The 48785-nt window shown below is 40.3% G+C and carries 45 protein-coding genes; 34 read left to right on the forward strand and 11 right to left on the reverse strand.

What is annotated here, in order from left to right; genetic code table 11:
* Positions 1-169: 169 nt before the first annotated feature.
* The 6 genes from O3607_RS05090 to aroF all read right to left on the reverse strand — a co-directional run bounded on the left by O3607_RS05090 (position 170) and on the right by aroF (position 7337).
* Positions 170-1405 carry a shikimate kinase gene (locus tag O3607_RS05090; RefSeq protein ID WP_371443475.1) on the reverse strand — a complete coding sequence of 412 codons (1236 nt, stop codon included), beginning with the start codon at positions 1403-1405 and terminating at the stop codon, positions 170-172.
* A 123-nt stretch (positions 1406-1528) separates the two neighbouring features.
* Positions 1529-2668: a bifunctional chorismate mutase/prephenate dehydratase gene (locus O3607_RS05095; RefSeq protein WP_129823389.1), complete on the reverse strand. Its 1140-nt coding sequence runs from the start codon at positions 2666-2668 to the stop codon at positions 1529-1531.
* Positions 2655-3749 (reverse strand): chorismate synthase, encoded by a 1095-nt coding sequence (gene aroC / locus O3607_RS05100; RefSeq protein ID WP_295822734.1) that lies wholly within the window; start codon positions 3747-3749, stop codon positions 2655-2657. Before aroC ends, O3607_RS05095 begins: the two co-directional genes overlap by 14 nt.
* A 72-nt stretch (positions 3750-3821) precedes the next feature.
* Complete coding sequence (aroA, locus tag O3607_RS05105) at positions 3822-5090, reverse strand: 3-phosphoshikimate 1-carboxyvinyltransferase (protein ID WP_308693752.1); 1269 nt, start codon at positions 5088-5090, stop codon at positions 3822-3824.
* 106 nt (positions 5091-5196) lie between these two features.
* A complete protein-coding gene (aroB, locus tag O3607_RS05110; protein WP_129823481.1) occupies positions 5197-6249 on the reverse strand; it encodes a 3-dehydroquinate synthase in 1053 nt (350 codons plus the stop codon).
* Positions 6250-6323: 74 nt separating this feature from the next.
* Positions 6324-7337: a 3-deoxy-7-phosphoheptulonate synthase gene (gene aroF, locus O3607_RS05115; protein ID WP_129823392.1), complete on the reverse strand. Its 1014-nt coding sequence runs from the start codon at positions 7335-7337 to the stop codon at positions 6324-6326.
* Positions 7338-8067: 730 nt separating this feature from the next.
* Between aroF and O3607_RS05120 the strand changes: the two genes are divergently transcribed.
* From O3607_RS05120 to O3607_RS05130, 3 genes are all read left to right on the forward strand, one after another.
* The gene (locus O3607_RS05120) at positions 8068-8484 is read left to right on the forward strand and encodes a GNAT family N-acetyltransferase (protein ID WP_371443477.1); all 417 of its coding nucleotides are present in this window, start codon (positions 8068-8070) and stop codon (positions 8482-8484) included.
* Between the two features lie 85 nt (positions 8485-8569).
* Positions 8570-9028, forward strand: coding sequence for a DIP1984 family protein (locus O3607_RS05125; protein WP_371443478.1), 459 nt, complete (start codon positions 8570-8572; stop codon positions 9026-9028).
* Positions 9029-9465: 437 nt separating this feature from the next.
* Positions 9466-10104 carry a hypothetical protein gene (locus O3607_RS05130; protein WP_287532729.1) on the forward strand — a complete coding sequence of 213 codons (639 nt, stop codon included), beginning with the start codon at positions 9466-9468 and terminating at the stop codon, positions 10102-10104.
* A gap of 83 nt (positions 10105-10187) precedes the next feature.
* On the opposite strand, the gene O3607_RS05135 is transcribed toward O3607_RS05130, so the two are convergent.
* Together O3607_RS05135 and O3607_RS05140 are read right to left on the reverse strand one after the other, a co-directional pair.
* Positions 10188-11216: a ribonucleotide-diphosphate reductase subunit beta gene (locus O3607_RS05135; protein WP_129823396.1), complete on the reverse strand. Its 1029-nt coding sequence runs from the start codon at positions 11214-11216 to the stop codon at positions 10188-10190.
* 74 nt (positions 11217-11290) lie between these two features.
* Entirely contained in the window at positions 11291-13573 is a 2283-nt protein-coding gene (locus O3607_RS05140; RefSeq protein ID WP_371443479.1) for a ribonucleoside-diphosphate reductase subunit alpha, read from the reverse strand.
* Between the two features lie 440 nt (positions 13574-14013).
* Between O3607_RS05140 and O3607_RS05145 the strand changes: the two genes are divergently transcribed.
* Positions 14014-14532, forward strand: a complete 519-nt coding sequence (locus O3607_RS05145) for a flavodoxin family protein (protein WP_371443480.1) — start codon at positions 14014-14016, stop codon at positions 14530-14532.
* An 82-nt stretch (positions 14533-14614) separates the two neighbouring features.
* Here O3607_RS05145 and O3607_RS05150 read toward each other — a convergent pair whose 3' ends face one another.
* Positions 14615-16174: a hypothetical protein gene (locus tag O3607_RS05150; protein WP_371443481.1), complete on the reverse strand. Its 1560-nt coding sequence runs from the start codon at positions 16172-16174 to the stop codon at positions 14615-14617.
* Between the two features lie 153 nt (positions 16175-16327).
* On the opposite strand from O3607_RS05150, the gene O3607_RS05155 reads away from it, so the two are divergent.
* The 7 genes from O3607_RS05155 to O3607_RS05185 all read left to right on the forward strand — a co-directional run bounded on the left by O3607_RS05155 (position 16328) and on the right by O3607_RS05185 (position 23874).
* On the forward strand, positions 16328-17500 hold the full coding sequence (locus tag O3607_RS05155) for an iron-containing alcohol dehydrogenase (RefSeq protein WP_371443482.1): 1173 nt from the start codon (positions 16328-16330) through the stop codon (positions 17498-17500).
* 75 nt (positions 17501-17575) lie between these two features.
* Positions 17576-18373: a hypothetical protein gene (locus tag O3607_RS05160; protein WP_371443494.1), complete on the forward strand. Its 798-nt coding sequence runs from the start codon at positions 17576-17578 to the stop codon at positions 18371-18373.
* A 30-nt stretch (positions 18374-18403) separates the two neighbouring features.
* Positions 18404-19270 carry a hypothetical protein gene (locus O3607_RS05165; RefSeq protein ID WP_060924431.1) on the forward strand — a complete coding sequence of 289 codons (867 nt, stop codon included), beginning with the start codon at positions 18404-18406 and terminating at the stop codon, positions 19268-19270.
* A 147-nt stretch (positions 19271-19417) separates the two neighbouring features.
* Positions 19418-20329, forward strand: coding sequence for a hypothetical protein (locus O3607_RS05170; protein ID WP_153186851.1), 912 nt, complete (start codon positions 19418-19420; stop codon positions 20327-20329).
* Positions 20330-20437: 108 nt separating this feature from the next.
* Positions 20438-21475 (forward strand): nicotinate-nucleotide--dimethylbenzimidazole phosphoribosyltransferase, encoded by a 1038-nt coding sequence (locus tag O3607_RS05175; RefSeq protein ID WP_371443483.1) that lies wholly within the window; start codon positions 20438-20440, stop codon positions 21473-21475.
* Between the two features lie 9 nt (positions 21476-21484).
* On the forward strand, positions 21485-22798 hold the full coding sequence (locus O3607_RS05180) for a DUF389 domain-containing protein (RefSeq protein WP_371443484.1): 1314 nt from the start codon (positions 21485-21487) through the stop codon (positions 22796-22798).
* A 254-nt stretch (positions 22799-23052) separates the two neighbouring features.
* Complete coding sequence (locus tag O3607_RS05185) at positions 23053-23874, forward strand: MetQ/NlpA family ABC transporter substrate-binding protein (protein ID WP_156719207.1); 822 nt, start codon at positions 23053-23055, stop codon at positions 23872-23874.
* Between the two features lie 104 nt (positions 23875-23978).
* On the opposite strand, the gene O3607_RS05190 is transcribed toward O3607_RS05185, so the two are convergent.
* Positions 23979-24869, reverse strand: a complete 891-nt coding sequence (locus O3607_RS05190) for a PocR ligand-binding domain-containing protein (RefSeq protein WP_060924426.1) — start codon at positions 24867-24869, stop codon at positions 23979-23981.
* Positions 24870-25357: 488 nt separating this feature from the next.
* On the opposite strand from O3607_RS05190, the gene pduB (O3607_RS05195) reads away from it, so the two are divergent.
* The 22 genes from pduB (O3607_RS05195) (at position 25358) to O3607_RS05300 (ending at position 46536) form a co-directional block, all read left to right on the forward strand.
* Positions 25358-26059, forward strand: coding sequence for a propanediol utilization microcompartment protein PduB (gene pduB, locus O3607_RS05195; RefSeq protein WP_038124004.1), 702 nt, complete (start codon positions 25358-25360; stop codon positions 26057-26059).
* A gap of 21 nt (positions 26060-26080) precedes the next feature.
* Positions 26081-27742 (forward strand): propanediol/glycerol family dehydratase large subunit, encoded by a 1662-nt coding sequence (locus O3607_RS05200; RefSeq protein WP_156719209.1) that lies wholly within the window; start codon positions 26081-26083, stop codon positions 27740-27742.
* Positions 27743-27751: 9 nt separating this feature from the next.
* Positions 27752-28450 carry a propanediol/glycerol family dehydratase medium subunit gene (locus tag O3607_RS05205; RefSeq protein WP_126413469.1) on the forward strand — a complete coding sequence of 233 codons (699 nt, stop codon included), beginning with the start codon at positions 27752-27754 and terminating at the stop codon, positions 28448-28450.
* 11 nt (positions 28451-28461) lie between these two features.
* Entirely contained in the window at positions 28462-28992 is a 531-nt protein-coding gene (locus O3607_RS05210; RefSeq protein ID WP_105089792.1) for a diol dehydratase small subunit, read from the forward strand.
* A gap of 18 nt (positions 28993-29010) precedes the next feature.
* Positions 29011-30837, forward strand: coding sequence for a diol dehydratase reactivase subunit alpha (locus O3607_RS05215; protein WP_314361311.1), 1827 nt, complete (start codon positions 29011-29013; stop codon positions 30835-30837).
* Positions 30834-31208 carry a glycerol dehydratase reactivase beta/small subunit family protein gene (locus O3607_RS05220; protein ID WP_156719212.1) on the forward strand — a complete coding sequence of 125 codons (375 nt, stop codon included), beginning with the start codon at positions 30834-30836 and terminating at the stop codon, positions 31206-31208. The genes O3607_RS05215 and O3607_RS05220 overlap by 4 nt, the downstream gene beginning before the upstream one ends.
* Positions 31209-31235: 27 nt before the next feature.
* Positions 31236-32291 carry a cob(I)yrinic acid a,c-diamide adenosyltransferase gene (locus tag O3607_RS05225; protein ID WP_371443485.1) on the forward strand — a complete coding sequence of 352 codons (1056 nt, stop codon included), beginning with the start codon at positions 31236-31238 and terminating at the stop codon, positions 32289-32291.
* Positions 32292-32301: 10 nt separating this feature from the next.
* Complete coding sequence (locus O3607_RS05230; protein WP_105089788.1) at positions 32302-33024, forward strand: MIP/aquaporin family protein; 723 nt, start codon at positions 32302-32304, stop codon at positions 33022-33024.
* A gap of 85 nt (positions 33025-33109) precedes the next feature.
* Positions 33110-33472, forward strand: a complete 363-nt coding sequence (gene eutS / locus O3607_RS05235) for an ethanolamine utilization microcompartment protein EutS (RefSeq protein ID WP_038117203.1) — start codon at positions 33110-33112, stop codon at positions 33470-33472.
* 13 nt (positions 33473-33485) lie between these two features.
* Positions 33486-33926, forward strand: a complete 441-nt coding sequence (locus O3607_RS05240; RefSeq protein ID WP_129823408.1) for a EutP/PduV family microcompartment system protein — start codon at positions 33486-33488, stop codon at positions 33924-33926.
* A gap of 18 nt (positions 33927-33944) precedes the next feature.
* The gene (locus tag O3607_RS05245; RefSeq protein ID WP_129823409.1) at positions 33945-34952 is read left to right on the forward strand and encodes a nicotinate-nucleotide--dimethylbenzimidazole phosphoribosyltransferase; all 1008 of its coding nucleotides are present in this window, start codon (positions 33945-33947) and stop codon (positions 34950-34952) included.
* A gap of 44 nt (positions 34953-34996) precedes the next feature.
* Positions 34997-35278: a propanediol utilization microcompartment protein PduA gene (gene pduA / locus O3607_RS05250; RefSeq protein WP_005385289.1), complete on the forward strand. Its 282-nt coding sequence runs from the start codon at positions 34997-34999 to the stop codon at positions 35276-35278.
* Between the two features lie 2 nt (positions 35279-35280).
* On the forward strand, positions 35281-36123 hold the full coding sequence (gene pduB, locus O3607_RS05255; protein ID WP_060924419.1) for a propanediol utilization microcompartment protein PduB: 843 nt from the start codon (positions 35281-35283) through the stop codon (positions 36121-36123).
* A 22-nt stretch (positions 36124-36145) separates the two neighbouring features.
* A complete protein-coding gene (locus O3607_RS05260; RefSeq protein WP_371443486.1) occupies positions 36146-36589 on the forward strand; it encodes a BMC domain-containing protein in 444 nt (147 codons plus the stop codon).
* Between the two features lie 26 nt (positions 36590-36615).
* The gene (pduA, locus tag O3607_RS05265; RefSeq protein WP_005385294.1) at positions 36616-36891 is read left to right on the forward strand and encodes a propanediol utilization microcompartment protein PduA; all 276 of its coding nucleotides are present in this window, start codon (positions 36616-36618) and stop codon (positions 36889-36891) included.
* Between the two features lie 6 nt (positions 36892-36897).
* On the forward strand, positions 36898-37518 hold the full coding sequence (gene pduL, locus O3607_RS05270; RefSeq protein ID WP_371443487.1) for a phosphate propanoyltransferase: 621 nt from the start codon (positions 36898-36900) through the stop codon (positions 37516-37518).
* A gap of 10 nt (positions 37519-37528) precedes the next feature.
* Positions 37529-38368: an ethanolamine utilization protein EutJ gene (gene eutJ / locus O3607_RS05275; RefSeq protein ID WP_213467261.1), complete on the forward strand. Its 840-nt coding sequence runs from the start codon at positions 37529-37531 to the stop codon at positions 38366-38368.
* A gap of 1 nt (position 38369) precedes the next feature.
* Positions 38370-38861, forward strand: coding sequence for a PduM family microcompartment protein (pduM, locus tag O3607_RS05280; RefSeq protein ID WP_195186445.1), 492 nt, complete (start codon positions 38370-38372; stop codon positions 38859-38861).
* Positions 38848-39114 carry a EutN/CcmL family microcompartment protein gene (locus tag O3607_RS05285; RefSeq protein WP_024066335.1) on the forward strand — a complete coding sequence of 89 codons (267 nt, stop codon included), beginning with the start codon at positions 38848-38850 and terminating at the stop codon, positions 39112-39114. The genes pduM and O3607_RS05285 overlap by 14 nt, the downstream gene beginning before the upstream one ends.
* A gap of 128 nt (positions 39115-39242) precedes the next feature.
* Entirely contained in the window at positions 39243-40676 is a 1434-nt protein-coding gene (locus O3607_RS05290; protein ID WP_295215785.1) for an aldehyde dehydrogenase family protein, read from the forward strand.
* An 11-nt stretch (positions 40677-40687) separates the two neighbouring features.
* Positions 40688-41806 carry a 1-propanol dehydrogenase PduQ gene (locus tag O3607_RS05295; RefSeq protein ID WP_295203504.1) on the forward strand — a complete coding sequence of 373 codons (1119 nt, stop codon included), beginning with the start codon at positions 40688-40690 and terminating at the stop codon, positions 41804-41806.
* Between the two features lie 476 nt (positions 41807-42282).
* Positions 42283-46536 carry an acyl-CoA dehydratase activase-related protein gene (locus O3607_RS05300; RefSeq protein ID WP_371443488.1) on the forward strand — a complete coding sequence of 1418 codons (4254 nt, stop codon included), beginning with the start codon at positions 42283-42285 and terminating at the stop codon, positions 46534-46536.
* Positions 46537-47030: 494 nt separating this feature from the next.
* Here the strand turns inward: O3607_RS05300 and O3607_RS05305 are convergent, their stop codons facing one another.
* The gene (locus tag O3607_RS05305) at positions 47031-48218 is read right to left on the reverse strand and encodes a multidrug effflux MFS transporter (protein WP_371443489.1); all 1188 of its coding nucleotides are present in this window, start codon (positions 48216-48218) and stop codon (positions 47031-47033) included.
* A 219-nt stretch (positions 48219-48437) separates the two neighbouring features.
* On the opposite strand from O3607_RS05305, the gene O3607_RS05310 reads away from it, so the two are divergent.
* Positions 48438-48722 carry a PepSY domain-containing protein gene (locus O3607_RS05310; RefSeq protein WP_303884342.1) on the forward strand — a complete coding sequence of 95 codons (285 nt, stop codon included), beginning with the start codon at positions 48438-48440 and terminating at the stop codon, positions 48720-48722.
* Positions 48723-48785 lie beyond the last annotated feature (63 nt).

Below are 48785 nucleotides of genomic sequence, written 5' to 3' on the forward strand. Positions count from 1 at the left end.
CATGTGGATTTTTACAAATACATATAAAACATAGGGGAAATAAAAAAGCAGTAGTAATCCTAAGGATAGCTACTGCTTTTCAGTTTATATCATTGATGTCATGATATGAGTTTTAGTTTTATCTAGAAATACAGATGTAAAGTATTTTACAAATTTGATATACAAGCTCTTACAATAAGTTTTCTTCGAAGTCTTCTAGGATAGTCGCCACTGTTTCTGGTGCATTGCGATTATGTTCTACGATGCATTGAGCGAAGCTTTCATACATTGGTGTACGCGTTGCTTCTAGTTCGCGTAAGCGTTCGATGCCACCACTAGAGAGAACACGACCAGAGGTAGAGAGGTTTTCTACTGGTTGTGTTAATTGGTAGATACGACCGTTTTGTCGTAGGTGTGCGAAGTTTTTAGGCACTGTGACACAGCCGCCGCCAGTGGAAATAATAAGACCTGTTTGAGTACCGAATTTTGCAATCATTTCCGCCTCTTTTTCACGGAAGGCAGGTTCCCCTTGTTCTGTAATGTATGTGGAAATGTTTCCAATTTCTTTTTCTAACTCATGATCCACATCTACGCAAGTACGGCCCATTTCTTCACCGAGCGCTTTACCGACTGTAGTTTTTCCTACGCCAGGCATGCCGATGAGAATGATGTTTTCCTTTTCGCGGCGCATATCTCGCAAGATTTGCTCGATTTCCTTTGTACCAAAGCTTTCACCTTGAAAATGGTTAGCCGCCTCAACGCCTTGAGCCACGAGGAATGGCAAGCCATCACAATGAGGAATTTCCATCATTTCTGCTTGTAATAGCAAAATTGTGCGGCGTGGATTATAGATGAGATCTACAACGCCTTCCAATTTAGAAAATTGTGTAATATCGATGAGGTTAGCTGGATTATGAGGATACATACCGACAGGTGTGCAGTTAATAATAATCTGTGCTGTTTCGTAGTAATTAGGCGCATCACCATAGAATGGTGCCGTCTTACGAGATAAATGGACGATATTTTTAGCACCCAAATCTTCCAGTGCTACGTGAACGGTAGCAGAGGAAGCGCCATCGCCAAGGATAATACATTCCTTGCCAGATACATCAATGCCAGCATGTTGTAGGGTAAACACGAAACCATCGTAGTCAGTATTATAGCCGTGCCATTTACCATCTTTGCGAACCATCGTATTCACACAACCGATGCGTTCTGCGCGAGGGTCTACTACATCACAAGTTTCAAGGGCATTTACCTTGTATGGGATAGTGATATTGATACCTTGTAATTCTGGATCTGCGAAGAACTCTTGTAGTTGGCTCGGTTCGCGTTCAAATAATTCGTAATTTGTATTCCCTAGCGCACTGTGAATGCGAGGGGAGAAGCTATGGCCTAACGTACGGCCAAGTAAACCAAATTTCATAGGACCTCCTAGGTCAATATACATAGAATGGCTAATAGGCTGGTACCTATTAGCCATTGAATTTTTATAACTATATGTATTGTACTATATATGTTCTTATAGAGACTAGTACATATAAGTATATTAATTTTCAGGGTAATTGCCTAGTAAGCGGAATTTATCTTGTGATGTATGCAGCTCTGCTAGAACAGACAATACCTTTGGAGCTGCTAGGGATGCTTCTAAGTCGAGGTAGAATAAGAACTCAAAGTTATGTCCTACGATCGGGCGAGACTCAAGTTTGGTAAGATTTACGCCGATGTTTGCAAACTTGGTAAGTAATGTACCAAGACCACCTGGAGCATGGCTTGCTGTAGTTACCACGGAGATTTTATTAGCCCCTGGGTATACATGGAAGTCCTTGCTGATGCAGATAAAGCGCGTATAGTTGTTATCGCTATTTTGGATATTGCGCATCAATGGCGACAAGTTATACAAGTCTGCACATTGAGGTGCTGCAATAGCTGCTATGCCTGGATCATCACTGGCTGCCACCATTTGTGCTGCACGAGCCGTGTTATCGAAGGAACGTAACTCTACGCCTTCTAATGTATCTAGGAAGTGACTGCATTGGCCCAACGCCTGAGGATGGGAGATGATCGTATGAATATCTTCTAATTTAGTACCTTTTTTCACGAGTAAGTCGTGAGAAATCCAAAGGCGTGTACCGCGCACGATATAGCATTTACGCTCTTCTAAGAGGTCGTATACTTCTTTTACAGAACCATTGGAGCTGTTTTCGATAGGCAATACACCAAATTGACATTCGCCGGATTCTACCGCATCAAATACAGTACGGAAACCCGTTACGTAGTGAATTTGGCTGAGGGGCAATAATTTATCACACGCCATTTGAGCATTGCTGCCAAATACGCCGGCACAAGCTACGCTGCCACGTTGTGGAGGCAAGGTAGGGGACTGCTCAATGGCTTTTTTCATTTTTATTGTGAACTCATTATCTTGGAATAATTGTTCGGACTGATAGGTGCGGCTCAAGCTAAATAATGCTTCGAAGAAACGGCGCGCATATAGATCGAGATCCGGGCCTGCATCTCTCGTTACTTTATCGAGAATATCCCGTTCCCGTTTGGCATCGTAAATAGCCTTGTTCATTTCTTTTTTTGCCGCCGCAACGTCCTTGGAGAGTTCCATGCGCTCTTTGAAGAGGGCGAGCATTTGGTCGTTTATATCGTTAATCTTAACGCGTACTTCATCTAAGTTCATGGTCAATATCTCCTAAGAAATCAAGTATAACAAGGGCTGTAACAGCTTCGATTACAGGTACTGCACGAAGCGCTACACATGGGTCGTGACGACCTTGGATAGTGAGTAATGTGTCTTCTTTTTGGGAAAGTGACACAGAATGTTGTTCTTTGTAAATGGATGGTGTTGGCTTGATGCCTACTTGCATAACGAGTGGTAAACCATTGGTAATACCCCCTTGGATGCCACCGCTATTATTCGTTGTCGTTGTAATCTTATCGCCGTCCATGGTGAAAGCATCATTCACTTTGGAACCAAGTTGTGCACACATGTCAAAGCCTCCGCCAAAGGATACGCCTTTGATGGCAGGGACGCCAAAGATAACACGAGCTAATCGGTTTTCGATGCCGTCAAAGTTTGGATTTCCAAGGCCAATTGGTAGACCTGTAGCTACGACTTCAACGATACCACCTGTAGAATCGCCATCTTTTTTGAGTTGCATCACAAGGTTTTCAACTTCGTTACGCTTTTCTGAATCAACCATAGCGATTGGTTCCGTAGCGATATTAGCTAATGCTTTCATATCTGGATGAACCATATCGATAGGAGCATCTTGGATCGTTCCCACTTGTTTTAAATGGCCGTGGATTTCAATACCTTTTTCACGCAATAGTTGGAGAGCGATGCCACCAGCTACGCAAAGCGGTGCTGTAAGGCGCGCTGAAAAATGGCCACCACCACGCATATCTACCTTGTCACCGTAGCGCATACGAGCTGTGTAGTCTGCATGAGATGGGCGAGGGATATCGCGCAAGTTGTTATAATCGCTAGAGTGTTGGGATGTGTTGCGGATCATAAATGCCAATGGAGAACCACTGAGCATGCCGTCTACAATACCTGCTAAAAATTCAGGTGTATCGGCTTCCTTACGCTGTGTTGTTAATTGATTTTGCCCTGGCGCACGGCGCTTTAAAAAGGCTTTTAACTCATCGATATCGATGGTATGTCCACAAGGTAGACCTTCTACAATACCGCCGATGGCGTATCCATGAGAGGCGCCAAAGGTAGATACCTGTATGGTTTTACCGAAATTAGATGCCATTATATTAACTCCTACTATATAGTACGTACTATTTCTATTATCTATTAGATTACACCAGATACGATTAGAAAACTAAACTGGTTGTGCATTACCGCCCAGTAAATTCCAGTCCTCAAAGAAGTCTGGATAGGATTTTGTGATAGCTTCGCTATCTTTTAATGTAACAGGACTTTCACTGATGAGGGCCATCAATGTGCCTGCCATAACGAGGCGGTGATCATTTACACAATCACCTTGCCCACCTTTAAGTATACCACTACCGATGATATATAGGTCATCGCCTTCTTCGCGAACGGTGCCGCCTAGATCTCTTACGAGATTGGCAACAGCTACAAGGCGATCGGATTCTTTCAAACGTAGGCGAGCACCCTTAACAAAGGAGCTTTCCCCAGAAATAGAGCATGCAAGGGCAGCCATAACTGGTAACATATCTGGCATTTGCTCAAGATCTGCATGAATTGGTTTCGACGCTCGGCCTGTGACGGTTACGTTCATACCATCCCATGCTACATCACAACCTGCATCAATCATAACTTGCATGATGCGGCGGTCTGCTTGTACAGAATTCTTGTTCATGCCCGTAATGGTAATTGGTTTGCCCGTCATACCAGCGGCCACCATCCAGATTGCTGCATTAGACCAGTCGCCTTCGATTTGGTAATTATCTCGACCGATGAAGGACGCCCCAAATGGAACTGTGAAAGCTTCGTTAATATCAGTATCTGGTAAAGTATGCTCTACCTCTACACCAAAATCGCGCATAGTTTCAGTAGTTAATGTTACATAATCACTAGATTGTAGTGGAGTAGTAGACGTGATGGTAGATAAGCCAATTTGAGGAGCAGCCAACAATAAACCAGAGAAGAATTGGCTACTTACATCGCCTACCATACTAAATTGACCGCCTTGAAGACGACCAGTCATAGTAAATGGCGGTTTGTCTTGAGAAAATGTTACGCCATGCGCTTTCATTTCACCTAGCATAGGTTCTAGAGGGCGATCTGGTAGACGGCCTTTAGCATCTACGTCTACATCGTTACAGATGGACGCTGCTACAGGTAATAAGAGGCGTAATGTAGTGCCTGATTCGTGAGGAACTACATTGCCTTTCGCAGGGACAGATTCTGGTGTAACCGTGACAACTTTATTTTCATATACTACGTGAGCACCTAAGCCTCGCAAGGAGTCCATAGTAGCATCGATGTCTTTAGAGGTACGGCTCAATAGTATAGTAGATGGAGAGCTAGCAAGGGCTGCACAAATCAATGCGCGGTGTGCATGGGCCTTTGCTGGGATGGACGCAATCGTTCCTGTAGGAATGGCGTTCGTTACGGAATGCATATAAATCTCCTTTAAGTATTAGGTAAACCTTATATTACAAATAACGATTATGCAGGTTGTAGGCGTTAGACAATTTAAATAACTTAATCGTAATAGATAAGTTATCTTAATCAAGATAGGTTGCTAACTCTTCGTGGGTAACAACCTTGAGCTCGCTATGACCATAACTAGTAGGTACAACGATTTTTATAGTAGCACCTTCGCTTTTTTTATCGTGCTTAGCAGCTGCTAGGATTTCTTCTTTTGTTATGGTCGTAGTGGTTGGCAAATCGTGTGCTTCTATGAGGGCCTTTAATTTGTCTAATGCCTCTTTATCTAACTCTCCATGTTTGACAGCACCTTGAGCCATGAGAACCATACCGATGGCTACAGCATAGCCATGGTGGACTTCAAAGTGACTGGCCTTTTCGATGCCATGACCAAAGGTATGACCTAGGTTTAAGAGGGCACGAACACCGGATTCGCGTTCATCTTGTTCCACGATATCAGCCTTTGCTTGAACGCAGCGAGCGATAACGGCACTCACGCTATCGCGATGTTTAATTAATGGTTTATGTTCGAGTTGGGTTAATAAACCTGGTACATCGAGGAAACCATATTTGATAATTTCCCCACAACCATTTTTCCATTCCATGTCTGGCAATGTGTTGAGGGTTGTAGGATCACAGAGGACGAGGATAGGTTGTTTGAAAGCACCCCAAAGGTTTTTACCCGCTTCGAGATTGACTGCTGTTTTACCGCCTACAGAGGAGTCTACGGCGGCTAATAGAGAGGTAGGAACCTGTACATAGTCGATACCACGTAAGTAGGTAGCTGCTGCAAAGCCTGCCATATCGCCTACAACACCACCGCCAAGGGCGATGAGAAGATCTTTACGGGTTAACGATTGGGCCGCCATGTATTCTACTAAATCGATGAGTTGGTGTGCATTTTTGGAGCTTTCACCAGCAGGGAATACATAATCACAAACAGTATAACCCGCATGTTCCATATTAGCTTTCACAGAGTCCAAATAGTGTGGTGCCACATTACTGTCGCTGACGATGATTACGTGGCAATTTGGTTTTAATGGTTTAATATAATCGGTGATGCGTTGTAAAGCGCCTTCCTCGATGACAACGTCATAGGGTGTGGACGCGTTAATGTGGATGCGAGTCATAACGGTTCCTTTCATAAAAGAATAAGCTAGTATCTATTATAACGGATACTAGCTTATTTGTGTGCTGTTTAAGATTATTTAGTGCATTCTACCAATGCTTGGCGCAATGCGATAACTTCTTTCATAAGGCTAGTGAATTGGTCTGGACGTAATGCTTGAGGACCGTCGCACAATGCTTTGGATGGATCGTTGTGAACTTCGATCATAAGGCCGTCTGCACCGCCACCTACGGATGCAAGGGAAAGTGGACGAACCATGCGGCTCATACCTGCAGCGTGGCTAGGGTCCATGATGATTGGCAAGTGGGATAATTCGTGCATCATAGGGATAGCTGTTACGTCTAATGTATTACGAGTTTTAGTTTCGAATGTGCGGATACCACGTTCGCATAATACAACTTGTTCATTGCCTTCGGACATGATGTATTCGGCAGCCATTAACCATTCTTCGTATGTTGCAGATAAACCACGTTTTAAAAGAACTGGTTTGTTTAATTTACCAACTTCTTTTAAAAGCGTGAAGTTTTGCATGTTACGAGCACCGATTTGAAGCATATCTACGTTATCGAAGTATTGTAATTGGGAAATATCCATAACTTCGGAAACGATAGGAAGACCAGTTTCTTTTTTAGCTAGCTCTAATAATTCCAAACCTTCTGGACCCATACCTTGGAAGGAGTATGGAGAAGTACGAGGTTTGAAAGCGCCGCCGCGAAGGATTGTGGCACCAGCTTCTTTACAAGCTTTTGCTGTTTCTAATACTTGTTCAGGTGTTTCAACGGAGCAAGGACCAGCCATTACTGCGAAGTGACCACCACCGATAAGTGCGCCACCTACGTTGATTACAGAATCATCTGGATGGAATTTACGGTTTGCTTTTTTGTATGGTTCTTGAATACGAGTTACTTTATCTACGAAATCTAGGGACTCGATTTGGCGAGCATCGAGGGATGCAGTGTCGCCGATAAGACCTAAGATGTTGTAGCGAGCGCCTTCTACAGGATGGATAATGAAGCCTTTTTCCTCTAATTCACTGCGTAAACGAGATACCTCTGCTGTTGCTGCGTTTTGTTTTAATGTAATAATCATGATAAATCCTCCTTGTAAACTACAGTGAATAGTAGGGCTCACCATACGGGATAGCAAACAAAAAAGGGCTACCCGTAGTCTAATACGGGTAGCCCTTTTACTATTCTAAGCAACTAATAATGACTAAATCTTAATTAGCGTACCACAAATAGTTCCTTACCCGTACATTGGATAAAGAACCAATAAAAGTATTGTTTTGTAGCTGTGCTAATTTGGTTAGTCATCTTTGGTTGCTCCTTTCTAAAATGTTGGGTATAGTATAAACCCAAATGATAAAATTATGCAATACCTAAAAATGAATTTCATGGAAGTTTTAAAAAAAAATATACTTAATAACTTGTTCGAAATATAGATGTAATGAGGTATTTTGTAGAAAAATGATTTTTGCTATTCATGACTAAATTGTAGTATAATGAGTTCATAAAGAGAGCCAATCAACGTGTCGGTAGCGTTAGGCTCATCTAAAATTTTGGTAAAAATGATGCGCCTAACGTGTTAGAGGTCTAGCCACCTCATTACGTTAGGCGTTTTCATTACCTTACTTAACTAAGGCAATGATAGTAACTACGGATAACAAAATTATGATAACTACATATGTAATTTCATGTTTTGTCATAGTATCACCACCTTTCGGTGATGAACCTAACTCACGTCAATTGACTCTCTTAGGTACAGTATAACAAAAATAATTTTACACAAATAGCGATATATGAGTAGCTGTGGAGGCTATATGGTTATTCAAATCTTAGATCATATTACTGATGAAATAAAACAAATACGTATCGATGTATTTATGAAGGAACAGGGTTTTGAAGACGAGTTCGATGAAATAGATGAAATAGCAAAATTTGTCCTTTTATATATCGATGGCAAGCCAGCAGGTACATGTCGCTATTTCCCAAGTAACGAAGAAGGGGATGCCCATATTGGCCGTATGGCGGTGCGTAAGTTGTATCGTGGACAACATCTAGGTACTAAGATTATGATGGCCGCAGAAAACGGCATTCGCCGCGATGGATTTAAGACCTGCTCCTTATCAGCGCAAGTACAGGCAAAAGCATTCTACGAATCTCTTGGCTATAAGGCAGAAGGCGAGGAATACCTTGATGAAGGCTGTCCACATGTGATGATGCGGAAAGTATTATAAGAAACTAGATACTAAATATAATAGTTTGTATTAGTTCAGTCAGTATATTAATATCCATATATTTCAAAATATGAGGTGAGAGTTTATGAAACTAGCAGAAGCATTACAAGAGCGATCTGATTTGAATTATAAAATTAGTGATTTAGAGCTTCGTTTGACTCAAAATAGTTTAGTGCAAGAAGGGGAAGCACCGAATGAGAACCCTGAAGAGCTTTTAAAAACATTAGATCAATGTGTAACTAGACTACAAAAGTTAATTGCAGATATTAATTTAACAAATTGTAAAACTATTGTAGAAGGTCGTTCTATTACTGAAATTATTGCGGAAAAAGATAGTGCTGCATTGCGTCTAAGTGCTTATCGGACATTGGCGTCTAGCGCGGGTAGTATCAATTTTCGTGCGAGAGGGTCTGAAATCAAATTAATCCCGACCATCAATGTTAAAGATATCCAAAAAGAAGCTGACAATATAGCAAAACAAGTTCGTATATTAGACAATTTATTGCAGTCTGCTAACTGGACCACCGAATTGATTGAAAGCTAATATCTATATAGTTGGTAGTTTGAAACAGGGTGGACACAAAAATTTTGCTTTTACCAAGCGTTTGATGAATACATTCATGGGGCGAATGAAAATCTACAGTGTAGGCCTATTTGTGCACAAATGTATTGATACAATTTACAATGTATTACCGTGTGTCGACTGTAAAAACGAGGGTGGCGTTGGGGACTATTTCTAAATATAAACGATAAAAAGATATCCAATTCAAAAATCTGGATTGGGTATCTTTTTCTTATTATTCTAATTTATCGAAATCAAATACCGCTACCTTTGATTATAGGTACGTTAGTACTACGATATATTTAATTTTTTGATAAGTATATAAATTTTGCTTTTTACTTAGTGAATTATGATATAATATAATTAAATAATAATCATTATTTAATTATATAGAATTTCTTAAGTAAGGAGATTTCATTATGACAGCAGAACAAAAAGCAGCTACGGCAGCAACAAGTTCTACCGCAGCTAAACCAACACCTGAACAAGGTACTGAATGGATAATTTGCCGTGTATGCGGATATATTGAGGAAGCTAAGTACAGGGATCAACCTTGTCCAACATGTGGTTTTCCTCCAACAGTTTGGATGGATTACAAGCCACGTCGCATTGATTCAAAACGTGAAAAATTGCTAGATCTTCATTTACATCCAATTGCGGTACATTTCCCAATCGCAGCAACAGCAGCTTCTTTCTTAGTACCTGTTATTGCATTGTTGATTCCATCTATTGCAAATGTATTATTCCCTGCCATTACATTAGTAGCAATGATTTTACCACTTCTCGTTATCATTGGTGGTATTTCTGGTTATATTGGTAGTAAATTACGTTACAAAACAGGAACATCTAAAATTCCTAAAGCAAAGATTTACTTAACAGTGATTTACTTTATTCTTTCCTGTGCACAAGCCTACATCGCTATTGCTAACGGTGTAAATGCTGATAACGCATGGATTATGATTATTTTAGGTATCGTAGCTTCTATATTTGCTGCCAAACTTGGTAAAATGGGTTCCTATCTATTTGCAGGTCGATTCGGCCCATATACAGCTGGCTAACCGTTATTAACTGAATAACCTTTATAATGAAAAAAGTGATTCTCCCACCGTGAGAATCACTTTTTCTTTTATCATTTTTTTTATTATTCTAAATCATCGAAATCAAATGCTGCTGCTTTTGTATAGTTTGTAACTTTTGCTTCGAAGAAGTCAGTTTTTGTGCTATTCAAGTTGGAGAAGCTTTCAATCCATTCCATAGGATTTTCTTTGATTTCAGGATATAGATGAGGTAAACCGATTGCTTCTAAGCGGATGTTTGCAAGGTATTTGATGTAGCGTTCGATAAGAACGTTGTTAAGGCCGAGGATTTTATCATCAGTGATGTATTGACCCCAAGCGATTTCGTTTTCTGCACCTTGGCGAATCATGTCAGTGATTTTCGCTTCCAATTCAGGCGTAAACAAGTCAGGGCGTTCACGACGTAACTCGCGGATGATGTTTTGGAATAATACAAGATGAGTTACTTCGTCGCGGTTGATGTATTTGAAAATAGTGGATGTAGCTGTCATTTTACCTTGGCGTGCCAATGTGTAGAAGAAGCTAAAACCAGAGTAGAAGTAGATACCTTCTAAGATATAGTTAGCAATGATTGTGTGGATAAGGTTTGCTTCGCTAGGATCGTCGCTGAAACGTTGGTATGCATCAGCGATAAAGCGGTTACGAGCAAGCAATGTCTTATCTGTACGCCATTCGTCATAAATTTTGTCACGTGTAATAGGATTTGTTACAGTGTCCAAAATGTAGGAATAACTTTGAGCGTGAATTTCTTCTTGGAATGCTTGGATATTCAATAAAGATGCCACTTCAGATGCTGTAATATAACGGCTCAAGTTAGGCAAGTTTTCAGATTGAATAGAATCAAGGAAGTTCAAGAATGCAATAATTTTGTCAAATGCACGGCGTTCGTAATCTGTTAAGTATGGGAATTGCTTAACGTCTTCGTTCAAGGAAATCTCTTCAGGAATCCAGAAGTTGTTGAGCATTGTACGGTACATTTGGTTCGCCCAGTCGTACTTGATACGATTCCATTCGCGAAGGTTTGTGGTGTTGCCGCCAATCATAGATTGCGTGCCACGTTCACCATGTTCGTTGAAAATCAATTTTTTATCCATAGTAGGACTCCTTTATACAACGATGCGACCTATACTGCTATAGGTCGTCATCAGATTTATAAACACATCTCGTATTAGGAGGAGCAGCTAGTGCACTCATCCATTTCAAGGGATTGGTTACGGATGTAGTAGATTGTTTTGATACCTTGTTTGTAGGCCTCAACATAAAGGTCTAGGATTTCTTTCGCTTTCATTTGAGGTGTAATATACAAGTTGAAAGATTGTGCTTGGTCAATATGACGTTGACGTACGCCACAAGCTTTGATGGACCATTGTTGGTCGATTGTATGCGCCTCTTTGTAGAGCCAGAATGTTTTGTTGTTCAAATCTGGTGCAGTTTTTGGTGTGAAAGAACCTTTCTTCTCTTCGATGAAGAATTTTTTGAAGATAGGGTCGATACCAGCCGTTGTGTTCGCAATGTTGGAAGTAGAACCTGTAGGAGCTACGGCCATCAAATAACCATTGCGGATACCGTATTTTGCAACGTCTGCAGCCAATTGTTTCCAACGATCGGATGTGTAGCCACGACGTGTGAAGTATTCACCAGTTTCCCATTCGGAACCTTTGAATGCAGGGTATGCACCTTTTTCTTTCGCCAATTCCATGGAAGCTTTGATGGAATAGTACGCGATGTTTTCGAACAACTTGTCCGCTACTTCGATATGTTCATCAGACTCCCATTGGATATCGTGGTTTACAAGGTAGTGGTGGTAACCAGAAGTACCAAGACCAATAGCACGGTATTTATCAGAAGTCATGCGAGATTCTGGAACTGGTGCTTGGTTGATGGAAATAACATTGTCTAACATGCGGATTTGAAGAGCGATATTTTCTTCCAATTCTTCGTCAGAAATACGGCCAAGGCTGATGGAGTTCAAGTTACATGTAACCATGTCGCCTGTATTTGTTTTAGTAGTGATAGTGCCGTCTTCGTTGATGATTTCTTCAGCAAGGTTTGTGAAGCCAACGTTTTGTGCGATTTCGTGGCACAAGTTAGATGCGTAAATCATGCCTGCATGTTTGTTAGGGTTTGCAGCGTTTACAGTGTCGCGGAAGAAGATGAATGGTGTACCAGTTTCAACAGCAGAGCGCATGATTTTTTTCATCATGTCTAGTGCTGGCACTTCGATGCCGTGTAAGTTCGGATCTTGTTCACATTCAAGGTAACGTTTTGTGAACTCTTTGTTATCGTCTGTGTCGTAGAAGTCCTCTAGAGCATAGCCTTTTACAGCCAAGATTTCATGAGGGTCGAAAAGGGTGAAGTTTTCACGAGCAATCATGCGTTCCATGAAGATGTTTGGAACAGAGATAGCAGGGAAGATATCGTGTGCTTTACGACGGTCGTCACCATTATTTGTACGAAGCTCTACGAATTCGTAGAAGTCTTTGTGCCAAATATCGAGTGTTACTGTAGCACCGCCTTTGCGTTTACCCAATTGGTCTACTGCAACCGCTGTATCGTTGTATAAACGAATCCAAGGAATAACGCCACCAGAGGAGTTTTTGAAACCGCGGATATCGGAGTTCAATGCACGAACTTTACCAAGGTAGATACCAAGAGCACCACCGTGTTTAGATACGCGGGAGAACTTGCTGTTTACGTCGTAAATGGACCATAAGTTGTCATCTACACCAGAGATAAAGCAAGAGGACAACTGATGGAATGGTGTACCTGCATTTGCCAATGTAGGTGTAGCTGTTGTCATTTTTAATTGGCTCATCAAATCGTAGAATTTTTTAGCGTATTCTACTTTGTTTTTGCCTTCTACCAATGCCAAGTGCATAGCGATGGCCATGAAGCGTTCTTGTGGCAATTCAAAGATTTCTTTGTTGAAGCCTTTTACTAAGTAACGGTCAGCCAATAATTTAAGACCTTCATAGTTAAAGAGGTAGTCGCGTTTAGGTTTGATGTAATCGCCTAACTCTTGCAATTCATCAGGTGTATATTCTGTAACGAAGAAGTCAGCGTATTTTTTCTCTTCTACAAGCATATGTACAAGATTTGGGAAGTTGCCATAACCAAACGCTTTGTAGCGACGAGTGATAGCTGCTTCTTTATAGAGATCGAACAAGAAGAGGCGAGCTGCTACAAACTGCCAATCTTGGTTCATTTTATTAACTTGGTTGCCGAAGCCGTCGTCTTTTTTAGAGATAACCTTTTCGATAGCTGTTTGTACTAAAGTTTTTTGAATTTCTTTAGTTGTCATGCCATCAACGAATTGTAACTTCGCATCCATTTCCAATTCTAGTGGATCACAAGAATCTAACCCCAAACATGCGAAGGCAATCATACGTTTCGTTTTTTCAACGGATAAAGGCTCGAAATGGCCATCCCGTTTCTTGATCATAATCTCCATTACTGTTCCCCTTGAGTCTTAAAAGTAATAAAACTGTTAATCTAAGCATATATAAGATTAGACTGAAAAGTATAAAATATCTTTAAGTTAAGTCTAATCAGAAAAATAAGAAAACTACTATATGTTGTAGTTTTCCTATTAAGCTTATACATTATGTTACGATTATAGCGAAAAAATTCTATACATTCAATATTGACATTTAGAAAATTATAAATATAGTATCCTTAAAATTATCGATATAGTTATAAATACTAGAAAATACTACATGGGATGCATATATGATGATTTTGAATGCTATATCTCTTTTGAGAATAGTAAAATAGTATGTGGCAGTATATAAAATTCCGTTCTATATCGTTCTATATACTATTGTGATTTATTTTATTAAAAGCATGTCATATATGTCCTATAATAGACATATAGTAAATAGGAGGTAAGACATGAAGTCTATTGTTATATATTCATCCCTTACGGGAAATACAAAACAAGTGGCAGAGGCTATTACTAGCGTATTGCCTGCAGGTACACCATGTGTATCTATGAAAGAAGTGCCGTCCGATTTATCATCCTATGATCTTGTATTTGCAGGATTTTGGGTGGATAAAGGGACAGCTAATAAAGAGGCCCGTGATGTACTAGGCATATTACATAACCCTCACATTGCTCTGTTTGCTACAGCTGGCGTACCACCGCAAATGGCACATGCTAAGGAGAGCTTAATCAATGCAGCAAATTGTTTACCCGATGGTGTAGAGCCTGTAGGAACCTTCATTTGCCAAGGCAAGGTAGACCCTAAGGTCATTGAAATGATGTACAAGATGTTCCAGAAAGGGCATAGCCACGGTCAATCTGCTGATCGCGATGCACGTCACAAACAAGCTGCAGTACACCCAAATGAAGACGATTTTAAAGCGGCCCAAGACTTTGCCCAACATATTCTAGCTAAGTTAGATCGATGAATAAAAGCAGTACCCCTTCTGGGGTACTGCTTTTGTCATATTATATATGATGTTGTAATTATTACTATATTGTATTACATGCTTAATTATAAAGTACATTAAATTTAAGTTTACGTGTATCGAATTGGTTTATGAAGTACGACGTAATCAATAGCTTATATCCATTGCCTTCTATAACGACAGGATCGATAGCTGTTTTATCGACTGTAAGGAACTTATCATAAATATGATGCACCTCTGTCACACCGTTTGGTAGAGATACCTCTAAATCAAGGCCTTTGTTGAGGAACTTGAAGGAGATGGAGTCGAAGTTGGCAGATTCTACTTCGTATTCCTTAAGGTCTCTTTCGTAGACTATTAATTCGATGTTTTCAATGTATTTATCGTATCCTGCAATCGAAATAACCTTTGGTGCAGTTATAGCATCAAAATTAATATATTCAACTCGTCTGCCGTTTGTTGGGTTGGTATCTGGCAGTTTTAAATCATCTACAGGGACATATGGTGTGCCATAGTCCGTGAAGTTAGGATCAAAGGTAGCAGCTATTGGTAGGCTTGCATGCCATTCGCCATCGACTTTAGTATAGGTCACAAATTCACGATACGTTGTATAGCCTATGAATGGCGTTAAGAGAACAGTACCTAAGGCAAGAGCCATAACTGTTGTGTGTACCGATGGTTTTAAACCCTTCACAAGAGAGTATACATTGTGTACTAAGAAGATTAAATTGAATGCACTCACGTAAATCGTATTGAGCCAGAGCACTGGTTCATTAATCACACGTTTACCGATAAGAACTAAGCACAGTGTAGTTAGTGTAATAAACAAGAAACATAGGATTTGCTGTGTTCTGCTACTTTCACTAGATCTAAAGCTAGCCAAGTAGAATAGGTAGAAAATGGCTACATACGGATAGTAGGTGTAGAAGAAACGCGTATCCTCTCGAAGCCCTAACAGGATAAAGACTAAATAGATATTAGCTAGAATGCCTGTAATAATGGACGCCTTAGGCAAGATGATGCCGAATACAACAGTAAAAAATGAGTTTGGTGCTGGCGGACCTGCGGGATCCTCTTTATAAGAACATACCATAGATAGACAAATGAATATATTAATGGATGCGAGTACCTTAAAAATGGTTTCTTCAAAGTTGAATGGTTGGTCCACGATGATGAAGAAGAACCATAAACTCATGATGATAACTATGTTATATAGCGTAGACGTAACAAGGGTGATGCCAATCCGTTTGATGCGGTTAATGATTTCACCGATGTAGTGTTCACCAGGCGATGTGAAATACAAGGCAATCATGGAGTACAGCCATAGGTACGATATATTTTCCGTAGCTAGTTCAATACCTCGCACGTAGCCGTAGCTTTCGTGAATCATATAAAGGCCAACGCTGATTCCGATACTTACCAAGGTATATAAAACGGAAAACTTTCGAGCCCTTGTTATATAGCTTTGTAATATAACGATAAAGAAATACAGTGAGTATAGCTTAATGTCGATTTCGGCAAACCAATCTTGTTCAATATACAACGGTGTACATGAAAATATGGCTATTAATGCCAGCAATATAGGCGACTGCGTTGCAAGGTCCCGCAGCGAAGACCATAAATGTTTAATGGCAAATTTCATAGATGTTCTCTCCCTCTATAAATATAAATATAAATACCCCTCTTATTATTAGTATACCTGTTTTCTGGTGAAAGCCCTATGAGGTTTTACATGCTTTTAAATATCCTTTACAATAACACTAAGAACTAGTTTTCAAAGAAAAGAGGTTATCACATGGAATTCTCTTATTTTTTACCTGTAAATATCCAATTCGGTTGGAATAAAGTAGATAGTGTTGCTGATTGTGCTGCACCGTACGGCAAGAAAGCACTTATTGTAACTGGTCGTACTAGTGCCAAAAAATCTGGTTTATATGACCGGGTGGTAGAAAAGCTTGATGCAGCTCATATCGGTCATGTATTGTTTGATCAAGTAGATGCCAATCCATTGACCACAACTGCCTTAGACGGCGCTGCGTTAGCTAAATCTGAAAACTGTGATATGGTTATTGCTATCGGCGGTGGTTCCATCATGGACTGTGCCAAAGGGATTGCCTTTATGGCGGTGAATGAAGGCGATATTAACGACTATATTTTCAACCGTAAAGTTAGTGATAATGCATTGCCTCTTATTGTTATTCCAACGACTTGTGGTACCGGCTCTGAAGGCAACGGTTTTGGTGTTCTTACTAATCCTGAAACAGGTGATAAGAAATCCTTACGCTGCAATGCTATTGTGCCAAAGGTTTCTATTGTAGACCCTGCTGTAATGGGTACAATGCCACCTCATGTATTGGCATCTGTAGGCTTTGATGCACTATGCCACAACATCGAGGCCTATACATCTAAAACGGCGCAACCTTTCACCGATGCGTTAGCTCATTATGCAGTGACATTATTAGCACAATACTTTGTACCACTATATAAACATGTGAAAGCAACGGCGGAAGGCAAACCAGCTGTTCTCAACGAAACTCAACTTATAAAAGCTTGGGAGTCCGTGACATTAGCTAGCACAATTGGGGGCATGGTTATTAACACAGCAGGTGTAACATTAGCACATGGTATGGAACATCCAGCCAGTGGCCTTAAAGATATTACCCATGGTGTAGGCCTTGCTATTATTGAACCTGTTGCAGTGGAATATACATGGAGTGCAAACCCTGATAAATTTGGTGCCTTAGCTCGGATATTTAACCACGGAGATGGTTCCAAACTAGGCGAAGCATTACGCCTAATCGTACATGACCTAGACCTTACTACAAACCTTACAGAATTAGGATTTACGAAAAAAGACATTCCATGGCTCGTAGATAATGTATACGTTGTAGCTACAGGCAATATAGCTAATACAGTAGCTGAAATAAGCCGTGAAGATATTGAAGCGTTGTATAAAAAGATGTTTTAAGTGCTGAAGATGTTTTAAGTGTTGTCATAATAGGAGAGAGTTTTGTTCGAAGGATTTTATGGCTTATTAACGGTTATGCTATGCGTGTTGTTTGCAATTGTGGTAGTGCTATTTAATATAGCACCTATTACATATATTGTTTTTGGCATAGCCATAGTATCGAGTATATTTCTACAATATAGGCGCTTTAAGAAACAGTCCATATCTGAAAAAAGGCACACTCAGTTGGCTTGGTGTTTGTATATTGCCTTTACCCTCAGCTTTTCTTGGTTAGTAAGCGATTGGTTTAGGTACGACTTAAAAACAAGCATTGAGCAATTTGATTCCTTCGAGTATAGTACCATGGATTGGACTCAAGGGTGGCCTAATAGTGGAGAACTACCAGAGGGGTTAAAACGACCAGGAAAACTTCCCGACGGTATTTATAGAGCGTCTGCTTTTCGTAGTAGTTTAGCTTGGGCTAATGCATATCCAGAGAGATATACTGTACTTGAGGGAGACCCTAAAGTAATTGCACAATATGAGGCAATAGCAAAGCAAAATGCAGCCTATACAGCGCAAATTGATGCGAATGGTGTATTGCGTGATTTAGATACTGGGGAGAAAAAGCGTTTTATATCTCACCCTAATAGCTATAATATTGTAGAGAGTATAGAAGAAGAATCCCTTAATTTGCCAGAACGGACTTTTATTGAGTGGCTACGCTTTGCACCTCGAAAAGAAACAAAAACAGTAGTCAAGGATACATATAATTCTACTCGAAATCATAGATTATATGTGTTTGTAGATGATGGGAATACTAAAAGACCTCATTTTGTGGAATTGTTAATTAGTAATGATGGGACACGGGCTGTGTTTTATCAATCTAAGTAATTTGAGTAGGTATTGTTGTGGAGATCGTAAATGCAACGGTGTTTAATTTACTTAAAGAAATTGTTTTTTTCTAATCCTTATAGAAAGAGTATATGGTTTTTTATAATTCTTTGGGTATTAACATTTTTCTTCTCAGATTATATCTCGTATTCTGGGGTGTACTATCTGATTTTATTAATCGCCACGATTGTATTATTGCTTGAAAAATGTAGAGTTATTGATAGTGAGAAAACTGTACGTAAAAGATTTTTATCATATTTTTATGTTATCTTTTTTCTGTGTATGCTTCCTACATTAGCTGTTACTTTAGTATTTTCTGCTGTAGGAATATCCCATTATGATACTCAACGGTGGCACTCTACATGGCCTTCATCTAAGGCGGGGTATATTCCGTCTCCATTACAAGCACCTAAGTTTTTACCTGAGAGTTTGAAAGTGATTTCTTCTGCTGAAGTAATTGGAATGGGAGGGAATCAAAGCTGTTTAGTATTAGATGGTGATAAAGCAACGATTTCAAGGTATGAGGAAACTGTTAAATCTAATGCTTGGTATTCGTTTATAAATGGCAGGGATAAAGATACTACAGTTGAAGTACTTAATTCGTTTACATATCCAAAAGATAAAAATGTATTGGTTAGTGACATAAAGAATTATTATGAGATTATCACTATTCAACGACAAAACTGGAAATTATTTCCCTGGTTAATTGATGGCAGCCAGAGTGTCGGTGATGATCCTAATGAAGATTTTTATTATAGCACTCGAGTATCAGCTGAGAAATATGTAGTATATGTTGTTTACCATAACTTTGATCATGACCAGCCAAGAGTGATTTACTTTATGTTTAATCCGGAACGAACGCGAATGATTACTGTAGATATAGATATGTATCATTAGAGTTGGGCAGAGTTTGTATATAAAATTTGGAACAAAGGGGCTGTTTTGTTACAGCCCCTTTGATGATTCTACAAGTATTAAAAGGTACAATACTAGTAGAGATTGAAGTTGATTGTAGTGGTTGTTATAAAGCTAAGGAGTTGTATTGTGAAAAGAATATATTCATACATTGCTGCACTGTTAATGCTAAGTCTTATGGCTTCACAAGTACATGCAAAAGAGCCGGTTACTCAAAGTGATATTTCTGGTAGTGCTAAAGAGAAGTGTGTTAGTAGTGAACAAACTAATGATAAGATTGAAGCTGATTTACAAAGACATTTGGAAAGAATGAAGTCAGAGGACATAGCTAAGGGGTATTTACGTGAAGAAAAAACGTATGCTGAAGAAGTTAGTTTAGTTCGGGGCAGATTGTATCATTCAACGGATAAGCTCATTCATGATGAGAAAAAGACTACTCTTTTATCGTATCCTGTGGGAAGGAAGGTTCCTTGTAAGAAGAGTTTAAAGGATATAGATTCATATACAGACACAATTACTCGTAAAGGCATGACATTCCGCATTCCTAAAGGTGCAGAGTTGAAGATGTTCTATATGTTAGATAACAATATTTTTATAGTGTATGAGATAGGAGATATTTGGTATTCTATTCAGATTATTCCTTTAGATGTAGATCATCCTGATAGTAAAGATATAGAAAATAAGGTGCTTGTAGATAAAGAGTATAATTTTTATCACACATTGCAAGTATATTGGCGTATGTGGGGAATCTTTGATGATTTACAAAATCCTACTTATTCAGCGGTATGGAATAATGGCTTGCCTGGAATGTTAGTGGATTCATACAATCCAGATAAGAAATCTAATTTACTATTTGCTGCATATGATGGACGGTATGCTGTATTTAATCAGCTTGTATATAATCCAAGTACGAGTCCTTTTACTCATGAGCAGTTAAGAAATACAATTGAATATTTTGATTCTAATAACAATCCAGAGTTTAAGGCTAAAAAGCATAGATTATTCCCTGATGAGAGGATAATTCGTATATATGAGTACTAGTACAAACCTTATATTACTAATTATATAATTTGTGTTATACTTCTATATAGAATAATATCGAATTAATAGAAGGCTAGTTGGCATATTCTGTGCAGACTAGAGATTAGAATGAAAGACAAGTCAGTATTACCTATAGAGGAACAATTAAATAGATTTCTTCAACCGAAATGCCTGATCCCTGGTGGCCTAGGCTTGTGGGAGGATTATTTCCGAAAGATTTGTACTGCTTGGGGCGAGATTAGTGGTGAAATTCGACCTCAGCATATCATATTTTCTGCCGATAATGGTTGTAATATGGAAGGTTATGTAGGTTATAACTACGAGGTAACGCAAAAACAGTCGCGAAATATGTTATTAGGTCGCTCGTCGGCGACGCAATTTTGTAACTTTAACAATATTCCTTATGAGGTTGTGGATGTAGGAATTGCCTCAGATGATGGCATCGGAGTGGATCGCAAGGTCGCAAAGGGGACAAAGAATATATTAAATCATCCTGCTATGACTGAGGATGAATTTAATAGTGCCTTTCAAGCTGGCTATGAACGAGTTGAACATTATGTAAAGCAAGGGATAAATCTTTTTTCCTTTGGTGAAATGGGACTTGGGAATACGACGACTTCTGCCTGTGTGTTGTCTGCCTTAACGGGAGCTGATCCCACTGAAACAGTAGGACCTGGTTCTTGGCCGAATAAACCAGATTTGATGAAACGAAAAATTGATTTTGTGTGCGCTGTATTAGATAAGCATAAGACTAGTGTCGTTTCTGACAGTGAAGTTGAAAGAGTTCGTAAAATCGTAGCCCATGTAGGGGGCTTTGATATTGCTGCTATTCTTGGGGCTATGCTCGCTTGTGTTGAGTTTAAAAAGCCCTTCGTCATTGATGGATTTATTACAGCTGTATCAGCAGCTTGTGCGGTACATATGAATGATCGTGTTAAGGATTATGCATTGCCATCTCATAACTCTCGAGAAAAAGGCACAGAACTTGCGTTAGATGAGGTGGGAATTACTCAAGACATGGTTCCCATCCAAGCACAAATGTCGATGGGGGAAGGCACGGGGGCCATCTTAATGGTTCAAATGTTGAAAACGACACAGCATATGTTTGTACATGTGGGCACCTTTGCAGATTTGATGAAATTATAAGGAGAAAGAATGGAACTAAATAAATACTTTGATATACATTTTGAGCGCGCTGATGATGCAACTATTGCTAAAAGGTTGATAGGTGGGGCTAAGATTAAGGGACCTGCGTTGGTTACCCTGATTCTCTCCATATTTATCGCCTCTATTGGGTTGAATATGAATAGTACGGCAGTTGTTATTGGTGCTATGCTTATATCACCGTTGATGGGACCTATTTTAGCAACTGGTTTTGGCTTTGCTACGCTTAATTTTACAGTTGTGAAGAGTGGTATTTTAAGATTGTCCTTACAGGTTACGATTGCTGTTTTGGCATCTGCTTTATATTTTTATATTTCTCCCGTTCAGGCGGCTACATCTGAACTATTAGCACGTACAGAACCGAATATTTTTGATGTATTCATTGCTATATTTGGTGGGTTAGCTGGGATTATTGGGCAAACGCGTAAGACCTTAGATAATGTTATACCAGGTGTTGCGATTGCGACTGCACTCATGCCACCACTATGTACGGCAGGATATGGACTGGCTAATGGAAATTGGCAATATTTCATTGGGGCTGGCTATCTATTCTTTATAAATGCATTTTTCATCTTCTTTGCAGCTTTTATTGTTTTAAAAGGTGTATATAGTTTGCCATTCCATAAACAAGCAGAAGAGGTTAATCGTCGTAACCAGCTAATATTTCTCGTGATTGGTCTTATTATGGCTATACCAAGTATTTATGCAGGCTATGATATGACCATCAAGTATTCTGAGTCAAGTCATATGGAGCAGTTTATTAAGAATGATATTAATCAAGAGGGACGTCGACAAGTGATTGATTATTCATTGGATCAAACGAATAAGCTAGTAAACATAGTAGTTATAGGAGCTCCTGTGACTTCAGAGGAGCGAGCCCAGTTGGATGACAAGTTACAGAAGGATGAATACTTGCAGCCTTATACATTACGTTTTGTTAATAGCGTAGATGAGCAAAAATCTACTATGGATAAGACGAACTTGAATAAATCTTCAGAGAATCTTGGAACATATAAAAACTTGAGTAATCTCTACAAGCCGACTTATCAATTAGTAAGTGAAACTATAAATACTATGAAAACGACAGAAGCTGAAGCAAAGGCGTTATTCCCGTTTGTAAGCAAAGTGGAAGGCATGCCTTTGATAGATAATCTAGAACAGCCTAAAGCGAGTCGATATATGGTGATTATCCATACTACATCCACTATATCTGATGCAGATTTGAAACGAATAAAAGCTTGGTTAGAGGCTAAATTATCAGCACCTGTAACTATTTCTGTGGAGCAAACAACGTCAACTCAATAAGTTGATTTTTTGATTTTGATTAGATTGTTTATTATATAGAGCGATATGTATAACGGTACTAAGTTTGATTTTAGCTATTAGGTATATTACCTAGTAGTACGAGGAATCATCTTAGTACCGTTTTTATATACTTGGCATAGCTAAATGTAATTACTCTTATCTTGCTATAGATTAAAGTTATATTATCTACGAATATTGTATACGTATGAGTCTTCGTCCGAGATGTAGGTTTTCATCGTAGATAGGAGGATTACATGAAAAAATGGTTAGCATTAGCAGCGACGGCCGTACTGGGTGCGTCCTTATTGATTAGTGGTTGTGGCTCTTCCACAAATAACGCGAGCTCTAGTGGCTCTAAAGAGGTATTAAAGGTAGCAGCAAATCCTGTACCTCATGCTGAAATTTTAGAACAAGTTAAACCTATTTTGGCTAAGGAAGGTGTAGACTTACAAATCGTTGAATTTACAGACTACATCCAACCAAATATGGCTCTATCTAGCCATGAAGTAGATGCAAACTTCTTTGCAAACGTACCTTACCAAAATAACTACAATAAAGATCATGGTACAAACTTTGTAAGCTTTGCACCAGTTCACATCGAACCATTGGCTATCTACTCTCAAAAAATTAAAGACTTGAAAGACTTGCCAAATGGCGCAAAAGTAGCTATCCCGTCTGACCCAACAAACAGTGCTCGTGCACTTCTCTTGTTGCAAAGTGCTGGTCTAGTAACATTGAAAGATCCAACTGGTTTGACTAATACACCATTCGATGTGACTAGCAATCCTAAAAACATCCAAATTGTTGAGTTAGAAGCAGCTCAAATTCCTCGTTCTATCCAAGACTTAGATGCAGCAGTAATCAATGCTAACTATGCGTTGCCAGCTGGTCTTAATCCTACAAAAGATGGCTTGTTCGTAGAAAAAGCTGACTCTCCATATGCAAATCTTCTTTCTGTTAACCCTGGTGATGAAAATAAACCAGCTATCCAAAAATTAGCTAAAGCATTACAATCTCCAGAAGTTAAGAAGTTCATCGAAGAACACTACAAGGGAGCTATCATCCCAGCGTTCTAATTGATCGTTAATAATATATGTATCTGATACAATACCTTCTCATGACAAACTCTATAGATACGAAAAAGGCGTAACACCAATGGTGTTACGCCTTTTTTATTATATTATGGATGAATTGGTTTTGCATATTTTTTTCTATATGAATGTGGTGTTTCAGTGGTAGCCATTTTGAAAATTTTACAGAAATAACTAGTTCTGTTATAGCCCAATGTTTTACTGATCTGATTAACTGTTAGTTGGGAATATACTAATAGTTTTTTCGCTTCTTGTATGCGCAATAGTGTTATATATTGCACTACTGAAAGTCCCGTATCATCTTTAAAAATCTTAGAGAAGTAGGACTCACTTAAATGAATATGTTCCGAAATCCTTCTGAGCGACACTCGTTTGCTCAGATTTTTTTCTATATATAACATAGCCTTTCGAATTTCTGGACGATTAATAGGTCGTTCAGACTCCACAAAGTCTGGCAATTGTTCATAAGGCATCTCTTCTGCTATGGCATCGTTAAATGGGAAGTAGTGTTCTACCAAAATCCGTAAAACCTTTGTAGCACTGTAGATTTGTTCGGCTGTCAAAACTGGTAAGGTCCGATATAAGGCGCGAAGTTTAGTATCATCATGCCAATCGGTCTGGGTAGGCAAAATAGGTTTGATCGTTGTATCTTCTGTTTTTGTTTGTCCGGCCATGATGAAGCCTAAGATGGCGCCATCTTTCATGATGGGCACGGAGAAATCTATAAGGCCCATGTGACAGCGATACGGGCAGGATGATAGTTCTTTTGTAGCATCTAGGCCACCATATAAGTCGCATTGATTGCAGCGCTTGGCATAGATTGGATTGCGCCTTACGACCTTACAAAATGGAGAAAAGTTATATTCTTGAGATAACACTTTTCCACGATTATTAACAAAAATAGCAGCAATCTTTGTTATGTTTGTGAAATCGCGCATGATTTCATTGATAAGCTTAGTATCTTCATTCGTACAAATCATGGTAAAACCTCCAATCACAAATGTGTTAAGAGGGCTAGTAAGCACACCGCTAAATAGCTCTACTTGCTCTCTATCTAAAGGGTAGGCTCTAAACCTGAGAAAAGAGAAAAGTGACATACCACCTAAAATTCATATACCTATAAAATTACGTTATTTCTTGCTTCTATATGTATAAGTATAACAGGATTGTCGTATTTTAGTAATAGAAAAATCGCATTTTACGAATATACATAAAAAAGTTGCATTTAATAATTTTTATAATAAAGGTAGATAAAAGCCTTATAGTACATGTATTTAGAAAGGATTGAGTCCGATGGGTTGTGACTGAATAGCAAGGCATGCTCTATAGTAATATATGGTGTATAGAATTTAGGGTTGCATACATATGAATGATTAAAGAAATGATAAAAAATATAAATTGGTATACCGCAACATAGTTTTCTGTACATAGATACTTTGATACTTTCATTATACGTATGGAGGGTATTATGGCGACAACATGTGGATTAACTGAATTTGTAGGGACTAGTAAAACTGGTGATACTATTGGTCTCGTAATTGCTAACGTAGATCAACAAGTATTAGATGCGATGAAACTAAAGAAAAAATATCGTTCCATCGGTATTTTAGGTGCTCGTACTGGTGCAGGCCCACACATTATGGCTGCTGATGAAGCAGTAAAAGCAACCAATACTGAAATTGTTAGCATTGAATTACCTCGCGATACTAAAGGTGGCGCAGGCCATGGCTCGTTAATCATTTTTGGTGGTGATGATGTATCCGATGTAAAACGAGCTATTGAAGTAGCATTAGCTGAAGTGGAACGTACTTTTGGCGATGTATACGCAAACGATGCTGGTCATATTGAACTTCAATATACAGCACGCGCTAGTCATGCAGTAAATGCAGCATTTGGCGCTCCCGAAGGTAAAGCTTTTGGTCTTATCGTAGGTGCTCCAGCAGCTATTGGTGTAGTTATGGCCGATGTAGCTGTCAAATCTGCAAACGTTGATGTAATCGGTTATGCATCTCCTTCTGCAGGTACAAGTAATTCTAACGAAGTAATTTTACAGATTTCTGGCGATTCTGGGGCTGTACGACAAGCGGTTATTTCTGCTCGTGAAGTAGGTAAACAATTGCTCGGTACGATGGGTGACGAACCAGTGAACGGAGCCCCTTCCTATATCTAATCTGAAAGGATGGTATGCCCTATGAAATCAAAACGTTTCGAAGTCTTAAGTCAACGTCCTGTCAATCAGGATGGTTATGTAAAGGAATGGGTAGAGGAAGGTTTTATAGCCATGGAATCTCCTCAAGATCCAAAGCCTAGCCTCAAAATCGAAGGTGGTCGCATCGTTGAACTCGATGGTAAACGTCGCGAAGATTTTGATCTTATCGATACATTTATTGCAAATTACGGTATCGTTCTCGATGGTGCTCAAGAAGCAATGGCAAAGGATTCAAAAGAGATTGCTAATATGATGCTTACACCATCAGTACCTCGTGAAGAAATCGTTAAGATTTGTAAATCTATTACTCCAGCGAAAATGTTGGAAGTTGTTTCTACTATGAACGTTGTTGAAATGATGCAATGTATGCAAAAAATGCGTGCTCGTCGTACAATGGCTAACCAAGCCCATGTAACGAACGTAAACGACAATCCAGTGCAAATCGCAGCCGATGCTGCGGAAGGTGCACTTCGTGGGTTCGCAGAAGAAGAAACAACAGTAGCCGTTGCTCGTTACGCACCACTCAATGCGATTAGCTTACTCGTAGGCTCTCAATGTGGTCGACCAGGTGTATTGACACAATGCTCCTTGGAAGAAGCGACAGAATTGGAACTTGGCATGCGTGGCTTCACAGCATATGCAGAAACAATTTCCGTATATGGTACAGAAGACGTATTTACCGATGGTGATGATACACCTTGGTCTAAAGGATTCCTCGCATCTGCTTATGCATCTCGTGGTCTTAAAATGCGCTTCACCTCTGGTACAGGTTCTGAAGTACAAATGGGCCAAGCAGAAGGTAAATCTATGTTGTACCTTGAAATCCGTTGCCTATACATCACAAAAGGCGCTGGCGTACAAGGTATCCAAAATGGCTCTGTAAGCTGTATCGGTATTCCAGCAGCTGTACCTTCTGGTATCCGCGCTGTATTAGCAGAAAACCTTGTAGCAGCAATGCTCGACCTAGAATGTGCATCTAGTAATGACCAAACATTCAGTCATTCTGATTTGCGTAGAACAGCTCGTACATTGATGCAATTTGCACCAGGTACTGACTTTATCTGCTCTGGTTATAGCTCTACACCAAACTATGACAACATGTTTGCTGGTTCGAACTGGGATGCAGAGGACTATGATGACTGGACAGTTATCCAACGTGACCTCAAGGTAAATGGTGGTCTTATCCCTGCTCGCGAAGAAGAAGTAGTAGCAGTTCGTAATAAAGCGGCTCGTGCACTACAAGCTTTGTTCAAAGCATTAGGTTTGCCTCCGATTACAGATCAAGAGGTAGAGGCTGCTACTTATGCGAATGGCTCTAAAGATATGCCTCCTCGCGACAAGGTTGCAGATATTAAAGCGGCTCAAGACTTGTTGAACCGCGGTGTTACAGGCGTTGACTTTGTAAAAGGCTTAGCTAAAGAAGGTCATCAAGATGTAGCACAAAGTATTTTGAATCTATTAAAACAAAAAATCTCCGGCGATTACTTACAAACATCGGCCATCTTTGACCGTGATTTCAATGTTATCTCCGCGATTAACAATAGAAATGACTATCAAGGTGTTGGCACAGGTTATCGTGTGGAAGGTGAAGATTGGGAACGCATTAAAGATATTCCAAACGCCATTGATCCACGGGATATATAAGGAGGTGTCATGATGGCTGAAATTAACAGAGATGTATTACGTTCTATTATCCTAGACGTTTTACAAGAAATGGGTGGTGTTCATGAGGCACCACAATTCAAGGCTAGTGTTGGTGAAAGCACAACATCAAGTGCGGCTCCTAGACATGAAGATCCAACTGGTGACGATAGCTGGCTCCAAACTGGTGGCCCTGCACAACCTGGTACAAGCGCAGATGAAGTAGTTATTGCTGTTGGCCCTGCCTTTGGCCGTAGTCAACGACAAACTATCGTTGGTGTGCCGCATCAAGAGGTGATTCGCCAATTAGTAGCTGGTATAGAAGAAGAAGGTTTAAAAGCTCGTGTAATTCGCGTATACCGTTCCTCTGACGTAGCGGCCGTAGCCGTTGAAGGCGATTCTATTTCTGGATCTGGTGTATGCATCGGTATTCAATCTAAAGGTACTACTTTGATTCACCAACGCGATTTACAACCACTTTCAAATTTGGAATTATTCCCTCAAGCACCGCTATTAACAGCTGAAACATACCGTGCTATCGGTAAAAATGCTGCTAAATATGCTAAGGGCGAATCCCCAACACCAGTACCAACATTGAACGATCAAATGGCTCGTCCAAAATATCAAGCATTATCTGCATTGCTTCATATCAAGGAAACTAAGCATGTAGTAAAAGGTAAGCCAGCTGATGAAGTTCGTGTTACTGTATAAGGAGGTTTACTATGGCTAACGAATTAGAAGCCTTAATTCGGCAGATCGTATCTGAAATAGAAGGGGCGAAAGGTAGTACAACACAGTATTCAGCGCCTCATACACCATCTACAACGAATACAGTAGATAGAGTAGTTACAATCGAAGATTATCCGATTGCTAAAAAACATCCAGAATGGATTGATCTTGGTCAAGGGCGAGACTTAAGCCATATTACGATGGATAACGTAATGGCCGGACATATCACAATGGACGATTTAAAAATTTCTCCATCCATTTTGAAAGCTCAAGGTCAAATTGCTAAGGCTGGGGGCCGAGATCAAATTGAACTCAACTTCTCTCGCGCCGCAGAAATGACGAAGGTAAGTGATAAACGTTTACTTGAAATGTACAATGCACTTCGTCCATATCGTTCTTCTAAACAAGAACTGTTAGATATTGCTAGCGAACTTGATGGTTTAGGGGCTCCAATTTGTGCAAACTTTGTACGAGAAGCTGCAGAAAATTACGAACGTCGTAAAAAACTTAAAGGTGATAATTAACCTATAGGAGATGTCATTATGAAACGAATTGTTGGCATCGATATCGGAAACTCTACAACAGAAGCGGCCTTGGCCGAAATTCATAGCAATGGCGAGGTAAAGTTCTTATCTTCTGCAATCGCTAGTACCACAGGTATTAAAGGAACACGCGAAAATATCGTAGGTCTCATGGATGCCCTCAAGTCGCTAATCAGGTCTGCTAATCTTACACTACGAGACATTGACTTAGTTCGTATTAATGAGGCTACACCAGTTATTGGTGATGTGGCTATGGAAACGATTACAGAAACCATAATTACAGAATCTACCATGATTGGTCACAATCCTAAAACTCCAGGTGGTTTAGGCCTTGGCGTAGGCTATACAGTTCCCATTGAGCAACTGATTGATAAGCCACAAGGTCAGCCATACATCGTGGTAGCTCCAAAGATTATCGATTTCGAATTGGTAGCACAGCTAATTAATGCGTACTGTAAGCGAGGTTATGATATTCGAGCTGCTATCCTTCAAGCCGATGACGGCGTACTCGTTAACAATCGATTGGATCATAAAATTCCTATCGTAGACGAGGTTGCGTATATCGATAAAATCCCAATGGGTATGCTTTCTGCGGTAGAGGTTGTAGACCCGGGGCAAGTGGTATCACAATTATCGAATCCTTATGGAATCGCCACTGTATTTGAGCTTTCACCAGAGGAAACAAAGAATATTGTGCCTATCGCTAGAGCTCTTATCGGAAATCGATCAGCTGTAGTCATCAAAACACCAGCAGGGGATGTTAAGGAGCGGGTAATACCGGCAGGATCCATCATTGTTATGGGGAATGACCGAACTGTATCCGTCGATGTATCTGCTGGGGCAGAGAGGATTATGGAAACCCTCGAATCGGTTCATCCTATCGATGATATTAGTGGTGAAGCAGGTACGAACGTAGGTGGCATGCTTGAAAAGGTTCGCCTTACAATGGCTCAATTGACGAATAAATCACCTCAAGATGTATTCATCCAAGACTTGCTAGCCGTAGATGTAGCTGTTCCGATCAATGTAAAGGGCGGCCTTGCAGGTGAGTTCTCTATGGAACAAGCCGTAGGTATTGCCTCCATGGTTAAGTCAGATCATCTACAAATGGAAATCATTGCAAAGCAGGTTGAAAAAGAGCTAGGCGTACCAGTTGAAATCGGTGGTGAAGAGGCTGAATCAGCTATCTTAGGCGCATTGACAACGCCAGGGACAGCAAAACCAATGGCCATACTCGATTTAGGGGCTGGCTCAACTGATGCATCCATCATTAACCAAGAAGGAAAAATTAAAGCCATTCATCTTGCAGGGGCAGGAAATATGGTAACTATGCTCATCAATTCTGAACTTGGTTTAGAGGATATGCATATTGCAGAAGCCATCAAACGAGACCCATTGGCTCAAGTACTCAGTGTATATCACATTCGTCACGAAGATGGAACGGTGCAGTTCTTTAATGAACCACTTCCGGCAGCATTGTTTGGACGCGTTGTTATCGTAACGCCAGATGGCCTCGTTCCTGTAGAGCGAGATATCCCTCTAGAAAAGATTAAGCGTGTTCGTCAAACCGCAAAGAAACGGGTGTTTGTCACAAATTCACTCCGTGCTTTGGCATCTGTGAGTCCTACTCATAATGTGCGAGATATACCATTCGTAGTTATCGTAGGTGGTTCTGCGTTAGACTTTGAAATTCCTCAACTCGTAACCGATGCACTTTCACAATATGCATTAGTAGCGGGGCGAGGCAATATTCGAGGCGTTGAAGGGGCACGAAATGCGGTAGCAACAGGATTGGTATTATCCTATGCACAGAAGGGAGGCCTATGATGGATCAAAGTATCGTCAGTAAGCCAACCATATTGCTGTATGCTACAGAGCATATCAGTGAGGATATACTAAAACCCGTTCTATATGGAATTGAAGAGGAAGGTCTACCTGTTGTCATTGAGTCCCATAGTGGTACGCATATGACATTGGCCGACCTAGCATCTCGTAATTCGGCTTTATCTGTTGGGATAGGCGTTGATGATGAGGCGATTGTGTTGACCTATAAAAACATACCAGCTCATCAATTTATCTACCGACTAAGTGGTTACAGTCAATATCCAGATAGCTTACGCACCTTAGGTGTCAATGCAGCTCGCCTTGTAAAAGGAAATCCTTTCGTTTCTGATGAACGATTGGAAGTGGCCTTTTAAACACAACGAATTTGAGAGGTGGTGCATATGGCTATTTATACGAAAACCGGTGATGCAGGTACAACAGCCCTTTTTGATGGCACACGGGTACCTAAAAATTCACTTCGTGTGGACACATATGGAACCTTTGATGAATTAAATGCACAGGTTAGTGTATGTGAGAAATTAGTCGTCTCACCAGACAATAAACATGTGCTTCACACATTACAACATCAGCTCTTCCGCTTATGTGCGGAGGTAGCAACGCCTCGTGTAGAAAATCTTAGTGAAAGTAGCAATTTGATTTCACAACAAGATATTAGCGATTTGGAACGTTTGATCGATGACTATACAAAGCGATTGCCACAGCAACATAGCTTTATATTAAGCGGAAATTATCTATCTGCTGCAGAGCTACATGTGGCTCGTACAATCTGTCGTCGCGGTGAACGGTTGCTTATTAGTTTAGGTGAGGTAGAACCAATTCGCGATGAGGTTCGTAAATTTATTAATCGACTATCTGATGCTCTGTATATCATGGCTCGCATGGAAGACTACATACAATTTGTAGAAACAATTGTAGAACGCGTTGCAGAACGCGTAGTAACTAGTCCTGCGGAAATACGAACAGAAAAGACGCAAGGCATAGGTAATATAGAGCATACTGCTGAAAATGGAGTTTATGATATGACGACTGGAACAGAGTTAGAACATATTATGACGAAGCTTTCACAAGCGGCAATGGACTACGCTCAGTCCATAGGCGTACCTATCGTTGTATCTATAGTAGATGCAAACGGTGTATTAATGTATTTCCAACGTATGTCAGATGCATTGCTCATCAGTAACGACATCGCACAGGCAAAGGCGTACACCGCAGTGGCGCTTAAATCAGCAACTCATGAAATACATCCAAGCGCACAGCCTGATGGCGATCTATTCAACATAGAATCCATGGTAAACCGTAAAATTTGCACCTTTGGTGGCGGATATCCAATCATGATTAATGGAAAAATGATTGGTGGACTTGGCATTAGCGGTGGTACCGTGGCACAGGATATGGACATTGCATCTCATGCATTACAATCTCTGTTAACTCAATGAGGTGAAAACAATGGACGTAACGCAAATGTATATTAGTGAGTTTGTTGGTACTGCCGTTTTAATTGCATTTGGTAATACTACCAATGCATCTATCTTGTTAAAGAAAACCATTGTTAGTATTTTTGGTACTAACTGGCTACACATTATCTTCGGATGGGCATTTGCCGTAGCCTTTGGTGTATATGTAGGGATTACACTTGGTGGCCCGGGGCATTTGAACCCTGCCGTTACCTTTGCTCTTGCTGTAGCAGGTATATTCCCTTGGGATCAAGTCATTCCAATGTCCATAGCTCAAATTGCAGGTGGTTTTACAGGTGCTGCCATTGCTGCATTGTTCTATTATCCACACTTTAAAGTAACCGGTCCTGACGAAGGAAACTGTGTAGGGATTTTTGCAACAGGTCCAGCAATCGATAATAAACCTTTCAATTTGATATCTGAGATTATAGCAACATTTATGTTTATGCTAGCGATTCTCTGCTTAGGAAAAATGGCCGATGGTTTAGCACCTATGGTCATCGGTATTTTGGTAGCATCCATTGGTATGTCCTTTGGTGCAACTACTGGATATGCATTAAATCCAGCCCGTGACTTTGGTCCACGGTTAGCATATTTCTTACTACCGATTCCTAATAAGGGAACTGCGAACTGGCAATATGCATGGGTACCATTTATTGGCCCGTTGATTGGGGCAGGTTTAGCTGTGTTGTTCTTCCAATTAGTGGCACCTTAACTATAGCTAGAGTATATAAAACAACGACAAACTATAACATGTCAGTATAGTTTAAAGAATACATATTACATTAGGAGGAGATTATATGGCCTTTCAAGAGGTAATTGATGCAAAACAGCGCATCATTCAAGAGTTTGTACCCGGAAAGCAGGTTACAATAGCTCATGTTATTGCCAATCCTAAGCCAGATCTATTTAGAAAAATGGGGCTTGAGGAAAAAGGACGCAATGCCATTGGAATTCTTACCATAACACCTGGCGAAGGGACCATTATTGCAGCCGATATTGCAAGTAAATCTGGTGATATCGAAATCGGTTTCATCGATAGATTTTCGGGGGCACTTCTCATAACTGGTGATGTATCTGCTGTTGAATCTGCTTTGCGCAGCGTAATTGAAGGTCTGCAACGCATATTAGGATTCTTTCCAACGGATTTAACAAGATCCTAATGAAAGGGTAATTATGAGCACCGAAAAGAAAGAAAAACGCATCCTTCTAGTAGGTCGTAGCGGTTGTGGTAAGACTACATTAGCAGATACGATTACTCATGGCTCGGCTACGTATCATAAGACACAAGCCATAACGAGAGTGGGAAACTTCATCGATACACCTGGGGAATATATGGAGAATCCTAATTACTATCGAGGCATTATCTTGCACGCCTATGATGCGGATGTAGTGATTTTCATGATTCCTGCAGGTGATGAAACAACCATATTCCCACCAAACTTTGGAAACTCCTTAAATCGCGAGGTTATAGGGGTTGTATCAAAGGTGGATACGGGTAAAGATGTTGAGGCGCCTCGGCGCAATCTTAAACTAGCGGGAGCCACTAATATTTTTGAAATATCAGTTCACGACGAAGAGTCGTTAAAACAATTATGTAACTACATATACGGTTAGTTGAAAGAAGGTTTTTCCATGGACAAAGTGTTTGAAGAACAACTTAATCAATTTATTTTAAATAAGGCGATCATTCCAAAAAGCTTGGGTCTATGGGAACGATATTTCAAAAAAATGTGTCTCGCTTGGCAAGATATGAAACCTGAGATTCAGGCTCAGCATATTATCTTTTCTGCAGATAATGGTATTTCCGTAGATGGCCTAATCGGTTATAACTATGAGATTACTCGTAAACAGTCTCAGAATATGATTGATGGTAAAAGTGCAGTTGCTAATTACTGTATCTTTAACCATATTCCTTATGAAGTGGTAGATGTAGGCATTGCGTGCCCACAAGGTATTGGAGTCAATCGAAAGGTAGCTCAAGGCACAAAGAATATATTAGATGGTGCCGCTATGAGTGCTGAAGAGTTTGACCTAGCATACCAAGCTGGATATAACCGAGTTGTTTACTATGCAGAATCGGGTATCAATCTATTTTCCTTTGGCGAAATGGGTGTTGGTAATACGACTACTTCAGCAGCTGTCCTAAGTGGTCTTACAAAACTAGACCCACGGATAACTGTAGGTCCTGGATCTGGCCCTGATGAAGAGGCGTACATGAATCAAAAAAGAGAGTTTGTACGTACTGCACTATCTCATCATAAGGGACACTTAAATAGTCCTAAAGAGGTAATTAGCCGCGTAGGTGGCTTTGATATAGCCGCTATTACAGGTGCTATGGTAGCTTGTACAGACTTACATATCCCATTTGTAATCGATGGATATATTACAGCCGTTGCCATGGCTTGTGCTACTCAAATGAATGGAGACGCTCCATTATATGGTATCCCATCTCATTATTCTCGCGAGGTAGGGATGGCCGCAGCATTGGCTTATGCAAATATTCGTCTTGATGAAGTTCCAATCCATGGACAAATGGCGTTAGGTGAAGGTACTGGTGCTGTACTCATGGTACAACTACTTAAAACAGCGCACTTTGCCTTTATGAATATAGGTACTATGGTGGAACTATTAGAAAAATAAATTTGTAATCTTTGCTCTATGTTTTGTAAAAGGAGAGAAAACAGATGACACAAGAAGCATTAGGTATGGTGGAAACTAAGGGCCTAGTAGGCGCTATTGAAGCAGCAGATGCAATGCTTAAAGCAGCTAATGTAGAACTCGTAGGGAATGAAAAAATTGGCTCTGGTCTCGTTACTGTTATGGTTCGCGGTGATGTAGGTGCTGTAAAAGCTGCTGTAGACGCAGGTGCAGCTGCTGCAGAACGGGTAGGTATTGTTATCTCTACTCATGTAATTCCAAGACCACATAAAGATGTAGAAGGTATTTTACCAACAAAGGGTGAATAATTATGGCCGATACTAATAGTATGGTAGATGAGATTTTAAAGCGCGTATTGATGCGTATCGATAGTGCTGATTTAAGCAAAACTTCAGGCGCGACTAGTAATGCATCATGTGCTTCGGCACCTGTAAGTTCACCTGCTGTAAGTCAACTACAAACTTCTATGATTACTGAACACGTAGGTAGCACTACAACAGGCGATACAATTGGTCTCGTAATTGCCAATGTTGATAGTCAAGTATTGGAAGCTATGAAGCTCACTAAGTCATATCGATCCATCGGTATCTTAGGTTCACGTACAGGTGCAGGGCCGCAAATTATGGCCGCTGATGAAGCTGTAAAAGCAACGAATACAGAGATTGTTAGCATTGAACTGGCCCGTGATATGAAAGGTGGCGCTGGTTCTGGTTCCCTTATCATATTTGGTGGCGATGACGTATCCGATGTAAGACGTTCTGTGGAAGTAGCATTACGTGAATTAGAACGCACCTTTGGCGAAGTATATATGAATGACGCAGGCCATGTGGAGGTGCAATATACAGCGCGTGCAGGAGAAGCCTTAGTCACTGCTTTTGGGACACCAGAAGGTAAAGCCTTTGGGTTATTAGTAGGTGCCCCAGCAGCAATAGGTGTAGTTATGGCAGATACAGCAGTTAAATCAGCTAATGTAGATGTGGTAGATTATCAGTCTCCATCGAGCTCAGATATGTCAAATGAAGTTGTTTTACTAATTTCTGGTGACTCTGGCGCTGTTAAACAAGCTGTAAAAGCAGCACGTGATGTGGGGTTAGCGTTACTAGAAACTATGGGAGAAAGACCTAAAAACAAAGGTAATGCTTACATCATCTAATGAATAAACGTCGGGAGGTGGCATGGTGAAAGATTCACTAGGGTTACTAGAAGTAGCTGGTTTGCTGGGGGCTATCACCGCATCAGATGCAATGGTTAAAGCTGCAAATGTACGGCTCATAGGAATAGAAAAGGCGAGAGGACTTGGCTGGATGACCGTAAAGGTTGCTGGTGATGTGGGAGCTGTTGAAGCAGCTGTTCAAACAGGTGTGGCGATTACAAAAGGTATGAACTTGTATGTAGCTCACAAAGTAATTCCTCGACCTGCAGAAGGCTTAGTAGAATCCTTTAATGATGATTTTACAGATAAGCCGGCTAAGGTAGCTGATGAAATAGAGAAACCCCAATTAGATGAAAAGGTTGTTGAGGTGTTAGATGAGATAGTATCCACGATCATAGAACCGAAAAGTTCTAAGTCCACAGGTACAAAGAAAATAACACCAAAGAAAAACCCTAAAAAGAAATAAAGTAGTAAATAATAAAGGAGATTATCATGAATAACGCATTAGGCATGGTAGAAACAAAAGGTTTAGTAGGCGCAATTGAAGCGGCTGACGCAATGGTAAAAGCAGCTAACGTTACATTAGAAGGTACTGAAAAAATCGGTTCTGGTCTTGTAACAGTAATGGTTCGCGGTGATGTAGGTGCTGTAAAAGCGGCTGTTGATGCAGGCTGTGCAGCAGCACAAAAAGTAGGTGAAGTAGTATCTACTCATGTAATTCCACGCCCTCATAGCGATGTGGAATTGATCTTACCTAAGAAAGGATAATAGCTTATGGATCGGGAACAGATTCGTGCTATCGTACGAGAAGTGATCGAAGCCATGTTCGAATCGTCCATTCCCGTAGGTGTGAGCAATAGACATGTCCATCTATGTCAGGAGGACTGGGATATATTATTCCCTAACCAGGCTATTACTAAGAAAAGTGACTTAAAACAAACTGGAGAGTTTGCTTCAGAACAAACAGTTACTTTAGTGGGGCCTAAAGGAGTCATTCAAAATGTCCGCGTACTAGGTCCTCTTAGAAAACAGTCACAAGTAGAGGTATCTTTGACCGATGCTCGTACATTGGGTATAAAACCTCCTATTGTGCTATCTGGTCATTTAGAATCAGCCGCAGAGATTACTCTATGTACTGAAAATGGGGAAATTACAAAACCTATTTGCATCGTTGCAAAACGACATATCCATATGTCACCTGATGATGCAAAACGACTTTCTGTAAACGATGGCGATAGCGTTAATGTTGAACTTCAAACGCCAGAGCGCACCACTGTATTTGGTGATGTCATCGTTCGGGCCGTACCCGGTTTTGTTCTAGAGCTCCATATTGATACAGATGAGGCAAATGCTGCCAATGTACAAGGTACAGTGATGGCGAGAATTATACAGTAAAGTAGGTGATATGATGAAAGGTTTGAAAAAGGCAAATAATACCTTGCAAGAGTTCTTTGATCTTGTAGAGTCCAAACAAGTGAGCTCTCATAATCAAAAGAATTTGCGCGTAGGCATCGACCTTGGTACATCATCTATTGTCCTATCCGTAGTAAACGATAAAGGTAAACCTATATATGGTGCTTTTGAATACAACGAATCTATTCGAGATGGCCTTGTAGTTGACTATGTGGGAGCTGTTACGATTACGCGAGAGCTAAAGGCTAAGGCGGAAGCAGCCTTAGGTACAGAACTTGTATATGCCGCAGCAGCTGTTCCACCTGGAACGATAGGCAAGAATAAAGAGGTAGTAGGTCATGTTCTTGAAAGTGCCGGTTTTGAAGTGACCTGCATTCTAGACGAACCTACCGCTGCTGCTAATGTGCTAGGCATCACCGATGGCGCTGTTATCGACGTCGGTGGTGGTACTACGGGCATAAGCATTTTAAAAGATGGCCGAGTTGTATATACCGTAGATGAGCCTACAGGAGGCACCCATATGAACCTTGTTATTAGCGGAGCCTATGGGATTTCCATCCCTGAAGCGGAGGCCTATAAGCGCAATGAAGCTAATAAACGCGATGTATATGCAACCATACGGCCGGTTGTAGAGAAAATGGCAGCTATTTCTAAGCGTGCGTTACAAGAGGGCGGCTATGAAAAGGGGACTCCTATTGTTGTTGTGGGCGGTGCCTCTAATTTTGAGGAGTTCACAAAGACTTTCAGTCAATATATAGGATTACCCGTAGATAAGCCATTATATCCAGAGTTTGTAACGCCCTTAGGGATTGCCATGGGAAGTGAGTATTAATATGGATGCATTAGTTAAACTGGTGCTAGAACGCCTAGAAAAGCGCATGACATCCACTGCTACTTTTATGGTCACAGAGTGCAATAGCTATGATGAGCATATATTGTTGCAGAACCAACTCATTTCTTTCGCTGGTATAGATTATGGTCATATACGAGAGTTAATGTGCGATACATTGGTGCCTTGGGTTGCCTATTTACATCGTGCATTAGCGTATGACTGTGAGGTGACGATACACCTAGCAGTTCCTGTAACCTCGTTGATGAATCCATCAGTCATTCTAGATTGGCCTATCAAATTTCTAGATAAATTTGGTCGTCCTATATATGCCAGTCATCAAGCGTGGATAACGGCCTCTTTTGTTAGATCTTGTGAAAGTCAGTCTATTATCGTCATATATAGGGGACAACGGTTCACCATGGCTGCTCGAGATGAAATCGAGCGCTTAGGTATCACAATAATTGAAGGGAACGAGAAGTATGCAAGTCGGTAAAGTTGTGGGTAGTATCGTATCTACTCAAAAGCATGAATCTCTAAAGGGAATGAAACTGATGATGGTAGATATTCTCGATGGAGAACAAGAGTTGACGGGGCGCATAGAAATCGCCGTCGATACAGTATGTGCTGGTGAAGGTGAATATGTGCTTCTAACTCGAGGCTCATCGGCACGGCATATTTTCGAAGATGATAAAGGCACCGCAGTAGATTGTGCTATTGTGGGTATTATTGATAGTTTTGAAAAATAATTGTATAGGAAATAGCTGGTGCCAGAGTTAAACCTAGTTATTGTGTCACATCATGAATGTATCCTTGATTGTGGACACCGTTAGTTGACATGGTCATTGCATCAGCAATGCAACCTATATGGAGGTTCATGATGGAAAACAATACACAGTTGAAAGAAATGATCCGCTCCATGGTTATAGATATATTACAGGGGCAAAAGCAAGAAATGGCCTCATCACAACCTATTAAACAAGCGCCTAGAGGTCAAGTTGAGCCAGGTGTGTTTGATACGGTTGATGAAGCAATTCAAGCTGCAAAAGCAGCGCAAGCGCGCTTTGAAGATTGCACCTTGGCAACCCGTGAAAAGGTAATAGCAGACATCCGTGCTGCCATGCGTCCACGAGTGCAAGAGTTGGCTCAGAAAACCGTTGATGAAACGGGGATGGGTCGCGTTGCGGATAAAGTACTAAAATTAAATCTAACACTCGATAAAACACCGGGCGTAGAAGATCTCGTTACAGAGTGTGAAACAGGCGATAATGGTATGACATTATACGAATTGTCTGCTTATGGTGTTATTGGTGCTGTTACGCCAAGTACGAATCCAGCGGAAACATTAATATGTAATACAATAGGTATGCTAGCCGCAGGGAATGCTGTATTCTTTAGCGTTCATCCTGGTGCTAAGCATCTTAGTCGGTTGCTAGTTAGTGAACTTAATCAAATCATCGCCAAATCGATTGGCATTGAAAACCTTATTGTTACACTTCGAGAGCCATCTATTGAGTCTGCTCAAGAGATGATGCTACATCCAGATGTGAGCCTATTAGTTGTTACTGGAGGTCCTGGCGTAGTAAAACAAGCGCTTCAAAGTGGTAAAAAGGTTATCGGTGCTGGTGCAGGCAATCCACCGGCCTTTGTAGATGAAACGGCAGATATTAAAAAGGCTGCTCAAGATATTGTTCTCGGCGCTAGTCTAGATAATAATATTCTGTGTATCGCTGAAAAGAGCGTTGTAGCCATGCGCCAAATCGAGCCACAGCTAGTTGAAGAAATGATAAAAGCAGGGTGTGTTCTCGTTGAAAATCAACAGGATATTCAACGCCTAGTCGATTTAACAGTGTTACCGAATGGGACACCAAATAAAAAATTTGTTGGTAAAAATGCAAGCGTTATTCTTGATGCAGCACATATTCCGTACAATGGTGATCCACGGTTAATTATCATGCGGGCTCCAAAAAATCATCCCTTTGCAGTTATTGAGATGTTAATGCCTATTTTACCTGTTGTTACAGTAGATAGCTTTGACGAAGGTCTTGATGTATGCTTGATGTTAGAAGCAGGCTTACATCATACGGCCACAATGCATTCTTTAAATATGGAACGCCTAAACCGTATGGCTCGCAAAATGAAAACATCTATTTTTGTTAAGAATGGTCCGTCCTATGCGGGGCTTGGATTTAGTGGTGAGGGTACGACAACCTTTACAATTGCTACACCTACTGGAGAATCTACTACATCAGCGCGTTGCTTTGCGCGACGTCGTAGATGTTGCTTAACAACAGGATTTAATATTCGATAGGTGGTGAGCATATGAATAAATGGTCTTTTCCAACTCAAATTTATGCGGGACCAGATTCGTTGAATCGTCTTACAGAATTTAATAATGAATCCATCCTTATCATATGTGATCCATTTTTAAAAGATTCTCCGAGCCTTACGTATGTGATGGGATTAATGGATAGTAAAAATAAGGTGACTATCTATACTGATGTGGTACCTGATCCACCCATAACTCATGTAGTAAAAGGCATTGAATTTATGGAAGGCATTAAACCAACTGTAATCATTGCCATAGGTGGTGGCTCTTGCATTGATATGAGCAAAGGGATAGCTTATTTTGGTCGTAAATTAAAGCAGATGGATATCAAATCCTTTATTGCCGTGCCTACTACTAGTGGAACTGGATCAGAAGTAACCTCGTTTGCTGTTCTTACAGATAGTGAAACACAAATTAAGTATCCTCTTGTGGATGATGCGGTATTACCAGATGAAGCATTATTAACGCCATTATTTGTAAAAACATCTCCACCAAGTGTTACTGCATTCAGTGGTATGGATGTGCTAGTTCACGCATTGGAAGCCTATGTAGCAACGGCTGCAAATAATTTTACTGATGCGTTGGCACAACAGGCGATTGAGCTAGTCTTTACTTACTTACCAAGATGTCATAAGCCAACAGCTACAGAGCAAGATAGAATGTCTATGCATGAGGCTTCATGTTTAGCAGGTCTATCCTTCAACAAGGCCGGATTAGGTATAGTTCATGCCATGGCTCATCAGTTGGGAGGACAATTTCATGTGCCTCATGGTCTAGCTAACAGTATGCTTTTGCTTTATGTAATTGGATTTAATTGCTCTCGTAACCAAGAGGTGGCCAAGAAATATGCCCATCTATCTGCTAAGTTGGGCTTTGCATCGCATAAAGCATCCGATGGAGATAAAATAGGTGCATTACTAGAGGCGATTGTAAAACTACAACGAACTTTAGAATGTCCAATGACACTGACTGAATTTGGTGTAGATAAGGCTACATCTGAACCAAAACTTAACCTCATGGCAGATAGAGCACTAGAGGATATGTGTTATAGATTTAATCCATACCCAGCTAACCATGATGATCTTATCGGATTATATAAAAAGGTTTTGTAACCTATATAGAGTGAATAATAAAACTCAAAAGTATATAATGAACAATACAAATACAAGAGGCTTCAATGATTTCATGGAAGCCTCTTTTTGTATTCCCTTATTCTTGTTAACTGAAATAGAAATAGAAATAATATTTACCTATTTATTGCTTAAGTTATGTGCTGTTAGGTACACTTTTTTTCATCTTAGAATGATATAATAAATTTTACATCCTATCTCGATGTAGAGGTATTATTCAAGTTTAGTCATATTCCATATAACTCATTGGAATATAGAAAAACATAGATTTTATCTACATTTGTTGTATAATATGTATAGGATATTTAAAAAATTAGATGTTTTTGTGAAAGCCTATCCTTATCTAAGTTTAATTAGATGTTTGGTGCATTTTATTTTAGATTCAAGCTCAATGTACTACTTTCACAATATGAGTATGATCTTGTGTGGTCATACGTTTTTTGAAAAGAGAGGTATTTATGCAACACATGCTACGCATGGGTATTGACGTGGGCTCTACAACTGTTAAAGTTGTACTATTAGACGAACACGATAATTATTTGTATAAAAAGTACATACGCCATTATGCAAACATTTTGGACACCGTATATACCTTGCTCCAAGAGGCTCAAGTGGGCCATGAAAATGATCAAGTTCATGTATGTATTACCGGTTCTGGTGGTATGGCGATGGCTGAAAAGGTACGCATTCCATTCGTGCAAGAGGTTATTGCTGAAACACGTGCTGTAAAAGCGTTGTATCCAGAAACTGATGTTATCATCGAACTTGGTGGTGAAGATGCGAAGGTAACCTATTTAGGTCAAACGGCAGAACACCGTATGAATGGTTCTTGTGCAGGTGGTACAGGTGCTTTCATCGACCAAATGGCGACTTTATTGCAAACTGATGCATCTGGTCTTAACCAATTGGCCATGAATGCTGATACGATTTATCCGATTGCAGCACGCTGTGGCGTATTTGCTAAAACAGACGTACAAGCTTTGTTAAACCAAGGCGCATCTCATGAAAATATTGCAAAATCCGTATTCCAAGCGATTGTAAATCAAACAATTGCTGGCCTTGCATGCGGTCATAAAATTGAAGGTAATGTAGCGTTCCTTGGCGGTCCATTGACATTCTTGTCTGAATTGCGCCAATGCTTCTGCGATACCTTAGAACTAGATGAAGCGCATCGCATTATCCCTGAGAATGGTGAATTGTTCATCGCTTTAGGGGCGGCTTTGATGAAAGAAGACTGTCGTGAGATTACGGTTGGTCAATTAACAAAGGAAATTGGTGCCCTCATCGGTATTCCTATGGAGGCTACAGATCGTGTAGAACCTCTATTTAAAAATGAACAAGAATTAGAAGAATTCCGCGCTCGTCACGCTAAGGCAGTAACGCCAAAAGCGAATATTGAAGATGCGCAAGGTCCTTGTTACCTTGGTATTGATGCTGGTTCTACCACTCTTAAGGTAGTTCTCATCAATAGCAATAAGGAAATTATCTTCTCTCACTATGGTCCTAACCATGGTAAACCATTAGAAAAATCTCGTGAAATGATCGAGAAGATTTATGAACTGTTACCAAAAGGCGCGTATATTGCGCATTCTGGTGTAACTGGTTACGGCGAAGCGTTCCTTAAACGCGCCCTTGGCATCGATATTGGTGAAGTAGAAACAATGGCTCACTATCGTGCAGCTCGTTACTTCTGCCCTGATGTATCCTTTATCTTGGACATCGGCGGTCAAGATATGAAATGCTGTAAGGTTCGCGATGGCTATATCGAAGATATCGTATTGAACGAAGCGTGCTCCTCTGGTTGCGGCTCCTTCATCGATACATTCGCATCCGGTCTACGCATTCCAATCGATCAATTCGCGAAGGAAGGTTTATTGGCATCCTTGCCAATCGACTTGGGTTCTCGTTGTACTGTATTTATGAACTCTAAGGTTAAGCAGGCTCAAAAAGAAGGTGCTACGGTACAAGATATCGCGGCAGGTCTTGCTTACTCTGTTATTAAAAATGCCCTTTATAAGGTTCTTAAGGTAAAAGATCCTAAAGAATTGGGTGATCATATCGTTGTACAAGGCGGTACATTTTACAATGAATCCGTATTGCGTGCCTTCGAGAAATTGATGGGCGTAGAAGTAATTCGTCCTGACGTATCTGGATTGATGGGTGCTTATGGTATGGCCCTTCTTGCAGCTGAAACGGCAGAAGAGTTACAAAAGGAAAAAAGCACTTTGCTCGATAGTAATGGTCTTAACTCCTTACAAGTATCTACGACAATGCGTAATTGCGGACTTTGCTCCAATAACTGTATGCTTACCATCAATGCTTTCTCTGATGGTCGTACCTACGTAACGGGTAACCGTTGTGACCGCGGTGCGGGCGGTATGATTCAAGAGGAACGCAAAGCAGTTCCTAACTTAGTAGACGTTAAATTGCGTCGTTACTTCGACTATTATTTGAAGAAAAATATTCCAGAGTTCGAAGGTAAAATGCGCGTAGGGATTCCTCGCGTCCTCAATATGTATGAGGATTTCCCATTCTGGTTTACATTCTTTAATACACTTGGCTATGAAGTAATCCTTTCCGATTACACTACAAAGGAACAATACAACAAGGCTATTGATACGATTCCATCTGATACAGCTTGCTACCCAGCAAAAGCGGTACATGGTCATATTCGTGACCTTGCGAATGCACAAGTAGACTTTGTTTGGTACCCTTGTATTCAACATGGTCCTAAGGAATTTAGCCGCGACAATAATTACCATTGTCCAATGGTTATTTCCTATCCAGAACTTATCAAAAACAACATGCAGGAGGTTCTGGGGGATACTCCATTCCACGCACCATTCTTGCCATTAGCTGATAAGAAATCTCTTGTTCCTGCTCTTGTGAAAGCATTGGACTTCTTGAATCTCAAGAAGAAAGATATTGCTAACGCTGTTGAAAAAGCGTGGGAAGAACAAGAAAATTGTAAGGCTTCTTACCGTGAAACGACAAAGAAAACAGTATCTCGCCTCGTAGCAGAACAAATTCCTACTATCGTATTAGCTGGTCGTCCATATCATTTGGACTCCGGTATTAACCACGGTATTCCAGAGCTTATTACTTCTCTTGGTATGGCTGTTCTTACAGAAGATGGTGTTGCTCCACTAGGCAATGAAATTAAGCATTTACGTGTTGTAGACCAATGGTCCTACCATAGCCGTTTATATCGCGCTGCTGAATTCGTAAGTAGAACAGAAGGCTTCCAAATCGTTGAACTTAATTCCTTCGGTTGTGGTCTCGATTCTATCGTAGCGGATCAAGTAAAAGATATACTTTCAGCAAACCATAAGATTCATACCTTACTCAAAATTGACGAAGGTACAAACCTTGGGGCTGTAACGATTCGTTTGCGTTCCTTGCAATCTGTAATGGAACGTAGCTTGCGTCGTCATCACAACCCAGAAGCACCAGAAGTGGTGGAAGAACAATTGCCAACCTACGATTATAATCGCGTGGTGTTCACAGAGGAAATGCGTAAGACCTATAAAATCTTGGTGCCACAAATGTCACCATTGCATTTTAGCCTCTTAGATCCAGTCCTCAAAAATGAAGGCTATAACTTTGAAATGTTGCCAGCACCAACGCGTGATGATATTGAAGTGGGCTTAAAATATATCAATAATGATGCATGTTACCCAGCGATTATCGTTGTTGGTCAGCTCATGTCTGCACTATTATCTGGTAAATACGATATCGATAAAACAGCTGTTATCATCTCTCAAACAGGTGGTGGTTGCCGTGCTACAAACTATATTGGCTATTTGCGTAAAGCATTGATTGACGCTGGTATGAAACAAGTGCCAATTCTATCTCTTAATGCAAGCGATATGGAACGTCAACCAGGCTTCAAATTGACAAAAGGTTTCTTGCATCGCATGATTCAAGCCGTTGTTTACGGTGATGCCCTCATGCAATGCGTATTGGCTACACGTCCTTACGAAACTAACCCGGGCTCTACAGATGCATTATGTGATTACTGGATTAAAAAATTACGTGAAAACATTACATCTGCCAGCCTTCGTCAGTATAATAAGTACATCAAAGAAATCATTCATGACTTTGATAACTTGCCGGTCAATAAAGATGTACAAAAACCTCGCGTTGGCGTTGTAGGGGAGATTTACGTTAAATTCCACCCAAGTGCTAACAACCATATCAATGAACTCATTGAAAAAGAAGGTGGCGAAGTCGTTACATCTGGTTTATTAGACTTCTTCTTGTACTGTGCAATGGACAGCACATACCGTGCTAAACACCTTGATGGTACATGGCTATCTGGCTTCTTTGGTACATTGGCTCGTGAAGCCCTTGAACTCTACCGCTTGCCATACGCTAAAGCAGTAGCGGCGTCTAAAAACTTTGACCCTCTACAACGTATGACAGAAGTAGCAAAAGAAGCAGCTCAATTCATCGGTCTTGGTAACCAATGCGGTGAAGGATGGTTCCTCACAGGCGATATGATTGACCTCATCGAAAAAGGAGCCAAACAAATCGTATGCTTGCAACCATTCGGCTGTTTACCAAACCACGTAACAGGTAAAGGCATGGTTAAAACACTATCCGCTGCCTACCCAGACGTGCGCATTGCTGCCATCGACTACGATCCAGGATCCAGTGCAGTAAACCAAGCAAATCGACTAAAACTATTACTATCGACAATGTTTGAATAAGAATGCTCTGTTATATTTTCAATGGGGCCCCGTGACAACTACATAACACTAGTATAGAAAAAACACAGCCCTCTCTTGGCTCAGTACGGCGCTACGCTTCGTAAAATCGCTGCAGAGAGGGCTGTGTTCTTTTCTATGTACACCTGTTATGAAGATGTCCCATTGAAAATATAACTAGTGCAGATATGGATAGATGTAAGGAGATGTGGCTATGCCACATCTCTTTTTCCTACAATCAGTTGGACAGGTGCTTTCCTTTATTGTGCATAGTGTATTTGTAAAAAAGAATTAGCAGATTTTAATTTAAGCTGTATAGCCCCACAATGGGACGCCTCTACAGGTAGTGTTAATATAAATAAGATACCCCTTTCCGAAGCGATTTTACGAAGCGTAGCGCCGTACTGAGCAAGGAAAGGGGTATCTTATTTATATACTAAAATTATTCTGTTGTAGTTGGGCCCCATTGTGGGGCTTACAGAAACGTATAAAATAAATTATTCTTTTTCTACTAAACCATACAAGCACAATAAGGAAAGCGCTGCACATACTAGCATTGTAATCCCCATTGGTATACCCGTATGATCCCCACCTATACCAACTAATGGTGATACAATACCTGCTGCAAACATGCTTGCAAAGCCTAGTATGGCAGAGGCACTGCCTGCCATTTTTCCATAGTTAGTCATAGCCATAGAGAAGGAGGCGGAACCGAATAAGGAAACTGTGCACACCGTAAAGAATAGAATTGTTGTTACAGGAATGAGAGACCATTCAAAAATCATGGCTACTAAGAATAGTAAGGAGCCGATAGTCAGTTCCCATAGACTGAATGTAAGTATTTGACGAGATGTTACGACATTACTTACTCGTCCGCTAATGGCACTGGCCAAGATAATGCCGCAACTATTGATACCAAAAAGATAACTAAATTTCTGGGCTGAAAGTTGGAAAATATTTTGGTATACAAAGGATGAACCTGAGATATAGGCAAAGAAAGCGCCGAAAGCAAAGAATTGAATTAAAGATTGTCCCAGGAAACGTTTATCTTTGATCAGTGTAAAGTAGTTATTTATAGCCGTAGCAAGGCCGCCAGTAACGCGTTTTTCCTTTGGTAAGCTTTCACGGAAAAGAAGAGAACCTAGCAATAGAATAGCAGAGAATACGGCTAAGATTATAAAGATAACGCGCCATGTGGTAAGAAGTAGTAGTTGACCGCCTACTAAAGGTGCAAGGACTGGTGCGAGTCCGTTAACCATCATGAGCATAGCAAAAAGTTTAGTCAGTTCTTGACCAGATGCAAAGTCTCGAGCGATGGCTTTGGCAATTACAACGCCTACAGATCCGGTTAAACCTTGTAGAAATCTTCCTAGTAAAAGTATTTCGATACTCGGTGCATAGGCACATATAAGGCCAGAAATAACACATAGTAAATTGCCTATAATAAGTGGTACCTTACGCCCCATTGTGTCACTAATAGGACCACCAAATAATTGGCCTAATGCAACGCCAAAGGTCATAATACCAATGGTCATTTGAATATTTGATGCTGTTGTATTTAATTCACCAGGCATAATCGGTAATGCCGGTAAATACAGATCTGTTGCGAGCGGTGTAATAGCTGTTAACATGCCAAGGAATACTACCAAGATAAAGGAAACCTTAGCAGAATTTTCTTGAGTCATACAATCCTCCTATCTTAAAATGGGAAAAATAAAAGCCTGCGAATCGCACTTCGCAGACTGCATTTAATTTTTTCTATTTGATACGATGTATTTTATCATGATTAAGAAAAAATATCTATATGAAATATTGAGTTTGCTATATCTCTATTTATAGATTACAATTAGTATATTAATTATATCTAAAAAAATCAATGTACTTATTGGCGATGGGAGAATTATATGAAATATTTAATAAAAGGTTTTGTGTTAGCTGCAATTGTAGTAATCGGGACTGCTACGGTTTCATCTGTAGAAGCAATTAGTTCTGATGAGGCTGTTCAAAGCGCCTTAGCACGTGTGCCGGGTGCAACAGTTGCAAATGTAACTGAATTCAATCGTGATTATGAGAATGGCCGTTTAGAGTATGAAGGTGAAATACATTATAATGGTTATGAATATGATTTTGAAATAGATGCAGATACTGGGACCATTACTAAATGGGAAGTAGAGCAAGAGGTTTATTAATAGATTGGTACTATAATATGGAGCCAATTAATGAACCCTAAACTGTATTATCATTAAGCCGTG

Source organism: Veillonella sp. 20925_1_51 (genome assembly GCF_041431445.1).
Classification (GTDB): Bacteria; Bacillota; Negativicutes; order Veillonellales; family Veillonellaceae; genus Veillonella; species Veillonella nakazawae.

Coding starts and splice junctions, on each gene's coding strand:
- O3607_RS05090 (WP_371443475.1), bottom strand. CDS start 1,405: ATGAAATTTGGTTTACTTGGCCGTACGTTAGGCCATAGCTTCTCCCCT.
- O3607_RS05095 (WP_129823389.1), bottom strand. CDS start 2,668: ATGAACTTAGATGAAGTACGCGTTAAGATTAACGATATAAACGACCAA.
- aroC (WP_295822734.1), bottom strand. CDS start 3,749: ATGGCATCTAATTTCGGTAAAACCATACAGGTATCTACCTTTGGCGCC.
- aroA (WP_308693752.1), bottom strand. CDS start 5,090: ATGCATTCCGTAACGAACGCCATTCCTACAGGAACGATTGCGTCCATC.
- aroB (WP_129823481.1), bottom strand. CDS start 6,249: ATGACTCGCATCCACATTAACGCGTCCACACCCTATGACGTTGTCATC.
- aroF (WP_129823392.1), bottom strand. CDS start 7,337: ATGATTATTACATTAAAACAAAACGCAGCAACAGCAGAGGTATCTCGT.
- O3607_RS05120 (WP_371443477.1), top strand. CDS start 8,068: ATGGTTATTCAAATCTTAGATCATATTACTGATGAAATAAAACAAATA.
- O3607_RS05125 (WP_371443478.1), top strand. CDS start 8,570: ATGAAACTAGCAGAAGCATTACAAGAGCGATCTGATTTGAATTATAAA.
- O3607_RS05130 (WP_287532729.1), top strand. CDS start 9,466: ATGACAGCAGAACAAAAAGCAGCTACGGCAGCAACAAGTTCTACCGCA.
- O3607_RS05135 (WP_129823396.1), bottom strand. CDS start 11,216: ATGGATAAAAAATTGATTTTCAACGAACATGGTGAACGTGGCACGCAA.
- O3607_RS05140 (WP_371443479.1), bottom strand. CDS start 13,573: ATGGAGATTATGATCAAGAAACGGGATGGCCATTTCGAGCCTTTATCC.
- O3607_RS05145 (WP_371443480.1), top strand. CDS start 14,014: ATGAAGTCTATTGTTATATATTCATCCCTTACGGGAAATACAAAACAA.
- O3607_RS05150 (WP_371443481.1), bottom strand. CDS start 16,174: ATGAAATTTGCCATTAAACATTTATGGTCTTCGCTGCGGGACCTTGCA.
- O3607_RS05155 (WP_371443482.1), top strand. CDS start 16,328: ATGGAATTCTCTTATTTTTTACCTGTAAATATCCAATTCGGTTGGAAT.
- O3607_RS05160 (WP_371443494.1), top strand. CDS start 17,576: ATGCTATGCGTGTTGTTTGCAATTGTGGTAGTGCTATTTAATATAGCA.
- O3607_RS05165 (WP_060924431.1), top strand. CDS start 18,404: ATGCAACGGTGTTTAATTTACTTAAAGAAATTGTTTTTTTCTAATCCT.
- O3607_RS05175 (WP_371443483.1), top strand. CDS start 20,438: ATGAAAGACAAGTCAGTATTACCTATAGAGGAACAATTAAATAGATTT.
- O3607_RS05180 (WP_371443484.1), top strand. CDS start 21,485: ATGGAACTAAATAAATACTTTGATATACATTTTGAGCGCGCTGATGAT.
- O3607_RS05185 (WP_156719207.1), top strand. CDS start 23,053: ATGAAAAAATGGTTAGCATTAGCAGCGACGGCCGTACTGGGTGCGTCC.
- O3607_RS05190 (WP_060924426.1), bottom strand. CDS start 24,869: ATGATTTGTACGAATGAAGATACTAAGCTTATCAATGAAATCATGCGC.
- pduB (WP_038124004.1), top strand. CDS start 25,358: ATGGCGACAACATGTGGATTAACTGAATTTGTAGGGACTAGTAAAACT.
- O3607_RS05200 (WP_156719209.1), top strand. CDS start 26,081: ATGAAATCAAAACGTTTCGAAGTCTTAAGTCAACGTCCTGTCAATCAG.
- O3607_RS05205 (WP_126413469.1), top strand. CDS start 27,752: ATGATGGCTGAAATTAACAGAGATGTATTACGTTCTATTATCCTAGAC.
- O3607_RS05210 (WP_105089792.1), top strand. CDS start 28,462: ATGGCTAACGAATTAGAAGCCTTAATTCGGCAGATCGTATCTGAAATA.
- O3607_RS05215 (WP_314361311.1), top strand. CDS start 29,011: ATGAAACGAATTGTTGGCATCGATATCGGAAACTCTACAACAGAAGCG.
- O3607_RS05220 (WP_156719212.1), top strand. CDS start 30,834: ATGATGGATCAAAGTATCGTCAGTAAGCCAACCATATTGCTGTATGCT.
- O3607_RS05225 (WP_371443485.1), top strand. CDS start 31,236: ATGGCTATTTATACGAAAACCGGTGATGCAGGTACAACAGCCCTTTTT.
- O3607_RS05230 (WP_105089788.1), top strand. CDS start 32,302: ATGGACGTAACGCAAATGTATATTAGTGAGTTTGTTGGTACTGCCGTT.
- eutS (WP_038117203.1), top strand. CDS start 33,110: ATGGCCTTTCAAGAGGTAATTGATGCAAAACAGCGCATCATTCAAGAG.
- O3607_RS05240 (WP_129823408.1), top strand. CDS start 33,486: ATGAGCACCGAAAAGAAAGAAAAACGCATCCTTCTAGTAGGTCGTAGC.
- O3607_RS05245 (WP_129823409.1), top strand. CDS start 33,945: ATGGACAAAGTGTTTGAAGAACAACTTAATCAATTTATTTTAAATAAG.
- pduA (WP_005385289.1), top strand. CDS start 34,997: ATGACACAAGAAGCATTAGGTATGGTGGAAACTAAGGGCCTAGTAGGC.
- pduB (WP_060924419.1), top strand. CDS start 35,281: ATGGCCGATACTAATAGTATGGTAGATGAGATTTTAAAGCGCGTATTG.
- O3607_RS05260 (WP_371443486.1), top strand. CDS start 36,146: ATGGTGAAAGATTCACTAGGGTTACTAGAAGTAGCTGGTTTGCTGGGG.
- pduA (WP_005385294.1), top strand. CDS start 36,616: ATGAATAACGCATTAGGCATGGTAGAAACAAAAGGTTTAGTAGGCGCA.
- pduL (WP_371443487.1), top strand. CDS start 36,898: ATGGATCGGGAACAGATTCGTGCTATCGTACGAGAAGTGATCGAAGCC.
- eutJ (WP_213467261.1), top strand. CDS start 37,529: ATGATGAAAGGTTTGAAAAAGGCAAATAATACCTTGCAAGAGTTCTTT.
- pduM (WP_195186445.1), top strand. CDS start 38,370: ATGGATGCATTAGTTAAACTGGTGCTAGAACGCCTAGAAAAGCGCATG.
- O3607_RS05285 (WP_024066335.1), top strand. CDS start 38,848: ATGCAAGTCGGTAAAGTTGTGGGTAGTATCGTATCTACTCAAAAGCAT.
- O3607_RS05290 (WP_295215785.1), top strand. CDS start 39,243: ATGATGGAAAACAATACACAGTTGAAAGAAATGATCCGCTCCATGGTT.
- O3607_RS05295 (WP_295203504.1), top strand. CDS start 40,688: ATGAATAAATGGTCTTTTCCAACTCAAATTTATGCGGGACCAGATTCG.
- O3607_RS05300 (WP_371443488.1), top strand. CDS start 42,283: ATGCAACACATGCTACGCATGGGTATTGACGTGGGCTCTACAACTGTT.
- O3607_RS05305 (WP_371443489.1), bottom strand. CDS start 48,218: ATGACTCAAGAAAATTCTGCTAAGGTTTCCTTTATCTTGGTAGTATTC.
- O3607_RS05310 (WP_303884342.1), top strand. CDS start 48,438: ATGAAATATTTAATAAAAGGTTTTGTGTTAGCTGCAATTGTAGTAATC.